Origin of the sequence: Paenibacillus illinoisensis NBRC 15959 (assembly GCF_004000925.1) — a bacterium.
Classification (GTDB): domain Bacteria; phylum Bacillota; class Bacilli; order Paenibacillales; family Paenibacillaceae; genus Paenibacillus; species Paenibacillus illinoisensis.
In genome coordinates, this window is the sequence record NZ_BIME01000007.1 from 1 (window position 1) to 57671 (window position 57671).

General features: G+C 47.7%; 52 protein-coding genes (1 of these 52 running past the window's edge). 45 read left to right on the forward strand and 7 right to left on the reverse strand.

Annotated features, from left to right (window positions below):
- Positions 1–157 precede the first annotated feature (157 nt).
- From PIL01S_RS17375 to yajC, 8 genes are all read left to right on the forward strand, one after another.
- On the forward strand, positions 158–850 hold the full coding sequence (locus PIL01S_RS17375; RefSeq protein ID WP_127538611.1) for a BofC C-terminal domain-containing protein: 693 nt from the start codon (positions 158–160) through the stop codon (positions 848–850).
- A gap of 240 nt (positions 851–1090) precedes the next feature.
- Positions 1091–1594: a crossover junction endodeoxyribonuclease RuvC gene (ruvC, locus tag PIL01S_RS17380; protein WP_127538612.1), complete on the forward strand. Its 504-nt coding sequence runs from the start codon at positions 1091–1093 to the stop codon at positions 1592–1594.
- On the forward strand, positions 1591–2205 hold the full coding sequence (ruvA, locus tag PIL01S_RS17385) for a Holliday junction branch migration protein RuvA (RefSeq protein WP_127538613.1): 615 nt from the start codon (positions 1591–1593) through the stop codon (positions 2203–2205). Before ruvC ends, ruvA begins: the two co-directional genes overlap by 4 nt.
- Positions 2206–2259: 54 nt before the next feature.
- Complete coding sequence (ruvB, locus tag PIL01S_RS17390) at positions 2260–3270, forward strand: Holliday junction branch migration DNA helicase RuvB (protein WP_095289471.1); 1011 nt, start codon at positions 2260–2262, stop codon at positions 3268–3270.
- A gap of 75 nt (positions 3271–3345) precedes the next feature.
- Positions 3346–5448, forward strand: coding sequence for a SpoIID/LytB domain-containing protein (locus PIL01S_RS17395; protein WP_127538614.1), 2103 nt, complete (start codon positions 3346–3348; stop codon positions 5446–5448).
- A gap of 7 nt (positions 5449–5455) precedes the next feature.
- Positions 5456–6484 carry a tRNA preQ1(34) S-adenosylmethionine ribosyltransferase-isomerase QueA gene (gene queA, locus PIL01S_RS17400; RefSeq protein ID WP_127538615.1) on the forward strand — a complete coding sequence of 343 codons (1029 nt, stop codon included), beginning with the start codon at positions 5456–5458 and terminating at the stop codon, positions 6482–6484.
- Between the two features lie 53 nt (positions 6485–6537).
- Complete coding sequence (tgt, locus tag PIL01S_RS17405; RefSeq protein WP_095289474.1) at positions 6538–7674, forward strand: tRNA guanosine(34) transglycosylase Tgt; 1137 nt, start codon at positions 6538–6540, stop codon at positions 7672–7674.
- A 65-nt stretch (positions 7675–7739) separates the two neighbouring features.
- Positions 7740–8054 (forward strand): preprotein translocase subunit YajC, encoded by a 315-nt coding sequence (gene yajC, locus PIL01S_RS17410; protein ID WP_127538616.1) that lies wholly within the window; start codon positions 7740–7742, stop codon positions 8052–8054.
- Positions 8055–8144: 90 nt separating this feature from the next.
- Here the strand turns inward: yajC and PIL01S_RS17415 are convergent, their stop codons facing one another.
- A complete protein-coding gene (locus PIL01S_RS17415; protein WP_095359806.1) occupies positions 8145–8537 on the reverse strand; it encodes a TIGR04086 family membrane protein in 393 nt (130 codons plus the stop codon).
- Positions 8538–8720: 183 nt separating this feature from the next.
- On the opposite strand from PIL01S_RS17415, the gene PIL01S_RS17420 reads away from it, so the two are divergent.
- A complete protein-coding gene (locus PIL01S_RS17420) occupies positions 8721–9461 on the forward strand; it encodes a YetF domain-containing protein (RefSeq protein WP_127538617.1) in 741 nt (246 codons plus the stop codon).
- Between the two features lie 11 nt (positions 9462–9472).
- Here the strand turns inward: PIL01S_RS17420 and spoVB are convergent, their stop codons facing one another.
- Positions 9473–11083 carry a stage V sporulation protein B gene (gene spoVB / locus PIL01S_RS17425; RefSeq protein ID WP_127538618.1) on the reverse strand — a complete coding sequence of 537 codons (1611 nt, stop codon included), beginning with the start codon at positions 11081–11083 and terminating at the stop codon, positions 9473–9475.
- A 227-nt stretch (positions 11084–11310) separates the two neighbouring features.
- On the opposite strand from spoVB, the gene PIL01S_RS17430 reads away from it, so the two are divergent.
- The 6 genes from PIL01S_RS17430 to PIL01S_RS17455 all read left to right on the forward strand — a co-directional run bounded on the left by PIL01S_RS17430 (position 11311) and on the right by PIL01S_RS17455 (position 17827).
- The gene (locus PIL01S_RS17430) at positions 11311–11550 is read left to right on the forward strand and encodes a post-transcriptional regulator (RefSeq protein ID WP_095289489.1); all 240 of its coding nucleotides are present in this window, start codon (positions 11311–11313) and stop codon (positions 11548–11550) included.
- Between the two features lie 91 nt (positions 11551–11641).
- Positions 11642–12892: a protein translocase subunit SecD gene (gene secD, locus PIL01S_RS17435; protein ID WP_095359803.1), complete on the forward strand. Its 1251-nt coding sequence runs from the start codon at positions 11642–11644 to the stop codon at positions 12890–12892.
- The gene (secF, locus tag PIL01S_RS17440; protein ID WP_127538619.1) at positions 12882–13790 is read left to right on the forward strand and encodes a protein translocase subunit SecF; all 909 of its coding nucleotides are present in this window, start codon (positions 12882–12884) and stop codon (positions 13788–13790) included. The genes secD and secF overlap by 11 nt, the downstream gene beginning before the upstream one ends.
- 73 nt (positions 13791–13863) lie before the next feature.
- On the forward strand, positions 13864–14829 hold the full coding sequence (locus PIL01S_RS17445; RefSeq protein WP_127538620.1) for a cation diffusion facilitator family transporter: 966 nt from the start codon (positions 13864–13866) through the stop codon (positions 14827–14829).
- A 40-nt stretch (positions 14830–14869) separates the two neighbouring features.
- Positions 14870–17278 carry a single-stranded-DNA-specific exonuclease RecJ gene (gene recJ, locus PIL01S_RS17450; protein WP_127538621.1) on the forward strand — a complete coding sequence of 803 codons (2409 nt, stop codon included), beginning with the start codon at positions 14870–14872 and terminating at the stop codon, positions 17276–17278.
- A 36-nt stretch (positions 17279–17314) separates the two neighbouring features.
- A complete protein-coding gene (locus PIL01S_RS17455) occupies positions 17315–17827 on the forward strand; it encodes an adenine phosphoribosyltransferase (RefSeq protein ID WP_095289483.1) in 513 nt (170 codons plus the stop codon).
- A gap of 186 nt (positions 17828–18013) precedes the next feature.
- On the opposite strand, the gene uraA is transcribed toward PIL01S_RS17455, so the two are convergent.
- Positions 18014–19330 (reverse strand): uracil permease, encoded by a 1317-nt coding sequence (uraA, locus tag PIL01S_RS17460; protein ID WP_127538622.1) that lies wholly within the window; start codon positions 19328–19330, stop codon positions 18014–18016.
- A gap of 373 nt (positions 19331–19703) precedes the next feature.
- Here uraA and PIL01S_RS17465 point away from each other — a divergent pair, with 373 nt between their 5' ends.
- From PIL01S_RS17465 to PIL01S_RS17510, 11 genes are all read left to right on the forward strand, one after another.
- The gene (locus PIL01S_RS17465) at positions 19704–21881 is read left to right on the forward strand and encodes a RelA/SpoT family protein (RefSeq protein ID WP_127538623.1); all 2178 of its coding nucleotides are present in this window, start codon (positions 19704–19706) and stop codon (positions 21879–21881) included.
- Between the two features lie 12 nt (positions 21882–21893).
- Positions 21894–22355 carry a D-aminoacyl-tRNA deacylase gene (dtd, locus tag PIL01S_RS17470; protein ID WP_095289486.1) on the forward strand — a complete coding sequence of 154 codons (462 nt, stop codon included), beginning with the start codon at positions 21894–21896 and terminating at the stop codon, positions 22353–22355.
- A gap of 74 nt (positions 22356–22429) precedes the next feature.
- Entirely contained in the window at positions 22430–22597 is a 168-nt protein-coding gene (locus PIL01S_RS29540; protein WP_153979744.1) for a hypothetical protein, read from the forward strand.
- Positions 22598–22909: 312 nt separating this feature from the next.
- Positions 22910–23416, forward strand: coding sequence for a type 1 glutamine amidotransferase domain-containing protein (locus PIL01S_RS17475; RefSeq protein WP_127538624.1), 507 nt, complete (start codon positions 22910–22912; stop codon positions 23414–23416).
- Positions 23417–23504: 88 nt separating this feature from the next.
- Entirely contained in the window at positions 23505–23951 is a 447-nt protein-coding gene (locus tag PIL01S_RS17480) for a hypothetical protein (protein ID WP_127538625.1), read from the forward strand.
- Between the two features lie 725 nt (positions 23952–24676).
- Positions 24677–25930 carry a histidine--tRNA ligase gene (gene hisS, locus PIL01S_RS17485; protein WP_127538626.1) on the forward strand — a complete coding sequence of 418 codons (1254 nt, stop codon included), beginning with the start codon at positions 24677–24679 and terminating at the stop codon, positions 25928–25930.
- A 216-nt stretch (positions 25931–26146) separates the two neighbouring features.
- On the forward strand, positions 26147–27925 hold the full coding sequence (aspS, locus tag PIL01S_RS17490) for an aspartate--tRNA ligase (protein WP_095289507.1): 1779 nt from the start codon (positions 26147–26149) through the stop codon (positions 27923–27925).
- Positions 27926–27943: 18 nt separating this feature from the next.
- Positions 27944–28702: a tRNA threonylcarbamoyladenosine dehydratase gene (locus tag PIL01S_RS17495; protein WP_127538627.1), complete on the forward strand. Its 759-nt coding sequence runs from the start codon at positions 27944–27946 to the stop codon at positions 28700–28702.
- A 167-nt stretch (positions 28703–28869) separates the two neighbouring features.
- Positions 28870–30168: an NCS2 family permease gene (locus PIL01S_RS17500; RefSeq protein ID WP_127538628.1), complete on the forward strand. Its 1299-nt coding sequence runs from the start codon at positions 28870–28872 to the stop codon at positions 30166–30168.
- 135 nt (positions 30169–30303) lie between these two features.
- The gene (locus tag PIL01S_RS17505; RefSeq protein WP_127538629.1) at positions 30304–32031 is read left to right on the forward strand and encodes an ABC transporter ATP-binding protein; all 1728 of its coding nucleotides are present in this window, start codon (positions 30304–30306) and stop codon (positions 32029–32031) included.
- Positions 32032–32205: 174 nt separating this feature from the next.
- Positions 32206–34392 carry a HelD family protein gene (locus tag PIL01S_RS17510; RefSeq protein WP_127538630.1) on the forward strand — a complete coding sequence of 729 codons (2187 nt, stop codon included), beginning with the start codon at positions 32206–32208 and terminating at the stop codon, positions 34390–34392.
- A 129-nt stretch (positions 34393–34521) separates the two neighbouring features.
- On the opposite strand, the gene PIL01S_RS17515 is transcribed toward PIL01S_RS17510, so the two are convergent.
- Together PIL01S_RS17515 and PIL01S_RS17520 are read right to left on the reverse strand one after the other, a co-directional pair.
- Positions 34522–35430 (reverse strand): DMT family transporter, encoded by a 909-nt coding sequence (locus tag PIL01S_RS17515; RefSeq protein WP_246058404.1) that lies wholly within the window; start codon positions 35428–35430, stop codon positions 34522–34524.
- Positions 35427–36170 carry an SDR family NAD(P)-dependent oxidoreductase gene (locus PIL01S_RS17520; RefSeq protein WP_127538631.1) on the reverse strand — a complete coding sequence of 248 codons (744 nt, stop codon included), beginning with the start codon at positions 36168–36170 and terminating at the stop codon, positions 35427–35429. Before PIL01S_RS17520 ends, PIL01S_RS17515 begins: the two co-directional genes overlap by 4 nt.
- A 138-nt stretch (positions 36171–36308) precedes the next feature.
- Here PIL01S_RS17520 and PIL01S_RS17525 point away from each other — a divergent pair, with 138 nt between their 5' ends.
- Genes PIL01S_RS17525 through crcB (PIL01S_RS17540) form a run of 4 tightly spaced genes read left to right on the forward strand, consistent with a single transcriptional unit; the run spans position 36309 to position 39329 of the window.
- The gene (locus tag PIL01S_RS17525) at positions 36309–37187 is read left to right on the forward strand and encodes a LysR family transcriptional regulator (RefSeq protein ID WP_127538632.1); all 879 of its coding nucleotides are present in this window, start codon (positions 36309–36311) and stop codon (positions 37185–37187) included.
- A 51-nt stretch (positions 37188–37238) separates the two neighbouring features.
- The gene (locus tag PIL01S_RS17530) at positions 37239–38546 is read left to right on the forward strand and encodes a replication-associated recombination protein A (protein WP_127538633.1); all 1308 of its coding nucleotides are present in this window, start codon (positions 37239–37241) and stop codon (positions 38544–38546) included.
- Positions 38547–38574: 28 nt separating this feature from the next.
- Entirely contained in the window at positions 38575–38973 is a 399-nt protein-coding gene (gene crcB, locus PIL01S_RS17535) for a fluoride efflux transporter CrcB (RefSeq protein WP_127538634.1), read from the forward strand.
- A complete protein-coding gene (gene crcB / locus PIL01S_RS17540) occupies positions 38970–39329 on the forward strand; it encodes a fluoride efflux transporter CrcB (protein WP_127538635.1) in 360 nt (119 codons plus the stop codon). The genes crcB (PIL01S_RS17535) and crcB (PIL01S_RS17540) overlap by 4 nt, the downstream gene beginning before the upstream one ends.
- Before the next feature lie 133 nt (positions 39330–39462).
- On the opposite strand, the gene mnmA is transcribed toward crcB (PIL01S_RS17540), so the two are convergent.
- Positions 39463–40587, reverse strand: coding sequence for a tRNA 2-thiouridine(34) synthase MnmA (gene mnmA / locus PIL01S_RS17545; RefSeq protein ID WP_127538636.1), 1125 nt, complete (start codon positions 40585–40587; stop codon positions 39463–39465).
- Positions 40588–40903: 316 nt separating this feature from the next.
- Here mnmA and cymR point away from each other — a divergent pair, with 316 nt between their 5' ends.
- From cymR to PIL01S_RS17620, 15 genes are all read left to right on the forward strand, one after another.
- Positions 40904–41323, forward strand: coding sequence for a cysteine metabolism transcriptional regulator CymR (cymR, locus tag PIL01S_RS17550; RefSeq protein WP_127538637.1), 420 nt, complete (start codon positions 40904–40906; stop codon positions 41321–41323).
- 125 nt (positions 41324–41448) lie between these two features.
- On the forward strand, positions 41449–42600 hold the full coding sequence (locus tag PIL01S_RS17555) for a cysteine desulfurase family protein (protein WP_127538638.1): 1152 nt from the start codon (positions 41449–41451) through the stop codon (positions 42598–42600).
- A 165-nt stretch (positions 42601–42765) separates the two neighbouring features.
- The gene (locus tag PIL01S_RS17560) at positions 42766–43287 is read left to right on the forward strand and encodes a PRC-barrel domain-containing protein (RefSeq protein ID WP_095289518.1); all 522 of its coding nucleotides are present in this window, start codon (positions 42766–42768) and stop codon (positions 43285–43287) included.
- 10 nt (positions 43288–43297) lie between these two features.
- Positions 43298–43507: a hypothetical protein gene (locus PIL01S_RS17565; protein WP_095289519.1), complete on the forward strand. Its 210-nt coding sequence runs from the start codon at positions 43298–43300 to the stop codon at positions 43505–43507.
- Positions 43508–43782: 275 nt separating this feature from the next.
- Positions 43783–44850, forward strand: a complete 1068-nt coding sequence (locus tag PIL01S_RS17570; protein ID WP_127538639.1) for an AI-2E family transporter — start codon at positions 43783–43785, stop codon at positions 44848–44850.
- A 430-nt stretch (positions 44851–45280) separates the two neighbouring features.
- The gene (gene alaS / locus PIL01S_RS17575; protein ID WP_127538640.1) at positions 45281–47902 is read left to right on the forward strand and encodes an alanine--tRNA ligase; all 2622 of its coding nucleotides are present in this window, start codon (positions 45281–45283) and stop codon (positions 47900–47902) included.
- A gap of 129 nt (positions 47903–48031) precedes the next feature.
- Positions 48032–48292 (forward strand): IreB family regulatory phosphoprotein, encoded by a 261-nt coding sequence (locus PIL01S_RS17580; protein ID WP_024633073.1) that lies wholly within the window; start codon positions 48032–48034, stop codon positions 48290–48292.
- 125 nt (positions 48293–48417) lie between these two features.
- Positions 48418–48834, forward strand: a complete 417-nt coding sequence (gene ruvX / locus PIL01S_RS17585) for a Holliday junction resolvase RuvX (protein WP_095289522.1) — start codon at positions 48418–48420, stop codon at positions 48832–48834.
- 12 nt (positions 48835–48846) lie between these two features.
- Positions 48847–49146: a DUF1292 domain-containing protein gene (locus PIL01S_RS17590; protein WP_127538641.1), complete on the forward strand. Its 300-nt coding sequence runs from the start codon at positions 48847–48849 to the stop codon at positions 49144–49146.
- Positions 49147–49461: a DUF1292 domain-containing protein gene (locus PIL01S_RS17595; RefSeq protein ID WP_127538642.1), complete on the forward strand. Its 315-nt coding sequence runs from the start codon at positions 49147–49149 to the stop codon at positions 49459–49461. It begins immediately after the preceding gene.
- Between the two features lie 75 nt (positions 49462–49536).
- Positions 49537–50577, forward strand: a complete 1041-nt coding sequence (gene mltG, locus PIL01S_RS17600; RefSeq protein WP_246058407.1) for an endolytic transglycosylase MltG — start codon at positions 49537–49539, stop codon at positions 50575–50577.
- Between the two features lie 15 nt (positions 50578–50592).
- Entirely contained in the window at positions 50593–51522 is a 930-nt protein-coding gene (locus PIL01S_RS17605) for a peptidase U32 family protein (protein ID WP_127538643.1), read from the forward strand.
- 17 nt (positions 51523–51539) lie between these two features.
- Positions 51540–52868, forward strand: a complete 1329-nt coding sequence (locus tag PIL01S_RS17610; protein ID WP_127538644.1) for a peptidase U32 family protein — start codon at positions 51540–51542, stop codon at positions 52866–52868.
- 229 nt (positions 52869–53097) lie between these two features.
- Positions 53098–55338 carry a methyl-accepting chemotaxis protein gene (locus PIL01S_RS17615; RefSeq protein ID WP_246058409.1) on the forward strand — a complete coding sequence of 747 codons (2241 nt, stop codon included), beginning with the start codon at positions 53098–53100 and terminating at the stop codon, positions 55336–55338.
- Between the two features lie 131 nt (positions 55339–55469).
- A complete protein-coding gene (locus tag PIL01S_RS17620) occupies positions 55470–57278 on the forward strand; it encodes a peptidoglycan D,D-transpeptidase FtsI family protein (RefSeq protein ID WP_246058416.1) in 1809 nt (602 codons plus the stop codon).
- Here PIL01S_RS17620 and PIL01S_RS17625 read toward each other — a convergent pair.
- Positions 57257–57671, reverse strand: the final stretch of a protein-coding gene (locus PIL01S_RS17625) for an AI-2E family transporter (protein WP_127538646.1). Its footprint extends 782 nt past the window's final position; 415 of the gene's 1197 nt are visible here — the last part of the coding sequence; its start codon lies off the right edge, out of view — the gene reads right to left on this strand; its stop codon occupies positions 57257–57259. The two genes, PIL01S_RS17620 and PIL01S_RS17625, sit on opposite strands and share 22 nt — an antisense overlap.

Below are 57671 nucleotides of genomic sequence, written 5' to 3' on the forward strand. Positions count from 1 at the left end.
GATCTTAAGAAGTGGACTATCTTACTATAGATAGTCCACTTTTATGTTTTCTAAAATAATGAGGAAAGTACTTTGGCTTTTCATATTGGGTTAATTTTGCATAAAGCATAATCCTTTCGGTCACACTAGGTTTAAAAAAGTGATAGAAGGGGTTCATGTGAACACGTTTAAATTCAGAAAACAGTTTAAAAGACGATGGCGGCGTTGGAAACGAACGGCATGGATGGCTGCCTCATTGGTGGCTATTACTATCCTGGCATACAGCGGGTTGTCGATTTCATCTCACATTGAGCGGTTGTTAACCACTAACTTCAGTGAGGCCACTACGGCTATGGCTCCAGTCACGGAAGAACGTTCCGAAGAAGAGGTACAAAGTATATTGGGACGGCTTGGGTCAGAGACGGATCGTTTAACTTCTGTGGTTATGGAGACGCATTATATTTGCGGAATTGAAACGGAACAATTGGGGAAAATGGCCCTACCTCAATTAAAAGTGTTACTTCAACAGCATCCGGAGTGGGAGGCTGAGGTAGTGACTACTGATACATTGCAAATTAAGAAACAAGTAGATGATCTTTCACCGCTATGCAAGGAACAGGCATATATCAGTGTGGATGCGGTTGGTAATCTTAATCTTTACGAAGGTCGACCTGCAGAAGAAAAAGTAATTCGCACTTTTTTTCAAATGGACGTCGGATCGCTGGAGAGTTCTTTGCCTGAAGGGGTACTTGAGCAGCTACAGCAAGGTATCCGTGTACAAGACAAGGATGAATATAACAGCGTGATTTCGACTTTTAGTGATTATGCCATTGATGGACCACATAAAGAAGAGCTTCGAAATGGCGGATAAATGGATAACATCCAAAGTGGTCATACTGAGAGATCAATCATGGGACATCGAGAGATGTCCTTTTTGTCGTAGTAAAAATAACGAGTCGACAAGGACAAGCATATCGTGCAGGAAAGCCAGTATGATGCCGAACCATGCACTCCTGAGAATAGACAAAGTTTTTCCTGTCGCAGGGTCTATCTTTTGTTATAATGAAATGAACGATACATATGTTCGCTTTATTGTAAGGGAGAGATGGTTTTGCGTTTTTTGGGAATAGACCCGGGGATTGCGATTGTCGGTTTTGGATTTGTGGATAAGATCGGTAGTAAAGTGGTACCCGTACAATATGGCTGCATTCAGACTGAAGCCCATACACCTGAAGAAGAACGGCTGCTTCACGTGTATGAAGGCATGGTGCAGTTGATCGATAAATATAAACCGGATGCAGTAGCATTGGAGAAACTTTTCTTTAACCGGAATGTAACTACAGCGATGTCTGTCAGTCAGGCAAGAGGCGTCATGGTGCTTGCTGCTGCTCAGAAGGGATTGCCTATAGCGGAGTATACTCCAATGCAGATTAAACAGGCTATTGTAGGATACGGTAAGGCAGAAAAGCGGCAGGTTCAGGAAATGGTCAAAATGTTTTTGCGTTTGCAGGTTATACCGAAGCCTGATGACGTAGCGGATGCTCTGGCTGTGGCTGTATGTCACGCGCACTCATATACATTAAATTCCAAGTTGAATGAGGTATTGCGAAAATGATTGATTTTCTAAGAGGACAGTTCGTACATGTAGAGAATGACTATATTGTGCTGGATGTTCATGGCGTGGGATACCGCGTATTCTGTCCCAATCCGTTTGCGTTTGCGAAGCAGGAAGGCGAGATCATAGTGTATACTCACCATCATGTGCGTGAAGACGCGATGCTGCTGTTTGGGTTTGTTACACGGGAAGAACAGCGTTTGTTCCGCAAACTAATTGAAGTATCTGGTATCGGACCAAAGGTGGCACTGGGTATATTGGCCGGTGGTACGCCAGACCATGTCGTTACAGCGATCTACCAGGAGAACCTGACGTTCCTGACGAAGCTGCCGGGTATCGGCAAAAAGACAGCACAACGCATGATTTTGGATTTGAAAGACAAGCTGGACGGGTTTGGAGCAGCGGCTTATGCTACAGGCTTGTTTGCCCCACCTTCTGAAGAAGCGGGAAGCGGTTCGGCCTGGGATGAGGCTCGGGACGGTTTGAAGGCTCTCGGTTATACAGACAGTGAGCTAGATAAAGTGTGGCTGAAATTGAAAAAGGATGTAACATCGGCTGATTCTGTTGATGTGTTGATGAAACGTGCGCTGCAAATGCTGTTTACCGGATAGTTGAATTTGCATATATAATGGCAGTAGCCCGCACAAAAAAAGGTAGGGATGAACATGGATGACCGGATTATTTCCGCTAACCTGATGATGGAGGATCAGAATGTTGAACTGAGTCTCCGTCCCCGGTATCTGAATGAATATATCGGGCAAAACAAGGTTAAGGAAAATTTGAAAATATATATTGAAGCTGCCAAATTACGCAATGAAGCATTGGATCATGTGCTGCTTTACGGTCCGCCAGGACTTGGTAAAACGACACTTGCCAATATCGTTGCCAACGAATTGGGCGTAAACTTGCGTACCACATCGGGACCGGCGATTGAACGACCGGGTGATCTCGCTGCACTGCTGACGAATCTGCAGGAAGGCGATGTTCTGTTTATTGACGAGATCCATCGTCTGCATCGTACCGTTGAAGAAGTAATGTACCCAGCCATGGAGGACTCTGCCCTTGATATTATGATCGGAAAAGGTCCAAGTGCGCGTTCCGTGCGATTGGACCTTCCACCATTCACCTTGATTGGGGCTACAACACGCGCTGGATTGCTGTCTGCACCACTTCGAGACCGGTTTGGTGTAATCAGTCGGTTGGAGTTTTATACCGTGGATGAGCTCGCTTATATCGTCTCACGATCTACGGAAATTTTGGGCGTCGAAATTGTTGGCGATGCTGCAGAAGAGATTGCTCTCCGATCACGCGGGACACCGCGAATTGCCAATCGTTTGCTAAAACGGGTACGTGACTTTGCCCAGGTAAGGGGCGATGGAATCATTACCCAGGCACTGGCTGAAGAAGCGTTGAAACGACTTCAGATTGACCCGCGCGGCTTGGACGAGATTGATCACAAGATGCTTACATCTATGATTAACAGTTTCCGCGGAGGACCCGTTGGACTGGATACGATAGCAGCTACGATTGGTGAAGAAAGTCAGACGATTGAGGATGTCTATGAGCCTTATCTTCTGCAAATCGGTATGATTCAACGTACACCAAGAGGCAGGGTTGTTACGGATCTGGCTTATCATCATCTTGGTTTGCCTATACCACCGAGGGACGGAAAGTAAACCAGGTTCTGTAGTTCTTAAAAAACCAAATTGAAGTTTTTATGAAAACTTCCCGATATAACGTGTAGAAACAGCATGGAGAGGAGTTTGAACGTGGGAAAAGCATTACAAAAGAAGAAGTGGAGTCGGCGGTTAAAGGTATTGGCTGCTGCACTTTTAACAGTGGGATGTCTGCAAGTGCCCGCTTTTGCTGCAGAGAGTAACGGGCAGATGATTCGGGTAGCCATGTTTGCGAATCTGGGGAGCACATATAAGTCAACAACCCCTCTCATTACACTTGAATCAACCGGTAATTGGAGCATTGGATCAGAGAGTGGGGCGGGAGTCACACTTCCTGCTGGTCAAATTCGCTTCAGTGCAGATGGCTTTCGTGTGAAAGTGCTGGAAACCGGGGACTTCAAGACTGCTGCAGCAGCAGCAAAATTGTTGCAGGCGACTAGTGATAAACCATTGCTGTTCACAACGACGCTGAGCGGTAAGGCCACGTATCAACTTTACACAGGAAATTATGCGACAGAAGCTTTGGCTACACAAGCCGTTGCACGAGTGCAAAAGGTGGCAGCAGCCGGGCTCGGCGGTCAAAAACCGGTGGTAACTGGAAACAAACATTTGTCAGCAGGAAGCTACAGTTCGCTTCAGGAAGCTGAGGCTGCACAGGAATCGCTCTTAGCCGCTGGAATCAATGCCATTACCGTATTGCAGTTAAGTGGTGGGGCTCAAGGATATTCAGTGTGGGTTGGGGAAGCGGTAACGGACGCCGAACTAGCAGCATTGAAAAAAACGGTGGAAGTCAAGGCACCGGGCGTGAGCTTGTCGTCAGTATCTGACAGCAATGTGCTCATGATCCGACAGGATGCGGGACTCAGCACAGATACGCTGAAAACTGCTCCACATTACACAATTGCAGGTAGTGAAGCAAAAGCTTATGTGCAGGGTGATGGAAGTGGGATTAAAGTGTTGGAGCGTTCAGCGCGGACATACCGGGGGGACATGGAAGTTAGTATCGTAGGCGGAGATTTGGCTTTGGTCAACGTTGTCCCGCTTGAGCAGTATCTATACTCGGTTGTAGGAGCTGAAGTATATTCATCCTGGCCGGCAGAGGCTCTGAAAGTTCAGGCCGTCGCAGCTCGCTCTTATGCACTTCAACAGGGAGAGCGATTCAAAATCGCCAATGTTGTGGATACGACACTCAGCCAAGCGTATAACGGAATAGGCTCGGAGAACGATAAAGTAACAAGTGCAGTAGATGCAACAGCAGGTGAAGTCATCAAAAGCGGCGGTAAAATCGTTGAAGCTGTGTTCTCTTCCAATGCTGGGGGCCAAACGGCTCACCCATCCGAAGTATGGAACGGGGGAGCAGGCGTATTCAGTAATGTGGACAGCCCTGGAGATGCGTCAGCTCAGGCAGGTTTACACACATGGTACCATGTACTGCTAAGCTCAGGGGTTAGTGGATATATCCGTGAGGATAATGTAAAAGAATTGACGACTAAAACAGAAGCAGGATTGTCCAAAGTCACAGTCACTGCCCAAAACACCAACGTACGTCCCATTCCACTGATTCAATCCACGGTTGAACCTGTGGCCAAAATGAACCCGGGCACGGAGGCTGTTGTTTTGGCGAAAGTGGCTCAGTCCAATGATTACGCGTGGGTAAGAGGACCATTTACTTCCGCAGCGTTGGTTAAAGCGTTACAAGGAAAAACAACGACCACCGTTCCGGCATCCATCTCTACCTTAGAAGTCACCAAGCGTGGACCTTCAGGAAGAGCTCTTGAAGTGAGTGCGAATGGACAGCCTTTGACAGTCAAATATGCAGATACATATCGTTCTGCACTTGGAGGGTTGCCGAGTACTTTATTTGATATTGCAGGGACCGGAAGTTATACTGTATTAGGCGCTGACGGGCAAACCTCAAGCAAAACCGGATCAAAAGGTGCTGCTGTGTTGTCCGCTTCCGGAACGGGAACATCATCCGGCAATGCTCTTGTCGTTATGAGCGGTGATGGTCAAGCCAGAGCAGTAACTCAGGGTCAAACCTTCATGTTTATCGGCCAAGGTAATGGTCACGGATTGGGCTTGTCTCAATGGGGTGCCAAAGGTATGGCAGATGAAGGGTATGATTACCAGACAATATTGAAACACTATTATCAAAATGCGACTATTGTTAAGGAATGAATTGAAAATGAATGTGAACTTATATGATTTTGAATTACCAGAGCAGTTGATTGCACAGACGCCTTTGCTTGATCGTACGGCATCGCGACTGCTGACATTGAACAAGGAGAACGGTGAGGTTAACCATCGCTCGTTCCCGGATATCATCAATTTTCTAGAGCCTGGCGACACTTTGGTATTGAATGACACGCGGGTATTGCCAGCGAGACTGTTCGGTACAAAAGAAGATACCGGAGCCAAAGCTGAGGTACTCCTGCTGAAAAATGTGGAAGGTGACCGCTGGGAAGCTCTTGTCAAACCAGGGAAGAGGCTGAAAGCCGGTTCAGTTATTGTATTCGGTGATGAGCTTAAGGCTGTTATTGATGAAGAAGGCGAAATGGGTGCACGTACCCTCACATTCTCCTATAACGGAATCTTCCAGGAGATCCTGGATCGTTTGGGCGAGATGCCACTGCCTCCTTATATTAAAGAGACTCTGGATGATCGTGAAAGATACCAGACGGTGTATGCAAAGCACGAAGGATCAGCAGCGGCTCCAACAGCTGGGCTGCATTTTACGGATGAGCTGCTGGATCAGATCCGTGCCAAAGGCGTCAATGTTACTTTCATTACGCTTCATGTTGGTCTCGGAACATTCCGCCCAATGTCTGTTGATGTTGTGGAAGAGCATGAGATGCACGAAGAGTATTACTCCATGTCTCAGGAAACGGCGAACCTGATTAACGAAACGAAGAAACGTGGTAACCGTGTATTTGCAGTAGGAACGACGAGCTGTCGAACGCTTGAAACGGTAGGCAGCAAGTTTGAAGATGGAGTGCTTCAGGAGAGCAGCGGCTGGACCAAAATCTTTATCTACCCAGGTTACAATTTCAAAGTTATAGATGGCATGCTTACAAACTTTCATTTGCCGAAATCGACACTTGTTATGTTAGTTAGTGCACTAGCAGGCAGAGAACATATCATGAATGCATATGAGCAGGCGATTCAAGAGAAATACCGCTTTTTCAGTTTTGGCGATGCCATGTTAATCTATTGATTCACAAAGGCATACTGAAGCTAACGATTAATTTTAGAGGATGATTAAAACCAATGGCAGCAATTACGTATGAACATATCAAAACATGTAAACAATCCGGTGCGCGTCTGGGACGTGTACATACACCGCATGGTATTATCGAGACACCAACCTTTATGCCTGTTGGTACTCAGGCGACTGTAAAAACAATGAGTCCTGAAGAGTTGAAGGAGATGGATGCACAGATTATTCTGAGCAATACCTATCACCTGTTCCTCAGACCAGGACATGAGATTGTTCGCCAAGCCGGCGGTCTGCACAAGTTCATGAACTGGGATCGGCCGATTCTGACGGACAGCGGCGGGTTTCAGGTGTTTTCCCTCAGCGAGATGCGCAAAATTACAGAAGAAGGTGTTCACTTCCGTTCCCACCTGAATGGAGACAAGAAGTTCCTTTCTCCTGAGGTGGCCATGGAAGTACAGAACGCGCTCGGTTCCGATATTATGATGGCATTCGATGAATGTCCTCCGTATCCGGCTGAATATGAATATGTAAAAAAATCACTCGAAAGAACGAGCCGCTGGGCGGAACGCTGCCTCGAAAGTCATGCTCGTCCGCATGATCAAGGCCTGTTTGCCATCGTACAGGGAGGCATGCACGAGGATTTGCGTCGTCAGAGCGCCGCAGATTTGACTTCCATGGATTTCCCGGGGTATGCTATTGGTGGACTGAGTGTTGGAGAGCCGAAACATTTGATGTATGGCGTATTGGATTACACAGTACCGCTGTTACCTTCCAATAAACCACGTTACTTGATGGGAGTAGGTTCGCCCGATGCATTGATTGAGGGATCGATTCGTGGAGTGGACATGTTCGACTGTGTCCTGCCTACCCGGATTGCCCGTAACGGAACAACAATGACAAGTCAGGGACGACTCGTTGTTCGTAACGCCAAGTTTGCAACCGATTTTGGTCCACTGGATCCTGAATGCGATTGCTACACTTGTCGTAACTACTCCAGAGCTTACCTGCGTCATTTGATCAAAGCGGATGAAACATTTGGCTTGCGTTTGACGACCATTCATAATCTTCATTTCTTGCAGAATTTGATGCGCAATGTGCGCAAAGCCATAATGGAAGATCGTTTGCTTGATTTCCGTGATGAATTTTTCGATCAATATGGTCTTCATGACAATGACAAAGGTTTCTGATCAGGTTTTGCAGAACCGGAGAAACGCGTAGTATTTGTAAGTATAGTCGATAAGGGGGAGTTTAAATGTTTCAGGGAATGCCTTTGACAGCGGCCAATCCAGGCGGTGGAATTGTATCTTTGATCGTACCTTTGGTACTCATGGTTGCGATTTTCTACTTCTTGATGATTCGTCCACAGAACAAAAAGCAAAAGCAGCGCAATGCGATGCTGAACCAGTTGAAAAAGGGCGATAAAATTGTAACGATCGGTGGCCTTCACGGTACAATCGCTGAAATTACGGACGATGTTGTTGTACTTCGTGTAAACGATGTAACTAAGCTTACATTTGACCGTAATGCGATCAGCAGTGCAGTGAGTCGCGAAACCGCTGTTGAATAGATTATTCTAGTTTGTTGCAGAGAACCGGATCTCTTAGGAGGCCCGGTTCTCTTTTTCTTTTTCTCTGTAAGGTCATAAGATTCAAACTTTCTACGATCTGTGTGTATTCACCCCGAAAATTCCTCCGAGTGCCGAAATCAGAAATGCGCTTGCAAGCTGCAGACTGTCTTTCCAATTGAATGAAGCATCCAAAGCGAGGAAACCAATAAGCAATACGATCAATCCATAAATGATACCGGTTAGCCCTCCATGGTACCAGCCTTTTTCGCCAGACCGTTTTCCCGCTACAAATCCTCCAACCAGCAAAGACAAGCCATGAACGACATACGTGTAAAGCGAAAGTTCTTGCTCCCGCATGCTGCTCATCCAGAGAAAGAGGGAGAGGATTAACGCTCCCAGTAACATCCATACAAAAGCATGGCAGAGGCCCGACAAAATCGGGTTGGACATTCGAAACGAAATCACTCGGCGAATCAGCTGCATGAAGCAACCCCCTTGTACAAGTTTGAAATTATTACATTGTATGGTCAAGCCTCTGTAGTTATGAACTGAATTTTCCATTAAATGAACAATCAAGACTCGCATGAGCATATCTGGTTCCGGTCAAAATAGGGATTACGCTTCAGGTATCTGTTTGTAAACCAGATGTGAAGGAGGGAGCATGTTATGAGTTTTTCGGATATAGGAGCACATATTTTTCGAACGATTCTCATGTATTTTATCGTCTATGGAGCTATTCGGGTTATGGGTAAAAGGGAAATAGGCAAGCTGTCCATGTTTGATCTGGTTGTGTCCATTATGCTTGCCGAGATAGCAGCATTTGTCATTGAGGATACGGATAAGCCGTTGTCTCACGGCATTGTGCCCATGGTGACCGTACTTGTTGTTCAGATTGGCATGGCTTTTCTAAGTCTCAAGAGCCGTCGTTTACGACTCATGATTGATGGCAAACCGACGGTACTCATCTCCAAAGGTACACTGCATCGCGATGAAATGCGCAAACAGCGGTATAATTTGGATGACCTGCTGCTGCAGTTGCGTGAACAGAATATCGATAGTATTGGTGAAGTCGAATTTGCCATTTTGGAAACGACCGGGAAATTAACCGTTATCCCCATGAATAACTCTTCTTCGGGCCAAGGATACAGTTCATCGCAAAATAATATGAAAAAGCCTAGGCAGGACAAGATTGATGGCTTTCAAAATATTAAATATGAGGGTCTCCCCCTGCCGTTAATTATGGATGGTAAAGTCCAAGACCAAAATTTGGAGCTGATCCAGAAAACACGTTTTTGGCTGAAGAATCAGATACAACAGAAGGGTGTGCTCGATTTTAAGGATGTGTTTATATGCTCCATCGACCATAATGGCAAAGTATTCGTAAGCCTGAAGGATGATAAAAAATAGCGATAGTCTTCTTATTTCCGAGAACGTCTTTGGAACCAGGAACCAATGATCGGCATCCGGGAGAGATCGTGAAAGTCTATCATGCGGGTCATGCCCATCACAATAAAATAAACAATGAGACCAGCAAGAGGGGCAAGGATCATTCTCAGCCAGAAGGGCAGCAAAATGGCCGTATGTTCATAAACCAAAAGGGTTGCTGCTCCCATAATAACCATACCGGTTGCTGTTTTGACCCAATCCATCCATTTGAACCGGAACTGAAGCAAATTGCGCACACTTCTGGCATGTAAAAGAGTAACCACAGTTGAGTTCACACAGATCGCAATCACTGCACCAAAAATGCCGTATTCAGGTTTGGATGCTAGCAGCAAAATCAAAGTGATTTTAATGGCCGCACCGATAAATGTATTGAGAAGAGCTTTTCCTGGACGATCCAGTGCCTGCAGAGCAGCTTGAAGAGGTGCCTGGATGTAGATAAACAGAGCAAAAGGAGCCATAAGTTTAAGCATGCTTCCAATCGATGCATCATTATACAGTACTAAGCACATCGGTTCGGCAAGCACATACATAAAAACAGAAAAAGGGGCACCTGTGACGAGGGCAAGCCGCAGTGCCTGGTGCATCCGTTTATGGATGAGCGCCCGATCCCCCTGTGCGGATGCTTCAGACAGGGAGGGAACAAGTGATGTGGCAAGTGATGAAGTGAGTGCACCCGGCAGAAGCAGCAGCGGAATGATCATGCCTTGTAACGCACCATATTGAGCGGTCGCCAGTCCACGGGATATGCCTGCAAGAGCCAGACTCTGAGCGGTGACAATGGTTTCAGCAAGGTAGGAAAGTGAGCCTACAAGTCTGCCTGCTGTTACGGGTACAGAGATGGCCAGGAGGCGTCTGATCAATCCTGTTTGTGATGCATTTGAATCAACGGGTAGTGCGGGTGAAGGCACATTTGCATTTGGTGGGATCAGATGATTGGAGCGTGCAGGATCCTTTTTATGTCTGTTATAATTCCATAGCAGTACAAGCATGCCTACAAATTCACCGACGAGTGCTCCGAGCATGGCCCCTGCTGCTGCCTGGGCAATACCTTGTGGGAGAAGCAGCCAGGAGAACCAGATCACGCAAATAATGCGTACAATGGTTTCCGTAATGGAGGAAGCGGCAGTAGGAATCATATTCTGCTTACCCTGAAAATACCCGCGATACACCGCGGATACGGCTATGATCGCAATCATCGGACTCATGCTTACAAACGTATGATACACCCTCTCATCCGTTAGAACATAACGTGTAACCCACGGGGCAAAGACAATGCACAGAAACATGAAAACAACGCCCAAGGTCAAGGTGAAGCTTAGACTAATCTGTAATATGCGCTGGGGAGAATAGCGGTTGGCCCCTGTATCTGCTTCGGCAACGAGTTTGGCTACGGCGAGCGGTATGCCTCCGGTAATCAATGTCACAAGTACGATGAAGAAAGGATAGCTCAGCTGATACAAACCAACCCCTTCTGCTCCGATTACGCGAGGCAGCGCAATACGGGGGATAAAACCGAGAATACGATTAATAATGCCTGCAGCAAGCAGGATCATGGCTCCCTGGATAAATGTCTGTTTCTTCAAAACTACCCCTCTTTCCCGGTTGAAAGTAACAGGTCTCGTAAACGGGACAAAGCCGTTGTTCTTCATCCTATGCCAGTCCACTGTCTTCTCATGACAACTTGGACTCCATTAACAAAAAGATCCAGATCGGGCAAGCAGGAATCTGAATGTATGAAGTCGAATTATGTAATATTGATGCCGCATAAAGGCTTGTGCGTAAGAAGGGAGGCGCTCCCCGCTTGGAAGAAATGAACGATATGGAGCTGGAAGAATCCATTGAGATGTTATGTCGCAGCAAGGCGGAGGAATTAAGGCTCGTCGGGTACGAATATGTGACCAGCAAAGATGTCTGGAATTGCGTTAGTCATAAATATGAAAAACAGGGCATTCCACCGCTTCACCAATTGGTGAACGACATTTTGTCACTGAAAGCAACAAGCTTTATGAACTTTATGACCGTTTCTGCATACCGGGGGTCCTCTTTCTAACGAAAGGGATCTTTTTGTGTTGGAAATTGACTGCTTTTTACGGCATCGCTATAATAGGAATATTGAGAATGAAGGGGGATCTAGGAACGGCATGAAGAGAATTGTCAGTTTCATTCTGGTCGTGCTTGTGACCACAGGAGTCATGTTGGGCACAAGTCCGGGCCTGCTCAAAAATATTCGCTTGGGCCTCGATTTAAAGGGAGGCTACGAGATCTTATATGAAGCAGAGCCGCTGGAACAAGGGCAGCAAGTTACCAAAGCCTCTTTGGTACAAACTGCAAGAAGTCTGGAGAGCCGTGCCAATGCGCTCGGAACAAGCGAGCCGGAAGTAACCACAGAAGGAACCAACCGGATTCGTTTGAAATTGGCTGGTGTTACAGACGAGGAAGAAGTTAGAGCCAAAATGAAAGAACCTGCCGTCCTGACTTTCCGTAGTAAAGGAGAGAATGACAAGGAAGGCGAGTATACGAAGATTGAGCTTCGAGGAAACGAATTTGTTGAGAACGGTGCAAAGGTGACTTTCAATCAGCTGAATGAACCAATGATCGATATCCAGGTCAAAGATAAAGCGAAGTTCTCGGAAGTTACCAAACGTCTCATCGGACAACCTCTTGCCATCTATCTGGATGATCAGCTGCTCTCTGCCCCAACCGTACAACAGCAATTGACTGATGGTTCGGCACAGATTACTGGTAATTACACACGTGAGGAAGCGAATCAGCTGCGTGACACCATTAACCTGGGTGCACTTCCTCTGAAACTTACAGAGAAATACTCGCAAAGCGTTGGAGCAACGCTGGGTAAATTGTCTCTCGACCAAACGATTAAAGCGGGCTTGATCGGTTCCGTTATTATTTTAGTGTTCATGATTGGTCTGTACCGCATACCGGGGATCATTGCAAGCTTTGCCTTGATTACACATACGTGGCTGGTACTTGCGATCTTCTATATGGGAGAATTTGTGCTTACCCTTCCGGGTATTGCAGCATTTATCCTGGGTATAGGGATGGCGGTTGACGCCAACATCATTACGTACGAGCGGATTAAGGAAGAAATGCGGAGTGGTAAATCGATTCTGTCGTCAGTTAAGGCAGGAAGCAAGCATTCCTTCCGTACCATTATCGACTCCAATATCACAACCATCATTGCTGCGGCCGTTATGTTTTTCCTGGGTACAGGCGCAGTCAAAGGTTTCGCGCTCGTGCTGATTTTTGACATCGTCACCAGCATTATCACGAATATTTTCTTCTCCCGCTTCCTGTTGACCCTGCTTGTGCGGGCTAACGTGTTGAAGAAGCCTAAGTACTTCGGAGTGAAGGAGAGTGAAATTCGTGCGCTTTAATTGGAACTATGATTATATTAAAGGCAGTAAAATTGCCTATACGTTCTCCATTATTTTGACTTTGGCAGGAATTATCAGTTTGTTCTCCCTTGGATTAAATTATGCGGTTGATTTCCGCTCAGGTTCGAATGTGGACATTACCGTTTCCAAGGCAATTACTTCAGAACAAATTACTCCGATTATCGAAGACATTGGTGTCAATGAAGGCGATGTAAATATTACGCCAGGTGCCGACCGAGTTAACGTTCGTTTCTCCAACGTATTGGATGAGACACAAGAGAGCAAGTTCAAAGAGGAGTTCACCAAGCTGGACCCGGAAGCTTCTTATGAAGTCAATACCGTAGACCCGGAAATGGCCAAAGAACTCGAACGTAACGCTATCTATGCGGTCCTTATCGCAAGTATCGGGATCATGATCTATGTTGCAATCCGTTTCGAGTGGCGTTTTGGACTGGCAGCCGTTATTGCGCTCTTCCATGATGCATTTGTCGTCATTAGTGTGTTCTCCATCTTCCGTTTGGAAGTGGATCTGACCTTTATTACCGCTGTATTGACGATTGTCGGTTTCTCCATTAACGATACCATTGTTATTTTTGACCGTATTCGGGAGAACCTGCGTTTCGCCAAGAAAACAACAAAAGCCGACTTGCGTGAAGTGGTAAACCGCAGTTTGGCTCAAACGATGACACGCTCATTGAACACGACATTTACAGTGTTTGCGGCATCCATCTGTTTGTTTATCTTCGGTGGAGAGTCCATTCGCATGTTCTCGCTTGCGATGGTAATCGGGACACTGTTCGGTGCATATTCATCCATCTTCATCGCAGCACCACTATGGCTGGCTCTCAAAGGAAAACAAGTGGACAAGCCGAAAACGGCAGCCAAAGCATCCAACTAAACATCTTATTTGCAAGCCGCGTCTGTCAGGCGCGGTTTTGCAACTTTACGTACAGGATTAAGGGGGAATTTTCATGACCAGAGAACGTATTCCAGCTGCTCAATCGGCAACGTGGAGTGGTATTGCCGGGAATATGGCACTTGCAGTGATTAAGGCTGGCGTCGGTTATATGGCGAACAGCAAATCGCTGCTTGCCGATGGTCTGTATTCTGCCTCGGAAGCTGCTTCCTCACTGGCAGGTCTCTTCCCCTCGAAGTCTGTACAGGATAGGAATAAAGCTCGCAGGGAGAAGGCCAGAGAGCATTCGCGCATGGCGAGGCCCGGGATTACGGTGCTGCTGTCCGTCCTGATCCTTATGGGAGGGCTTCAGATTGCAATCTCTGCTCTGACCGGATTGACCGGGGATGAGCCTGGCGAATCGGCAAAATACGATCATGCACTTATCGCAGCTTTTGCTGCACTTGCTGTGAAAGAAGCTATTTTCCAATTTCAATATCGATATTACCGCAGGCGCAATCAGTCGCAGGCACTGTCCTATGCTCAGGAACATCGCCGTGCGCTCTATTGTTCTCTCACCGTACTCGTAGGCATTGCAGGTTCAATGGCTGGTGAAACGATGGGGATTCATGTTCTGTTGTATATGGACTCAGCCGCTGCACTTATTGCTTCCTGCTTCGTCCTTCATAAGGGTTACCGTATGATTGTAGATACCGTCTATGGCTCGCTCGTTCAGGAACTGGAACAGGAAGAGGCCATGGATTTCAAGGAAACGGTACAACGGGTTTATGGTGTTATTACGATTGAACATCTGACTGCCCGGGAACAGGAACATGCTGTAACCGTTGAATTGGTCATTAGTGTGAATCCGAGAATTTCGGTGCTGGAAGCACAGGAAATTGCCAATCGGGCCAAGACCTTGCTATTAACCCGGTTTAGTCATGTAAAAGAAGTACAAATCCAGGCTATCCCTTATGATCCGGGATATCCTTACAAATCCAATCATGAACTCCCCGATCATGAAGCGACATTAATTCAGTAATGAAGCGCGGGTCCCGTAGATCAGGAAAGGAGCGTTATCATTGCTTTATTCGCAATACCGGTGGAACACACCGAATATCGATTTGGAGGCGGCTGCGGGACTCTCGCAGGCGCTTTCCGTTTCAGCACTTGTTGGACGTTTGCTGGTTAGCCGGGGAGTCCATAATGAAACTGAGGCAGAGCGGTTTCTTCATCCCGATCTGGGGCAGATGCATGATCCTTATCTGCTTCGGGGCATGAAGGAAGCTGTACCCCGTATCCGGCTTGCGCTCGAGCGTGGTGAACATATTTTAATTTATGGAGATTACGATGCAGATGGTGTGTCCAGTACTTCGCTGATGATCCATTTAATGCGGCATCTTGGGGCATCCTATGATATCTACATCCCTCATCGGTCCAATGAAGGTTATGGATTGCACAATCATGCGCTGGACTGGGCTCATCAGCAAGGGGTTACTCTAATTATTACGGTTGATACAGGAATCAGTGCGGTAGATCAAATTGCATATGCGGCAACACTTGGAATGGAAGTCATCGTAACAGACCATCATGAACCGCCTGAGACTCTTCCAGAAGCGTTTGCTTTGATTAATCCCAAACTTCCCGATTGTCCCTATCCTTTCAAAGGCTTGGCCGGTGCGGGAGTAGCCTTGAAACTGGCCCAAGCCCTGATCGGTGAGGTGCCCGGCGAATGGATGGAGATTGCTGCCATTGGCACCGTCGCCGATCTCATGCCGCTTGAAGGAGAGAATCGGGTTATTGTCAGTTATGGCGTTGAGTCCATGCGGGGATCACGTCTGCCAGGCATAAGTGCGCTACTTGAGATTAGCGGCGTGGATCAAAGCCAGGTTACATCGGTGAACATTGCCTTTGCGATGGCTCCCCGTATTAATGCCAGTGGTCGTTTAGATCATGCAGGCAGAGCTGTTTCGCTTCTTACAACCGAGAATCTGGATGAGGCTCATATGCTTGCAGGCCAACTCGATCTGTTGAATCGGGAACGGCAGCAGGTCGTCGAGGGCATTGTCCAGGAAGCCAGCGCGCAGTTGGAACAAAAAATTCAGCTGCGTTCCGGCAAAGTTCCCGATGTGATCGTTCTTGCGGGAGAAGGCTGGAATGTGGGGGTTGTGGGCATCGTGGCTTCCAAAATACTGGAACGCTATTATCGTCCGACACTCATCTTGGGAATAGACCCTCAGACGGGTGTATGCAAAGGCTCTGCCCGCTCCATTGATGGCCTGGATATCTATGAGGCACTTACCGCTTGTAAACATACAATGGACCACTACGGTGGACATCCGGCAGCAGCAGGCATGACTCTTCATCGGGATCAGCTGGAAGAACTGGAATCGGGGTTGAATGAGTTTGCAGCCGCCGTTCTGACGGAAGCGGATTTTATGCCTGAGCGACGGGCAGATGACGAGTGTAGAATTAGTGACGTGCCGCTGAAAGTCATTCAGGAAATTGACAGACTTCAACCTTTCGGCATGAGCAATCCTTCGCCTCGTTTTGTTTTGAGGAATGTCATGGTAAAAGAAACACGAACGATGGGCCGGGAGAAACGACATCTGAAACTGGTTCTCGAACAAGACGGCCAGCAGCTCGAAACGGTTGCCTTTGGCAAGGGAGCTTTAGCCGAATTTTTACCTGTGGGTACTCTTATTGATGTAATGGGCGAATTGTCCATCAATGAATGGAACGGGATGCGCAAACCGCAATTGATGCTTCAGGACATTCATGTTCCACATGCTCAAGTCTTCGATTTGCGTGGGAACGCCGATCCACTTAACACGATGAAACAGTTCCTTGATTCACTTGAAGTACATCTAAGGTATACATCTGGCTCAATAGGTGCGATTGTCCGGAAGGATATCCATGTTTCTGAGGGAAATTCATTGTATGAACCGTGCCTTTGGGTATATGATAGAAAGGTCGGGTTGTTTCCGTATAATGCTGCTGCGCAGCATTATGGACAGGAACAGGTCCGGACGTTATTTGTGTTTGATACGCCGGAAACCCCGGAACAACTTGATGCCATGCTGGCCATGTTCAGCGGAGCCGAGAATATCATCCTTCTGCACGGATCAGGCAACCGCCGAGATCGCCTTCAGATGCCCTCCAGAGACCTCTTCAAGCGTATTTATATGCTGGTGTCGAAATGGAGAGCTGAACCGGTAGAGGAACAAGAGATTACTCCTGTGCTCAGTCGTCAGTGTGGATGTTCGCCGCGTATGATTACCATGATGCTGGATGTGTTTGAAGAGTTATCGTTCATCACCCGCAAGGATGGCAAAATATCGTTTGTGGATAACCCGCCCAAACGCGATCTGGCCTCGTCCCGTCATTATCAGGCATTGGAAAATATGGCCGAGACAGAACAGGTACTGCTGGATGCATCTACACCGCAGCTGACACAATGGATGATATCCCGGATGAAGGGCGTATCTTAGATGGAAGTTGTGTATTTATTTTAGGAGGAGATTATTTTGGATTTTAAAGAGTATATTCGTGTCATTCCTGACTTTCCACAACCGGGAATCAGCTTCAAGGACATTACGACATTGCTGAAGGATGGAGAAATGTACCGCAAGGCAATCAATGAGCTGAAAGTAATGGTTTCTGATCTCAAAATTGATGTCATTGCTGGACCTGAAGCACGTGGTTTCGTTGTGGGCGCCCCTCTGGCATACGCTCTTGGTGTCGGCTTTGCTCCGATTCGCAAAAGTGGAAAACTGCCTGGAGAGACGATTGAAGTAGGTTATGATCTCGAATATGGCAAGGATACACTTGCGATGCATACCGATGCAATTGAAAAAGGACAAAACGTCCTGATTGCTGACGATTTGCTGGCAACGGGTGGAACGATTGCAACTTCCGTTAACCTGATTGAACAATTGGGAGGCAAAGTTGTAGGTGCGGCATTCCTGATTGAACTGTCTGACCTGAATGGACGTGCCAAATTGCCGGAGATCGATGTATTTACGCTGATGAATTACTAAGATCCCTGCATGCGTGCTGTCTTATCACTTTAAAGTGCATCTCCCGTTTCCCGGGAAATAATATACAGCATTAATGATTATTAAAAAGCCTGCTTTCTCATTTCCTAAGAATTGAGAGAGCAGGCTTTTTGGTATCTATGTTTGTTGGTAACCCGAATGCGGATGATTATGATCCGACCAAGGACATTAGTCCGGGGTTTTCTCTGTCAGTGGCTGTTTTTCCGACTGGTCATTAGACCATCCGAGTACTTCGAACAATTTGAATAACAGGCTCAGCAGGATTCCTACAATAGTAGCCAGTGCCATGCCTTTCAATTGTACTCCATAAATGGATACCTGAGTTCCGCTGAGTCCGATCACAAGTACAAGCGTTGTCAGCAAGAGGTTCGTTGGTTTGGCAAAGTCTACTTTTTGCTCGACCAGAATACGCAGACCGGATGCGGCAATGACACCGAACAGAAGCAGGGATACACCACCCATGACCGGAACCGGAATGTTGGCAACAAGCGCCGAGAATGTTCCTGAAAACGAGAGCACGATCGCTATGATGGCTGCGCCACCAATAACGTAAGTGGAATAAACTCTTGTAAGTGCCATAACACCGATATTTTCACCATAGGTCGTATTCGGCGTGGATCCAACAAAACCGGACAGGATAGTGGAAACTCCATTTCCGAGCAGGGAACGATGGAGACCAGGGTCTTTGGAGAGATCCTTGCCCACAATGCTGCTCGTTACGAGCAAATGTCCGATGTGCTCTACAATAACTACGAGAGCTACGGGCAAAATAGTGAAGATAACGGACCAGTCAAACGTTGGTGTGGTGACCGTTGGCATGGAAATCAAATCAGCACTTGCAATCTTTTCCGTTTCAATTGCATCCATAAAGTACCCAAGTACATATCCGGATACAATTCCGATCAGAATGTGAATGATTTTGGGGAATCCGCGGAAGGTTACGGCTCCGATTACAGTGATACCGAGAGTTACCATGGATAAAATAATGGGCTTGGCCTGAGGAACCCAGTTGGGGTTGTTCACAGGGTCAGAGTTGATCAGCCCAGCCATGCCTGCTGCAACAGGCACGAGTTCCAAACCGATCAGGGCTACGATGGCTCCCATGACTGCCGGAGGGAACACAACATTAATCCAGCCTGTCCCGGCATATTTGATAATAAGAGCGACAAGACAGAATACAATGCCTGTTATAATAAATGCTCCGAGGGCCATGGAGTAGCCGTTACCCGGATGCGATTCTATAACAACTGTAACGGGCGCGATAAAAGCAAAGCTGGAACCCAGGTATGCTGGTATTTTTCCTTTGCACATTAATATGTAAAGCAATGTTCCGATACCGTTCATCAACAGGATCATGCTTGGATCAACCCCGAACAGGTTGGGTACAAGCACCGTGCTGCCAAACATGGCAAACAAATGCTGCAGACTGAGCAGGGACCCAGATCCTAGTGGCATCTTCTGATTAACCTGAATTTCGCGTTGCAATGAACATTCATCTCCTTTTCCGAAACACAAATCTTCAATAGATTACAGAGTTTCTCTTAATTAAGCAATAACATTTTTTGCGATTCGGCTTCGAATGTACGTTTTTTAGCAAATATTGATTCTATTTCGTATATAAATGGCCATAATATTTAAGATAATGGCACGGTTCAATCCGGTTAAGCGGATTATGGAGACATGGATGGGCCAGTCATAAATTCTTTTAAAAAAATTGGATATATGCTCTTATTCGTCAGCAGTTGACGGGAAACGGGCGAAGCGTCATAATTATAGGAAATTACTTTTACGGGGAACCTGTGTTGATGCATTTGTCACGGGTTCCATTTTGTATAGAAAGGACACGGAACAGATCAGAATGGGCATAGAGCAATTACTCGAGAAGGCCGGAGCTTATATCAAAGAACCCGATCTGGTGCGCATACGTGAAGCCTACGAATTTGCTGATCAGGCCCACCATGGACAGACGCGAAAATCGGGAGAACCGTATATTCTGCATCCGCTTGCGGTTGCCGACATTGTTGTGAACATGCAGATGGACACCATCTCCATAATAGCAGCGCTTCTTCATGATGTTGTAGAAGACACTACGGTATCGCTTGAGGAAATCCGCACTCATTTCGGCAATACGTGTGCCATGCTTGTTGACGGCTTGACGAAGCTGGAACGTATTCAGTTCCGCTCCAAGGAAGAGCAGCAGAACGAAAACTATCGTAAAATGTTCATCGCCATGGCGCAGGACATCCGTGTCATCGTTATCAAATTGGCTGACCGCCTGCACAATATGCGGACACTCAAATTTCAATCGGAAGAAAGCCAGCGCAGGATTTCTTATGAGACGCTGGAGATTTTCTGTCCCATTGCCAACCGTTTGGGTATATCTGCGATCAAATGGGAAATGGAGGACATTGCTCTCCGTTATTTGAATCCGCAGCAATACTACCGTATTGCAAATCTGATGCACAAGAAGCGTGCAGAACGTGAGCAGTACATCGATACGGTGATGGATGGAATCACGACCAAGCTTGATGAGATGGGAATTCAGGCAGATCTGTCTGGTCGTCCGAAACATATTTACAGTGTGTTCAAAAAAATGACAACGAAGAACAAGCAGTTTAACGAAATCTACGATCTGCTTGCGATTCGTATTATTGTGGATAATATCAAAGATTGTTATGCTACCCTCGGCATTATACACACATTATGGAAACCGATGCCTGGGCGTTTCAAGGATTATATTGCAATGCCTAAGGCTAACATGTACCAATCGCTCCATACAACGGTGGTTGGCCCGAATGGGGAGCCGACTGAAGTTCAGATTCGGACATGGGATATGCACCGTACTGCCGAATTCGGGATTGCGGCCCACTGGGCCTATAAGGAAGGTGCAGCAACCGGAAATAATTTTGAAGATAAAATTACGTTCTTCCGGGAAATTCTTGAGCTTCAAAATGAAGCGCAGGATGCATCTGAATTTGTCGAATCCCTTAAGATGGATTTCTTCTCTGATTTGGTATTTGTATTTACGCCAAAAGGTGAAGTCATTGAGCTGCCTACAGGTTCCGTGCCGCTGGATTTTGCGTACAGAATTCATACCGAAGTGGGTAACCGTACAATTGGAGCCAAAGTCAACGGTCGTATCGTTCCACTTGATTACCATCTGAAGACTGGAGATATCATTGAGATTTTGACGTCCAAACATTCATATGGTCCAAGTCAGGATTGGCTCAAAATTGCGAAATCATCTCATGCGAGAGCCAAGATCAAGCAGTGGTTCAAGAAGGAACGCCGCGAAGAAAACGTTGAAAAAGGCCGCGAAAGCTGTGAGCGCGAGCTGAAACGTATGGGGCTTGATCCTTCTGCGTGGATGACGGATGACAAATTGATGGAAGCATGCAAAAAATATGCATTTAACGATATTGATGACATGCTTGCAGCGGTTGGATTCGGTGGTATTACTGCTGCGCAGATCGTAACCAAAGCGACCGAGAAATTGCGCAAGGAACAGGAAGAGTCGAGCTTGCTCGAATTGAATTCCGAAATGCGGGAGCTGAAGCCTGCACCTGAGCGCAAGAATCGTCCTACCAACGGCATACGTGTCAAAGGCATCGATAACTTGCTCGTTCGCTTTGCACGCTGTTGTAATCCTGTCCCGGGTGATGACATTATCGGTTACGTTACGCGCGGACGTGGGGTATCCGTGCACCGCAGCGACTGTCCGAACATTCCTTCAAGCGGGGATGGAGAGGAAGCAGCACGCGTCATTGAGGTGGAATGGGAAGAAAATATCGAGGCCAACTACAGTGTCGATATTGAGATTACCGGACATGATCGCAATGGACTGCTCAATGAAGTGCTTCAGGCCGTTTCCGAAAGTAAAACCAATATATCTGCCGTCACCGGACGGACAGACAAAAATAAATTAGCATTGGTGCACGTTACAATCCTGATCCGCAATACAGAGCATCTGCATTCTGTCGTCGAACGGATCAAACGGGTAAAAGATGTCTATTCCGTGCATCGGATTATGCAGTAAGGAGCCTGTCAGATGAGAGTGCTTGTACAACGTTGCAAAGAGGCTCAGGTTACAGTTGGTGACGAAATAACGGGACGGATTGAATCCGGGGTCATGCTGCTCGTAGGTATTACTCATGAAGACACGGAGAAAGATGCGGTGTATCTTGCAGACAAGGTGGCAGGACTTCGCATTTTCGAGGATGATCAGGAAAAGATGAATCTTAGCCTGATGGATGTGGGTGGCGCAGTCCTTTCGGTCTCGCAATTTACTCTATATGGCGACTGTCGCAAAGGGAAACGCCCGAGTTTTGCGGCTGCAGCCCGGCCAGAAGCGGCTGAGGTGTTATATGAGACCTTTAATCAACTATTGAGGGATAAAGGCATTCAGGTGGAAACAGGGAGATTCGGAGCCATGATGGATGTGTCCTTCACCAACTGGGGGCCCGTGACTTTAATGCTGGAGAGCCCTCTCCGTCAGGAAGCACGTGCATAATTCACCCGGGATCAGGCCATAATGAGGGATAGTTCTAGTACTAGCATAAGCTGATTAAAGGAGTATCTCTCACTATGCGTCAATCTGCCAAGATAACACGTTCCCGTATGGAACCACTGCTTATTCCCGGGAATCTGTATGAGTCGCTAAAGTTGGCTCGCGCAGCTTCTGAATGCGTGGCTACGATCTGGTCTACCCAGGATTCGGACAAGGGAGAACAGAGTCACCTGCCGCGTGCCTAGTTAAGATGAAAGCAAGCAGTCATTTTATATGTTGAAAGCTTACTCGTATAGCAGCAGAGCCGAAAGCCTTGATTCGATACTTGAATCAGGGCTTTTTTATGTGATGTTTTTGTTTCCGTGTTGGGAAGAAACTCAATTATCGATTACTTAAGCTGTTATAAACAGCTGCAGTTAGGGTAATAACAACACGAGGCACAGGATCGTGCCGAGGTTCAGGGTTTGTACATGGATTTACTGAATTTGTAGATTACTAAATTCTGCAAAACCCGAATATGAAAAGATTTTTCGAACACGGAAAGGAGAACGTACGTTATGAGTAAAGTTGCTTTTTTATTGGCGAATGATTTTGAAGATTCGGAAATGCAGGTTCCATATGATGAGGTGAAAAAAGCCGGACACGAAGTGGAAATCATCGGTTTGAAGGCAGGAGAAACGCTCAAAGGTAAAGGTGGCAAGGCTTCCTATACTTCAGACAAGGCGATTGCAGAAGTGTCGGCTTCAGATTATGACGCTGTGGTCATTCCAGGGGGATCTTCTCCTGAAAATCTGCGCACGGATGCAAACATCCTGAAGTTTGTAACGGAGATTAACAGTGCGAAGAAGCCAATCGCAGCAATCTGCCATGGCCCGCAAATTCTGGCCAGCGCTGACCTGCTCAAAGGGCGAACCATTACGTCCTATCCTCCACTTAAGGATGATATGGTCAATGCAGGTGCTGAATTTAAAGATCATGAGGCTGTAGTGGACGGCAATTACATTACATCGAGAACACCAGCCGATGAGCCTGCATTTGTTCGTGAACTGTTGAAAGTCATATAATCGGTCACAGGTAAACGATTTAACTTGTTTATCAAGTTAATCTGCACAAATACATGATGTAATTTATTCCGACAAAGGAGGGTTTGACATGGCAAAGCATATTCAGGCATATTTTCGAACCGAAGATGAGGCGGAGGGTGCTAGAACTTCACTTCAGACGTTTCGTACCGAGCATTTGGAGGTAGGACAGCTGGACAGTGCGATTGGCAGAGACAAACGCATCTTGCTACCGCTGGTGCCTTATAATACGGCGGGTGGCGCAGGTACAAATGGAGCCATGGGTGTGGGTACAGCGCCTGGAGTTCCGGCAAGTGAGAATGTTGTTCCAGTGGTTAGTAATGTGGATCGTAATGCTGACCGGGATGTGCGCGACAATGTGAATGCGGACGGTGACCTGCTCAGAGCGGCAGACGTCTCCTCGGACGATTATGATGATCTGCATTATGTTTTGTCTGCCAAAGTCCAGGATGAGGATTATGATGAAATTGTTCATAAGCTTCGCTCCAACAATGCCTATGTGGAAGAATTGAATTAACGTGTAGATCATGGAAGAGCCCCTGCGACGCCTGACTTCATTTGATGTCAGCGCGATCACAAGGGCTCTTCTGTATAAGTTTACTTTTATAATTATAAAGCGCTATCATTTTTGTAATATTACTGTAATATTAGTTACATAAGGCTTTAACATAGGGCGTTTATAATAACAAGCATGACCCCCTTTTTTTATATATCCTTTGAGCCTGCACACCGTGTGCAGGCTTTTTTTTGCTGTCTTTTGATGTTAGCCCTTGACTTTAGTACTGCGGTTCATTACAATCAGAAAATAATATGTTGACTATAGTCAATATCAGTCGTTTTCTTGAATTATATTACTGATTTGATGACGGGACCAAGTACTCCGTGCCCACATGAACAGAGAGGAATCCCTTGGCTGTAAGGATTCTCTTGATGAGCGGACGAATGACTTCCCCGAGAACAGACGGCGAACACATCAGAGCTGATTCTGATAGCCATTAGCCGGCCTGCGCAGGACGTGCGTTACACGTAGAGCGGAACGATGGTTTGATCGGATTGCGATAATGCAGTCTTTCATGATCAGATGATCACCTGAACGGCGAAAGTGTCAGGAGTTCCGGAATGTGGGTGGTACCACGGGTGAATGTATATACACAATCTCTCGTCCCTTTGTTTGCTGTATGCAGCGACAGGGCGAGGGATTTTTTTGTTATATAGAGAAAATAGAGGCTGGAGGGATGCAAGATGGCTTTTCAGAAACCAACGGGAACACAGGATTTACTGCCGGGCGTAGTGGAGAAGTGGCAGTTTGTCGAAGAGAAAATTAAGGATCTGTGTCGCCGTTTTAATTACCGGGAGATCCGTACACCCATTTTTGAACAGACTTCACTGTTTGAGCGAGGGGTAGGCGAAACAACTGACATCGTTGAAAAAGAAATGTACACGTTCAAGGATAAGGGCGATCGCAGCATGACACTTCGTCCGGAAGGAACTGCTGGTGTTGTACGTGCTTTTGTAGAGAATAAGCTCTATGGGGAGCCAGACGTAACGAAACTTTATTATGTAGGTCCCATGTTCCGCTATGAGCGTCCGCAAGCAGGACGCCAGCGTCAGTTCCACCAGTTCGGGGTAGAGGCATTCGGAGCAGTAGATCCGGCAATTGATGCAGAGGTTATCGCACTTGGTTATCAGTTCTGTGTTGAGCTGGGGTTGAAGGATGTCAAAGTTGAAGTGAACTCGGTGGGTAATGCGGCAAGCCGTGCTGCCTATCGTGAAGAGCTGCTGGGCTTCCTGAGACCGATGAAGGACACCTTGTGCAAGGATTGCCAAAATCGCATGGAACGCAATCCGCTTCGCGTCCTCGATTGTAAGGTAGATCAGGACAAATTTGTCGGTGCGCCTTCCATTCTGGATAGCCTGGACGAGGAAGCAACAAACCACTTTGCCAAAGTTCAAGGTTTCCTGGATGATTTCGGCGTAGACTATGCAGTGAATACGCGTCTTGTGCGCGGACTGGATTATTACACCATGACAGCATTTGAATTGAAGGCCCAGGGGATTGGTGCCATTGATACCGTAGGTGGCGGCGGCAGATATAACGGCCTCGTTGGAGATATCGGCGGACCGGATCAACCGGGCATCGGTTTTGGTATCGGTCTGGAACGCATTCAACTGATTCTGGAACACCAAAACATTAATGTAAGTGCCCTCACTCCACTTGATGTGTACTTTGTTGCTCTTGGAGAAGCAGCAGATCGGGAAGTAAACCGTCTGTTGTTCAAACTTCGTCAGTCCGGTCTTTCGGGTGAACGTGATTATCTGGGGCGCAAGATGAAGGCTCAAATGAAATCAGCAGATCGTTACAAAGCCCGTTATACGGCGATTCTTGGTGATGATGAGCTGGAACGTGGAGAGATTGCACTCAAAGCGATGGATACAGGTGAACAGCAAACCGTGAAACTGGAAGAGCTGATCACAACGATTCAGGGAGCCAGATAAGCTCGTACAAGCCAGAGTAAGTTAAATATAATATCAATATGATTCGGCAGCCTTACAGGGCCTGGAAGCCATTCAATGTGGATTTTGTCCAAGAATGTTACAGCTCCCGTAAGTACAACGCCTTTCAATACATCGTCTTCACGCAACCGCGCTGTTAAAGTAATGGTCTTGACCTACTTGCACAGAACGGAAATTCACATAATGAGGAGTTTGGTTATGAAAAGAAGTCATCATTGCGGCGCATTAACGACCGCACACATCGGCGAAACCGTAACATTGAACGGCTGGGTACAGACCCGCCGTGACCTGGGGGGCGTACTGTTTATCGATCTGCGTGACCGCAGCGGTATTGTACAAGTGGTATTTAACCCGGCCTACTCCGGCGAAGCTCTGCAAATTGCTGACCGGGTACGTAGTGAGTATGTTATCGCCGTATCGGGTAAAGTGGTTAAACGTGATGAAGAGACCGTGAACAAAAACCTGCCTACAGGTGAAATTGAAGTTCAGATTACGGAAATCGAAGTGCTGAACGCGGCAAAAACGCCGCCATTCTTCATTGAGGATGGTGTGGAAGTCGATGAGTCCCTTCGCTTGAAATATCGTTATCTGGATCTGCGTCGTCCGGAAATGTACGAAACATTGAAATTGCGTTCCAAAGCGTCCAAAGTATTCCGTGACTACCTGGATGGAGAAGAGTTCGTTGAAGTGGAAACACCGATTCTTACGAAGAGCTCCCCGGAAGGTGCGCGTGACTATCTCGTACCAAGCCGTGTGCATGAAGGTGAATTCTTCGCTCTGCCGCAGTCTCCGCAAATCTACAAACAATTGCTGATGGTCGGCGGACTTGAGCGTTATTATCAAATCGCCCGCTGCTTCCGGGATGAGGATCTGCGTGCAGACCGTCAACCTGAGTTCACACAAGTCGACATCGAGACTTCCTTCCTGGAACAGGATGACCTGCTGCCGATGATGGAAGAGCTGATGGCCAAATTGCTGCGTGAAACGAAAGGCATTGAGTTAGAGCTGCCATTCCAACGGATTACGTATGCAGATGCGATGGGTAAATACGGTTCAGACAAACCGGATCTGCGCTTTGGCATGGAGCTGGTGGAAATGAACGATATCGTAGCGAACAGTGGTGTAAAAGTATTTGCTTCTGTCATCGAAAAAGGTGGAGAAGTGAAAGTACTGAATGCCAAAGGCTGTGGCACGTGGAGCCGCAAAGAGATCGACGATCTCGGACCATTCGCAGCACGTTATGGTGCCAAAGGTCTGGCGTGGATTCAAGTGAAAGACGGCGAATTCAAAGGCCCAATCGTGAAATTCTTTACACCGGAAGAGATTGAAGCGGTAAAAGAACGCACTGGCGCTGAAGAAGGCGACTTGCTGCTCTTCTCTGCGGACAACAAAAAAGTGGTTGCAGACGTTCTGGGTGCACTGCGTCTGAAAATCGGTCGTCAACTTGGTCTGATTGATGACAGCAAATTCAAATTTGCCTGGGTTGTGGACTTCCCACTACTTGGATATGATGAAGATGCGAAACGTTACGTGGCAGAACATCATCCGTTCACTCGTCCAAAAGACGAAGATGTGGCTCTGTTCGATACAGACCCGGGTGCGATTCGTGCTCAAGCTTATGACCTTGTTCTGAATGGTTATGAAGTAGGTGGCGGTTCAATGCGTATCTACAAACGTGACGTGCAAGAGAAAATGTTCGCTGCCCTTGGCCTTTCTCCAGAAGTATCCAATGAGAAATTCGGTTATCTGCTTGAAGCATTCGAATACGGAACTCCACCACATGGCGGTATCGCCTTTGGTCTTGACCGTCTCGTTATGCTGTTGGCAGGCCGTACAAACCTGCGTGAAACCATTGCCTTCCCGAAAACGGCAAGTGCAACCGATCTGCTCATGAACGCACCTTCTGAAGTGGACGGAGCCCAGTTGGAACAACTTCATATCCGTGTAGCCCGTAAACCGGTGGCGGAAAAGAAATAAAGGAGGCATCGATTCTCAATGCTCCATCAATTTTCAAGAACAGAGCTGGCAATCGGACCTGAAGGTCTGGATGCTTTGAAAAATAGTACAGTTGCCGTGCTTGGTATTGGCGGCGTGGGCGGTATAGCCGTTGAAGCCCTTGCTCGCAGCGGGGTTGGACGCATCATCTTGATCGACAAGGATGTGGTGGACATCACCAACGTTAACCGCCAGATTCACGCGTTGACCACGACCGTTGGTCAGAAAAAAGCCGATCTGATGGTGGACCGGGTCAAGCTCATTAACCCTGAGATTGATGCCATCGCCTTGAACATGTTTTACACGGAAGAAACGTATGAGGAACTGTTTAAATATGAACTGGATTATGTCTTGGATGCATCCGACACGATCATCTACAAAATCCATCTCATTAAGGAATGCCTCAAACGTAAGATTCCCGTGATTTCCAGCATGGGTGCGGCGAACAAAATGGACCCTACGAAATTCCAAGTCGCGGATATTTCCAAAACGTCCATGGACCCGATTGCCCGTGTAGTTCGTACAAAACTGCGCAAAGAAGGCATCAAAAAAGGGGTCAAAGTGGTCTTCTCTACGGAGGAGCCATTAAAGCCGCGTGAAGATGTTACTCAAAAGATCGTTCCTGAGAACGCACCGGAAATTCGCAAGGCAAAACAGCCACCAGCGAGTAACGCGTTTGTTCCTCCGGTAGCCGGACTGATCATGGTCAGTGTGGCAGTCAAGGAATTGATTGAAAATGCAGTGAAAAAACAACAGTAACCTGTTGAGCGAAAAGCGTAGGTGCCTACATGGCGCCTGCGCTTTTTTTATAGTCGTCGCGTGATGTACTTCAATCCCAAAACCGTGTATGATATGTGGTGCTGCGCGAAATGATGATAAATATATAGAGAAATGGCAGTGTACATAGAGAGAGGGGAACAGAACGGATGAAACAAGGTTGGATGACCAGACGTCTTGGTGTGGAGCCGGGGGACCAGTGGAAAAAAGAGATTGTGGCTGGAGCCATCTCTTATTTTGCTGTCGTTTATATCGTGATGGTCAATGCTACAATTCTGGCAGATGCTGGCATGCCTTTACAGGCAGCGATGGTAGGCACACTGCTGACGTCTATTGCGGGTTGCTTGCTGATGGCATTCGGCGGTAAATCACCTATTGTGGTTGTACCCGGAATGGGGATTAATGCATTTTTTACGTACACACTCGTACATTCCATGAAGCTGAGCTGGCAGGAAGCACTGGCCGTGGTGGCCGTTACAGGTATACTTTTTGCAATCGTTGCATTTACATCCCTATATAAATTGATCAGCGAAGCCATACCGAAAAACCTGCAGCATGGGATTACGGTGGGAATTGGCCTATTTTTGACCTTTATTGGTTTGCAGAAAAGCGGAATAGTTATTGCTCACCAGACCACGTTCGTAGCAATTGGGCATTTCAATGATCCTAATGTCATTACGGCCTGCGTAACACTGGTGCTTGCTGTGATTCTATTCATACGTAATATTCAGGGCGGACTTCTCATCAGTATTCTGATCGGGACTGGACTTGCCTATGTGCTAGGTGCAGTGAATCCGGGTGAACCAGTGTCCGCGATGGAGGCGCTGCGTCAATACGGCGGGTTATTTGGCGAATTGTCCCTGATGAAGCTGGCTGATGTTGCGTTCTGGATTGCTGTCTTTTTGCTGCTGCTGATTGTTGTATTCGAAAATATCGGATTGATTACGGCTCAGACGCAAATGATTGATCGCCCGCAGCGTTTCAAAGGCAGCCTGCGCGCTCTGTCGATCAGTACGGTATTGGCAGGTATATTCGGGAGCAGCCCTCCTGTAGCTGCGGCAGAGACTACGGCCGGGATTGCAGCAGGCGGACGCACGGGCTTGACACCGCTCGTTACAGCCGTGCTGTTCGGGGCGACTTTTTTCTTCATTCCGCTGCTCGGGTATATTCCGGACAGTGCAATAGCCCCCATTTTGATCATCATTGGCGGTTTGATGGTGCAAGGTGTGAAGGATATGGATTTTGGTGACTTTACAGAGGCATTCCCGGCATTTCTGATTATGGTCATGATTCCCTTTACGTATAGCATTGTGGACGGCATGGCGTTTGGCTTCATTGCCTATCCACTAGCGAAGCTAGCCGCAGGTCAGGGGAAACAGGTGCCTGTGGTCATGTATGGCATTGCCATTCTGTTTCTGGCCAACTTTGTTCTGCATGGCGTATTGTAATAAGTTGAGACATACGGACAAATCATTCGTGTAATGTCTAGTGAACAGGTGGAGAATGGAGGAACGGGGAATGGAAGAGAAGGAAGAGACGGACTGGGTTGAACCGAAGCTGGGAAAAAGGGATTCAAAGATTTCGTGAAGCTGATTGCTTCCACAGAACCTCCCAAACTCATTTTAATCGTCGCATTGATTCTGACCCTCATTCAGACTACGGCTGGGTTAATTGTTCCACTGATGACCAAGGGCCTCATTGATGGACTAACGATGTCTACACTCAATAAATCCGTCATTTTTCTCCTGCTTGGCGCTTTTGTCATTCAGGCGATTGCTTCGGGCATCAGCATCTATATGTTGAATTATGCAGGACAACGCGTGGTTGCAACACTGCGAACGAAGCTGTGGAACAAAGTGTTATCCCTGCCAATGCCCTATTTTGATCGTAATCGTACAGGGGATACAATGAGCCGCATCACCAATGATACAAGCCAGATCATGACGCTGATTGCCGATTATCTGGTCTCCTTTGTATCCAATATCGTTGCGGTGGTGGGCGGGGTAGCTCTGCTATTTTATCTGGATTGGGTCATGTCGCTCATTATCTTGAGCTTGGTACCGTTAACGCTGCTGATTCTGCTGCCGGTTGGACGTAAAATGTACAAAATCTCCAAAAAGCAGCAGGATGAGATGGCTGGCCTCACTTCCGTGCTGAGCCAGGTCATTAGTGAGATCCGATTGGTAAAAGCGTATGGCACCGAAAAACAGGAGGCGGAAGCGGGACATTCCCGCATTGGCAAAATGTTTGCTTTTGGTTTGCAGGAGGCAAGAATCCTGGCGCTGATCGGACCGCTCTTTACCTTTGTCATGACCGCTGTTTTAGTTGTTATTCTGGGGGTTGGTGGTATGCGGGTAGCATCTGGAATGTTATCACCCGGGGAACTGGTGGCCTTTATCCTGCTGCTGTTCCAGGTTATTATGCCGATGGGGCAGTTCACGACACTGTATTCGCGTTTGCAAAAAGTGGTCGGTGCAACTGAACGCATTCAGGCTATTCTTGCACATGAAGAAGAACCAAAACACAGTGTGAAATTAGCTCCAAAAGGCAACGAGACCATTGCATTCAACAACCTGCATTTCGCCTATGTCACAGGAGAAGAAGTCCTGCACGGTATCCATTTAACCGTTCCAGCGCGTAAAGTGACGGCGATCGTCGGTCCCAGCGGCAGCGGCAAATCAACCTTATTCTCACTGCTTGAGCAGTTTTACCTTCCCAGTTCGGGTAACATAACTTACGGAGGACAAGACATAAGGGATTATTCGCTCGCCTCCTGGCGCAGCAAGATCGGATATGTTTCACAGGAGAGTCCGCTAATGGCAGGTACCATCAAGGACAACATTACCTATGGGCTTGGACGAGAAGCAAGTATGGACGAGATTCGGCACGCTGCAGACATGGCATACTCGTCCGCATTTATTGATAACTTGCCCCAGGGTTACGAGACCGAGGTGGGGGAACGCGGAATCAAGCTTTCGGGCGGTCAGCGTCAGCGCATTGCCATAGCCAGGGCACTGCTGCGCAGTCCGGATATCCTCATGCTTGATGAGGCAACGTCCAGTCTGGACAGTACTTCGGAACATGAGGTGCAGCAAGCCCTTTCGAATTTAATGGAGGGACGGACAACCGTTGTAATTGCACATCGTTTGTCTACAGTTGTGGATTCGGATCAGATTGTTGTACTGGAGCAGGGCCATGTCAACGGGACGGGTACACATGCAGAGCTAATCAGCACGCATCCAGTATATCGTGAGCTGGCTCAGAAACAATTTGTTGCACAAGATGGGAAGCCAGAGCCCGAGGAGTATTAATTGATAACGATGTGAACCGTTGTTCTATCGTCTTATAGGACGGGAACAGCGGTTCATTTGTCTTTTCGTCCTGTTAGCTGTAGCTTTTTGCCATTCAATATGATATAGTGGGTATCCTTTTGTGTCGTCAGATTGGCTATGCAAAAAAACATATTCTTAGGAGGTAACTGAAACATGTCAGACAGCTTTCAAAGTGCCTATCAAGAAGAAGAGTACAGGTTAGAGCGAACGATGGAGGAAGTGGATCGTCAGCTGGAACGGCTGAAGAATATACCGGTTTATACTGGCCACGATTTCACCGAACAAGTGCTGGAAGCCGGACGCGAAGAGCGCCGCACCGCCTTGTCCAAGAGCGCGCAGCAACCCTATTTCGGACGCTTGGATTTCGAAGAACAGGGCAGCGGTGCACGGAAGCCGCTGTATATTGGCAAAGTCGGCGTAGACCGCGAAGAGGTGGGAGAGCATCCGCTCGTCATCGACTGGCGCGCTCCTGTCGCGAGCCTGTTTTACTCATTTACCGGAGGGGAAGCCTCCGCAACCTACGAAGCACCGGAAGGCCTGATTGAAGGCCTGGTTTATCTGAAACGAAACGTTGTCATCCGGCAGCGGATATTGGAGCGTGTTGCAGACACATATAACCGGGATAGCGATCAGCCGGCCGTATCGGATGAGTTTCTCGTTTATCGGCTGGGAGAGAACAAGGATAACAAGCTTCGTGACATCGTATCTACCATTCAGGCAGAACAGGATCAGATCATTCGTGCGGCGAGAAACACCGCATTGATTATTCAGGGTGTGGCGGGTTCGGGAAAAACAACCGTTGCCCTGCACCGGCTGGCCTTTTTGCTGTATCAGTACAAAGAGCAGGTATCTGCAGAGAAGATGGTTATCTTCGCACCCAACCACATGTTCCTCGATTACATCTCGGATGTACTTCCGGAACTCGGCGTTGGAGATATTCAGCAGCGCACGTTCCCGGATTGGGCGATGAATCTGCTGGGATTGGAAATGCCTCTGGCAGATACGTCGGAGACACTGAATACCTGGTTTGAAACGCCGGATGCACGTCCCGAATTGAATGATGACGTACCTGGGCGTTATAAGGGCTCGATACGCTTCATGAAACTCATTCAGGAATGGCTGTCAGGCATGGAGGAGGAATCGGTACCCGATCTGGACTTCAGTCCCTGGGACGGTGCGGTACTTAGCAAGGCAGAGATCGAAAGCTGGTTTAGCGAAGAATATAAGCACTACCCACTGGCTAAACGTAAGGAGCGCGTAATGGCGCGGATCCACCGCTGGATCGAAATGGAACTCAAGAAGCCTTGTCCCGAGAGCGTGCGTAAAGAACGCAAAAAGAAAGCAGCGACACGTGAAAAAGCATATGCCAAAAAGTGGCCCCAATATGAACCGCTTACGCTATATAAACAGCTGTTCAAGGCTGCTAAGGGTGGCTCAGTGCCTGCTTCACTAAGCAGTCTTATTCCCAAAGGTGTGATGAAGCAGACGACAGCAGATCTGAAGCAGGATGTTATTCGTGAAGAGGATCTGCCTGCGCTCGTGTATATTCACACACTTATTCATGATATTGAAGGAGCTGAACGATTCGATCATGTCGTGATTGATGAAGCGCAGGATTTCTCGCCATTTCACGTCGCTCTGCTGGATCTGTTTGTCAAAGGACATTCCTTCACCATCCTGGGTGACTTGTCCCAAGGTATTCATGAGTATCGCGGGGTTCATGCATGGGAAGAGATGAGCACCCTGTTTCCCGACGAGCAAAATGCATATTTTGCCTTGACCCGGAGCTATCGTTCTACCATGGAAATTATTGATTATGCCAATACGATACTGGAACGTGGGGTCAAAAGCGGAATTACGGCGATTCCTGTCTTCCGGAGCGGAGATCCGGTTCGAACATTAGTCTATGAGGGTGAAGGAAGAACGAAGAGTCTTGAACGGGCTTTGAAGCTGTTAACGGTGAAAGACTACCGCACAGTATCCATTCTGACGCGTACCCTGCATGAAGCGGTTGAGCTTCATCGTGAACTTCTGGATGCGGGCTGGGACCTGAACCTGATCGATGGCGGCAAGAAACAATATACAGGCGGACATTCCGTTTTACCTGTCTATCTGTCCAAGGGACTAGAGTTTGATGCGGTTATTGTGGCAGATGCGGATGAGCAGCATTATCTGTCTAATGCGGGCGATGCCAAGCTGCTGTATGTGGGCTGTACAAGGGCATTGCACGAGTTGTGGCTGTTCCATGATGGTGACCTACCGTCTTATGCGGCGGCAACACACCATTCTGAAGGCGAATCGGTAACCATTCAGGGTTGGCCGGATAGTGACACCGAATAAACATGGGTAGAGCAATGTAATATCAAGAATATAAAAGGCATGTCGTTCATGGGAAAATCCCATAAGCGCATGCCTTTTTCTGCTGGTGTGTGACAATCTCAACTCACTGGAGGAGAATGCTTGCGGATTTCAGATGAGCGTTCTTTCCTTTTCTGTGCAGATTGAACGACGATTAACCAGAAAAATACCTACGCCTATGAGTATGCCGCCAGCACCAACGAACCACTGGACCTGTTCCTGCAGTAAAATCCAGCTCGACAACACTCCAAAGAACGGGGTCAAAAACAGATAGGAACTGGTTTGGGCGGGGTCACTATGCTTCAGCAAATAGAACCAGAGTGAGAACTGGATTATGGAGCATACAAGCGTCAACCAGAGCAGCACTGCAACCGAGGTGGGGTTCACCATAAAATAAGGCTGTTCAGTCCATGTGCTAAGCAGAAGCAGTACTGCGCCTCCAGCGAGCATCTGGTACGCGGTAAGCACAAAGGTATCGTAACGATCACCCCAGCGTTTAATAAGTAATGTGGAGACTGCGAAGGAAACCGCACCACCAATTCCAATCCAGGTTCCGGGGCTAAAACTCATATGCGAGCCAAAGGTTAATAGGACGCCGGCGAGGCCGAGGATTACACCCATCCACTGGCTGAAGCGATACGTTAACCGATACAATAAAGCACTGATGATAATGACCAGCAACGGATTGGTAAAGGTAAGAATGGCAGATTCACCGGATGTAATCCAGTTCATGCTGTAATATGCGCATCCCATCACTCCAGCAGATTGGAACAGGCCAATTAAAATGATTCTTAGCCAGGCTTGCCATCCTGCAGGTAGAGGGCGTTTCCGCAGAAACCAGGCCATCAGGCCCCCTGCCAGTACGTAACGCATGCCCATGAGCAGGAACGGTGGAGCATACAACATGCCGATTTTGCCAACTGGAAAAGAAGTGCCCATAATGAATGTCGTTAACAAGATCCATATTGTATATTTCATTGGTTTCATTGCTTGGCTGTCAGCTTTATTATCAGGGCTCATAACGTCTGACCGCCATCTACGGTAATCAGCTGTCCGGTCATGGATGGCTGTTCAAGCGCAGCACATATCATGTGCGCAATATCCTCAGGCGAGGAAATTCTCTGTAATAACAACGAGCCACCGAGACGATTCATTCGTTCCTCGTTTCCGGCCCACCAACGTGTTGCAACGGCACCAGGGACGATGGCATTCACCCGAATGAGCGGCGAGAGTGCGTGGGCAAGAGATAAGGTCAGGCCGTGAACTGCCGCTTTGGAGACCGCATAAGGGAGAGAGGAGCCCGAACCTGTGCTGCCCGCAATACTACCCAGGTTCACAATCGAGCCGCCGCCTGCCTGCTGCATTCCCTCTGTCACTGCACGAGCGCAATAAAACATCCCCTTCACGTTCACATCATACAGTTCATTCCAGACATCCTCAGTAACGGATTCCAGATCTTGCAGAGGAATGTGCCGGGTCATCCCGGCATTGTTAACAAGGGCAGTTATGGGGCCATATGTTTCGGTAACTGTAGCGACCATCTGCCGGACGTCCGTGTCACTAGCAACGTTGGCTTGAACAGCGAATGCCTGACCACCTTCATCCACGATCTGTTGAACCGTTTCTTCTGCCGCATCCCGCGAGCGGGAGTAATTGACAGCAACCAATGCTCCCTTTTGAGCCAGCAGCAGACTCACCGCACGTCCAATGCCTGTTCCGCCGCCTGTAATTAAGGCTACTCTGTTGTTCCAGTATGTCATGTTGAACACTCCTTATCATCATCCAGCTGGTGAACTGGTTTGGAATCTACATGAATTGTAGTCCTGTTTGCGCATGGAGTATAATGATTGTTAGTGAACTGGCCATCATTTTGAATGATGTCAGAAGTGGGGGATAAGATGGAGAGCGGAGATCTTCGAATATTTCAATGTGTGGCACAGGAAGGAAACTTGACGAAAGCTGCTTCGAAGCTGGGATATGTGCAATCCAACGTCACGGCCCGGATCAGACATCTGGAAGCGGAGGTGGGCACCAAGCTGTTCATTCGTCACAACCGGGGAATGACGTTATCTCCAGCGGGAGAGATGCTAATGAGTTATGCAGATAAAATCATTGGTCTGCTGAACGATGCTTCCAAAGCGCTTCAGGCGACAAGTGCGCCATCGGGTCCATTGCGAATAGGCTCTACGCAGACTGCAGCTGCGGTGCGTTTGCCCGAACTTTTTGCAGAATATTATAGGCAATATCCTGAGGTGTCCTTGTCACTGACTACTGGGAATTCGCAAGCGCTTATAGACCAAGTTATCGGGTATGAATTGGAAGGTGCATTTATTGGTTGTGCATGCGATCATCCCGAGATCGCGTCTCTGGATGTATTTGATGAAGAACTGTTTGTGGTTTCATCTGGTGTAATGCCAGAAGATGAGCTTACTCGTAAACCGATCCTTGTTTACAGCATGGGATGTTCCTACCGCCAGACGTTAGAGGAGTGGTTGCTATCCTGCGGGGTAAATCGCCCTATAATCATGGAATTTGGCACATTGGAAGCCATTATCAGTGGCGTAGCATCGGGGATGGGCATCTCATTGTTACCAGAGATTGTTATTCGTCAGCAGATGAATAGTGGCATACTTCGCAAGCATTCGCTTCCCGCGGGCATGAGCCGGATGATGACTCGTTTTATTACACGCAAGGATGCGTTTGTCAGCAGTGCGCTTGGTGCATTTATGGCTATGCTGCCGCGGGATTATGATATGATAGAGAGTAGAGAATATTGAGGTGTTTAGATCCTATCTAGGATAGGCAATCCGTTAAGGAAGTGATGAGCAGTGGATTTATTTTCGTTTCAACAGGACTCCAAGCCCCAGGCAAGACTGCTTGCTGATCGCATGCGACCAGAGCATCTTGATGAATATATTGGACAAGAACATATTATTGGACCAGGTAAGCTGCTGCGGCGCGCGATTGAAGCGGACCAGATCTCGTCCATCTTGTTATACGGCCCTCCCGGCTGCGGGAAGACGACGCTTGCCCACATCATCTCCAAGCATACACAGGGAGAGTTTGTTCGTCTGAACGCAGTAGACGCCTCGGTGAAGGACGTTCGTGAAGTTATCGAGCAGGCACAGACAAACAAGCAGCTGTACGGAACCAAAACCATATTGTTCCTGGATGAGGTACACCGCTTTAACAGTTCCCGTCAGGATGCATTGCTGCCAGCAGTGGAGAAGGGCACCATCATATTTATCGGTGCTACGACAGAGAATCCATTTCACTATGTGAATGGAGCCTTGATGAGCCGTTCAACCCTCTTTCAGCTCGAGTCGCTGAACAAGGCACATTCGCTTGTTGCAATGCGCCGTGCGCTGGCGGATTCCGATAAAGGGCTTGGATTCATGGAACTGCAGGCAGATGACGAAGCTCTGGATCATATTGCCACCATGGCCAATGGAGACATTCGGCGTGCTCTAAATGCGCTGGAACTGGCTGCGCTGACCACGCCGCCTGAGAAGGATGGGTCCATTCATATTACGCTTGCCGTGGCAGAGGAGTCGATTCGTCGTCCGATTGTGAAGGCGGATGAGTCCACCCAATATGATGTGCTGTCTGCTTTTCACAAGAGCATTCGCGGTTCAAGTGATGCTGCATTGTTCTGGTTTTTGTACGCAGTAGAGAAGCTTGGCATGGACCCGATGACATTTATCAGGCGTCTGATTGCCGCGAGCAGCGAAGATATCGGTCTGGCGAATCCACAAGCGATGACCCAAGCTATAGGTGCACTGGATGCCTACCGTAACAACGGATGGCCCGAAGCGAAGCTGAATATTGCACAGGCCATTTTATTCGCAGTGGAGAGTCCGAAGTCGAATGCGGTATACACGGCCATTTCGAAGGCGATGAGCGCCATCGATGAGGTGAAGTCGGCTGAGGTACCGCTCCATTTAAGGGATACCCATTACTCGGGAGCAGTGAAGCTGGGACATGAAGGTTATCAATACCCTCATAATTATCCGGGGCACTATGTGAAGCAGGAATATCTGCCCAAACAGCTCTCGCGAAGAGTATTCTATGAAGCAACAGAGCAAGGCAATGAGTCGAAAATCAGGCTGAACCAACAGCGGAGAAAAGAACTGTAAGATTGATGACCCGGGGGATGCATACAACATGAAAGAGCTTCTGTATATAGGCGCTGGCGGATTTTTGGGTACACTGACCCGATATGCCATTCAATTGGGGATTCCATCAGCCAATGTAGGCTTTCCTTGGGCAGTCCTGCTGATTAACGCGCTTGGCAGCCTGTTTTTGGGCTGGTTCTTTACTATCGCCATCCCAGACAAAATAACACCACAACTTCGTCTTGCGATAGGCACCGGATTTACAGGTGCATTTACTACGTTTTCTACATTTACGCTGGATATTGTCCGCCTATCCGAGAACGGCATGTGGACGAAGGCCGTAATTTATATAGTGGCGAGTTTGCTCGCGGGTTTGCTGCTCTGCGCGTTGGGAATCCAGCTTGGACAGCTCATGCGGGGTGAATCGTCACAGGATGGTGCAGCATGATGATCTGGATTGGACTGGCAGGTACTTTGGGGGCCATACTTCGTTACAGTCTGGGGCGATGGATCTCAGGAAAACTGGGCACAGCTATTCCATGGGGGACTTGGATCATTAATATCAGTGGTTCTCTGCTGCTGGGCTTGTTATATGGATGGCATCAATCAGAGATGATCTCGGATGGACTTTGGGTTGTGTGGGGCACCGGATTTTGCGGAGCCTATACAACGTTCTCGACCTTCGGGTATGAAACGATTCAATTGCTCACCATGAAACGGTATCCATCAGCTATTCTATATGTAGTAAGTTCCGTTTTACTGGGTGTAGCTGCCTCCTTTGCTGGCGTTTGGTTCACGGCATAACTAAAAATTTTAAATGTTTTTTTCAGGAAAAAGCAGGAAAAAAGCCATCCTTCATGGTATACATGAAAGATGGCTTTTATGATGGGAATACAGGGTATTCCACATAATCTATACATATTGAAGGCTTTCCTGATTATTGCATTGCTGGTACAGGTACTTTTTGAACCTGATCAATCGTGCCACCGCCGAGACAAACATCACCATCATAGAATACAACGGCTTGTCCCGGGGTAATCGCTTTTTGTTGTTGATCGAACTGTACATCCACGCTTCCGTCTTCCTGCCAAGTCAGAGTGACACCTTGATCCGGCTGACGGTAACGGAATTTGGCGGTGCAGCGGAAAGGTACGTTAGGCACATGGTCAGCACCAGCAATCCAGTTAACGCCAGTAGCCGTCAAACCTGTTGAGTACAGGCTTGCGTGCGCATCGCCTTGAACCACAAGCAGCTGATTTTTCTCCAGATCCTTATCGGCCACGAACCAAGGTTCACCATTGCCGGAACCGCCAATACCCAAACCTTGGCGCTGTCCGAGGGTGTAATACATCAGTCCGTCATGACGGCCTTTTACTTCACCCGTTACAATATCAACCATGTCTCCGCCTTTGGCAGGAAGGTAGTTGCTCAGGAATTCCTTGAAGTTGCGCTCGCCGATAAAGCATACACCTGTGCTGTCTTTTTTCTTAGCCGTATACAGGCCTGCTGCTTCAGCAATTTTCCGTACTTCCGGTTTAGGAAGATGGCCGATCGGGAACATCGCTTTGGACAGCTGGTTCTGGCTTAATGCATTAAGGAAGTAGGTCTGGTCCTTGTTGCTATCTACGCCACGCAGCAGTTTGAACGTGCCGTCTTCTTCGATAAGGCGAGCATAGTGCCCTGTGGCAACGTAGTCAGCGCCCAAATCAAGCGCCTTGTTCAGGAATTCGCCAAATTTGATCTCGCGATTGCACATGACATCTGGATTTGGCGTCCGACCTGACTTATATTCATCAAGGAAATAGGTAAATACTTTATCAAAGTACTCTTTCTCGAAGTTGACAGTGTAATAAGGAATGCCGATCTGTTCACAAACCCGGCGAACGTCCTCTGAATCTTCTTCAGCGGTACAGTGGCCGAACTCGTCCGTGTCATCCCAGTTTTTCATGAAAATGCCGATGACATCGTATCCCTGCTCCTTCAGCAGCAAGGCGGTAACGGAAGAATCGACACCTCCGGACATGCCAACGACGACCCGAGTGTTCTCAATTGTTTTGGACATCGTTATCACCATTTCTATATATAAATGTGTTTCGCTTCTATTCTAGCATAACCGGACTCAAGTTACGATACACCCGGCCAATTTTGGATAGTGTCCACTCCAGGCGCACAATTTGGAATATCGTCAATCTTTCTTTTCCATAAAGCTTGCAGATATGTTAACATTAGCTGAGGGTTATGATCGGAATACGGAGGATTACGTGCATGAGATCTGTATTATTCATATCCCCCTGTGGCGGATCATGAAAAACACGGTCTTGCATCACGCCAAGTATATATTGTAATTGTTTTTCTGAAAATTGAAAGAGGTGACTCCTTTGAAAATATCGACAAAAGGCCGTTATGGGCTAACTATCATGATGGAGCTGGCAGCCAGAACTGGCGAAGGCCCTACATCCCTTAAAAGCATTGCGGAGCGCAATCAGCTCTCGGAACATTATCTGGAGCAGCTGATCGCACCGCTGCGTAATGCCGGACTCGTCAAGAGTATCCGTGGAGCATACGGCGGATATATCTTGGCAGGAGATCCTGCGACAGTGACTGCAGGTGACGTGATTCGTGTTCTGGAGGGGCCGATCTCCCCAGTGGACTTCACCGAGGAAGATGACCCGGCCAAACGGGATCTGTGGCTGCGCATTCGTGACAGCATTGCAGAGGTGCTGGATTCTACAACGCTCAAAGACCTGATTTCATTCCAGGATCAGGAACAAAAAGACAGCTACATGTTCTACATCTAATCAAGGTTGACTATGGAACGTTCAGCCATACACTAAAGCCCCCATTATGGGGGCTTTAGCCATGCAAAGCAACATTTTATACCCATAAATCAAATGAAATTTCAACATATAACGGGGTGAATTCAATGAATAGAATTTATTTGGACCACGCTGCATCCACGCCCATGCATCCGCTGGTGGCGGAAGCGATGATGAAAGTCATGACAGGCCAATATGGTAATGCTTCGAGCATACACTCTTTTGGACGGGATGCGAAGCGAACGGTTAGCGGAGCAAGGGACAGTATTGCGGCTTCCTTGGACTGTTTCCCGGATGAACTCGTATTTACGAGTGGTGGCACGGAAAGTGATAATCTGGCAATCTTTGGCGCAGTTTCTGCACGAAAAGAGCAGGGGAAACACGTGATTACAACGGTGATCGAACATCACGCGGTTCTTCACAGCTGTCAAGAGCTTGAACGTCAAGGTTATGAAGTTACCTATCTGCCTGTCAACGAGCATGGAAGAATAAGTTTGGATGAGCTTCAGGAGGCAATTCGGCCGGATACGGTACTGATTACGATGATGTTTGCCAATAACGAGGTAGGAACGATTCAGCCAATCCGCGAAATAGGGGAGCTGGCACGGAAGCATCAGATTTTATTTCATACCGATGCAGTACAGGCTCTGGGCACCCAAAACATCTCTTGTAAAGATCTACCGGTTGACTTGATCAGTTTCTCTGCGCATAAAATTAATGGGCCCCAAGGTGTAGGGGCACTTTATGTGCGTCGTGGCATTTTACTGGAAGCCAAATCCCATGGAGGACTGCAAGAGCGTCAGCGCCGAGCAGGTACGGAGAATATAGCAGGAATTGCCGGATTTGCAGAGGCACTCAACATTGCGACAGCGCAAGCAGAGACGCATCGTCAGCATGATCTGGAATTACGGAAGCTTTTGTTAAAACAGCTGGAAATCCATGTGGGCAAAGCCCATTTTCACGTGAACGGTCATCCCGAATATACGCTGCCCAACATTCTGAATATTAGTTTCCCTGAGGTATCCACAGAAACCATGTTAATGAACCTGGACATGGAAGGCATCGCGGTTGCGAGCGGTTCTGCATGTACATCAGGCTCTCTCGAAGTATCTCATGTACTCAAAGCAATGATGCTGCCGGAGGCATTTTTGCATTCAGCGATTCGTTTTAGCTGGGGATTGGGTAATACTACGGAAGAAATCATGAAAACCGCCGAAAAAATTGGAACCATTCTTGAACGATTGCGTAATAGACCCTAAGGGGCTCTTTTGCACATGGAACAAAAGGAGGGAAGAAGTTCCATTTCATCGGTTAGATAGAAGCGGTTTTGATGATCGGCGTCTGATTGCCACTCATCAACTTTGGGCATACCTAGCAATAGCGCCGCGCCTATTTAATGATAAGAAGATGAGGAGGACCCTGCGATGAAGCTTCAGGAAATGATCGGACTAGCCGTTTTTGATGTCGAGGACGGGAAACAGGTCGGTAAGATCCAGGATTTCATTGTTAGTGACGATTGGAAAATTGAAGGCATTGAACTTGAGAACAAAGGCCTGTTTACCAATCATGTCAAAATCGTGCAGTGGCAAGACATTGTTGCCTACGGCGAAGATGCCGTCATGATCCGTAATCAACAGGCTGTCCGCAAGACGGGAGCCGACGACATAAAACACACGTATCTTCTTGGCCAATCTAAATTGAAAGAGATGTCCGTGCTGACCGAGGAAGGTTTGCTGCTTGGACGAGTCTCCGATGTTTATTTTGACCAAGAGTTGGGAAATACAATAATAGGGATTGAAATTACGGACGGTTTTGTGTCCGATCTGATCGAGGGCCGTAAATGGCTGCCATGTACAAGCGATATGTCTATCGGTGAAAGTGCCATTATGGTGCCTCCACTGAGTGAACAGCGCTTGGAAAATGCCATTCATTCTGTTAATGGATAGGTGAATGTATATGAAATGTCCAAATTGTAGTTCCAAAGATATTGGGAAAATTGGTTCCCACCAGTTCTATTGCTGGGGTTGCTTTATTGAACTGAACGTAAACGGTGAGAAAATGTCTGTATATCAAGTTGAAGAAGATGGAACGCTCAGCTCGCTTGACGATCTATTCTTCGGGGAAGAGCTGCCACAGGACTTCCCGCATCTGCACGCATCTTCTTAAAATGCGAGTGAAACTTCCTCTATATGCGGTTTTGTGACAACGAACGTCACGGACCATGTCGCAAAGCGACGACAGATGTGTATAGATGACAGTTACATAGCAGTCTGTCCAGCCTGCATTAATGTATGCTGGGGCAGGCCTCAACATGCGTCTCCTTCCTTAGTGAAGGGGGCGCTTTTTTGTTTTCTTCTTTTCCACATCTGTACGGGGTTAATAAATATTCCCTTTCCTACATATACTGACTCTCAGAGCCAGTCCAAAGGGGAGAGATGCAAGTGGAGCAATTAACCAAAAACAAGCTGTTCCGTTATGCCATCTGGCTGCTGCTCGGCTTGATCATTCTGTATTTTATATGGCTGTTAAGGCCCTTGCTGCTTCATATATACGGATTCCTGAAAACCGTTCTTGCACCGTTTATCGTGGCCCTTATTATTTCCTATGTGCTCAATCCCATTGTAAGTATGTTGGGCGGACGGAAGGTGCCACGCTCCATCGCTGTTTTGCTGATCTATGCTTTTTTTCTCACCTGTATCGGCGTTATACTCATGAATGTCATCCCGGTGCTGATTGAACAGCTTGAAGAACTGAACGAGCATATGCCTGAATTGTCGATGCGCGCGCAGAGCTTAATGAACAGCATGGATCATAAATTGATGCCACCAAGTGTACGCACAGGCATGAACAGCTGGTTCTTCCAGATGGAAGACCGTCTCACCCAAGGCATAACGATGTTGATGGACAACATCGGAGCCACGATCAATGTGCTGTTTAACGTATTTATTGTGCCGTTTCTCATTTTCTATATGTTAAAAGACTTTGAGGTGTTCGAACGTACGGTCGTTGCATATTTGCCGCGTTCTCGCCGCAAAGCCATCGTTTCGGTCATGAAGGAGATTGATACGGCACTCGGCAATTATATTCGGGGACAGTTCATCGTCTGTGTCATTGTTGGCATCTTCGCCTATATCGGTTACGTGATTATTGATATGCCTTACGCGCTGCTGCTGGCCAGCATTGTAGCCGTATTTAATATTGTGCCATACCTGGGGCCTTTCCTGGGTGCGGCGCCAGCTGTAATTATGGCTTCAACCGTATCTGTTAAAATGGTCCTGCTGGTGGTCATCGTAAACACGCTATGTCAGGTGCTGGAGAGCAACGTCATCTCCCCGCAGGTTGTAGGGCGGACGCTGCATCTGCATCCATTGTCGATTATTTTTGCGCTGCTTGTAGGTGGAGAGCTGGCAGGGATTGTAGGTCTTATTCTGGCGGTGCCTGTTTTTGCCGTTTTGAAAGTCATCGTGCAGCACTTTTTTGCCTATTACATCAAGCGAAGAACGGATTGACAGCCCGGGGGTGAAGCATCTTGGGGTACATTGACACTCGCATGGCGTACCGATATAATGAAGTCACATGTTTCAAAAATGAAATCGATGATGAAATGAAGTACGCCGGGGGTTCCTTTCCTCAGAGAATAGACTTCTTCGGATCAGATTCAGATCTGACCGATGGCTGGAAGAGTCTTGAAAGTTGAAGCGGCGGAAAGCTGATTTCGGAGTGCAGGACAACCCTGCCGGGCGCGACCGTTATTCGCATCAACGAGGAGATTGCTGATTGGTCCGAAATGAGGGACAGGCAGCAATAACCAGGGTGGTACCGCGATAACATCGTCCCTGATATTTCAGGGGCGTTTTTTGTGTTTGTTTTTACAAAAGCAATGTTTACCAACCGGGGCAAATAGCACCGGACCATTATAATTAATTGGGGGCAGTCCGTATGAAAGCCAGTGAAATCCGTTCCAAATGGATAGAGTTTTTTGCAAGTAAAGGTCACAAAATTGAGCCAAGCGCATCGCTTGTACCTCACAACGATCCTTCCCTTTTGTGGATCAATGCGGGAATGGCGCCGCTTAAGCCGTATTTTGACGGACGTGAGAAACCGGAGAATCCGCGTCTCGCGAACTCCCAGAAATGTATTCGTACCAACGATATCGAGAATGTCGGCAAAACACGCCGTCACCATACGTTCTTCGAAATGCTGGGTAACTTCTCCATCGGAGATTATTTCAAAGAAGAAACCATTACTTGGGCATGGGAATTCCTGACGAGCAAGGAATGGATCGGATTCGATCCAGAGCGTCTGTCGGTAACGGTTTATCCAGAAGACGAAGAAGCTTTCAAACTGTGGAACGAAAAAGTGGGATTGCCGGCAGAACGTATCATCAAACTGGATGAGAACTTCTGGGATATCGGTGAAGGCCCATGCGGTCCATGTACCGAAATATTCTATGACCGCGGTGAAGCCTACGGCAATGACATGAACGATCCGGAAATGTACCCGGGCGGGGAAAACGAGCGTTACCTTGAAGTATGGAACCTGGTATTCTCCCAGTTTAATCACAACAAGGATGGCAGCTATACGCCGCTTCCTAACAAAAACATTGATACAGGTGCAGGTTTGGAGCGTTTTGCTTCCATTCTGCAGAACGTGGATTCCAACTTTGACACAGACCTGTTCCAACCGATGATTCAAAGAACAGCGGCACTTGCCGGTGTGAAATACAACGACAGTGTTGAGATTGATGTAGCGCTGAAAGTTATTGCTGACCATATCCGTACCGTTGCTTTTGCAGTAGGCGATGGCGTTCTGCCAAGTAATGAAGGACGTGGATACGTTATCCGCCGCCTGCTGCGCCGTGCTGTACGCTACGGAAAGGTTCTCGGATTGGACCGTCCATTCCTCTATGAACTGACAACAACAGTCGGTGAAGTCATGGGCGTATACTACCCAGAGGTGGTGGACAAGCAAGAATTTATCGCGAAGGTCATCAAAACCGAAGAAGAACGGTTCCACGAAACACTTAGTGACGGATTGGCGATTCTGGCAGACATCAGTGCTGCAGCCAAATCCGAAGGTCGTACGGTAATCAGTGGTCCGGAAGCATTCAAATTGTATGACACATATGGCTTCCCGTTTGACCTTACTGAAGATTACGCGGCAGAGCATGGCTTGACTGTTGATCGTGAAGGTTTCGATGCATCCATGCAGGAACAACGTGATCGTGCACGTGCAGGCCGTCAGGAAAGCGAAAGCATGAAGGTCCAAGGCGGACCACTTGCTGATCTGGAGGTTAAAAGCGAGTTTGTTGGTTATACTGACCTGTTGACGGAAGCAAAAGTGGTTGCCATTGTTGCAGGCGATGCCCTTGTCGATTCAGTAAGCGAGGGACAAACCTGTCAGGTGATCCTCGATAAAACTCCGTTCTATGCAGAGAGCGGCGGACAAGTCAGCGATCAGGGCTTGCTGCGCGGAGCAGGCGTTACTGCCAAAGTACAAGGGTTGTTCAAAGCTCCGCAAGGACAGCACGTACACATGGTAAGCGTAGAGTCGGGTGAATTGCGTGTAGGTGATGTGATTCAAGCGGAAGTGGATGCGTCCAAGCGCGGAGATATTATCAAAAACCACACAGCTACCCATTTGCTGCACAAAGCACTTAAGGATGTGCTGGGTACGCATGTCAATCAGGCAGGTTCCCTTGTGGAGCCGCAGCGCCTGCGGTTTGACTTCTCTCACTTCGGTAGCATTACACCGGAAGAATTGACAGAGATTGAACGTCAGGTGAATGAGCAGATCTGGAATCGCCTGAATGTGAACATTGAATTGAAGGCCATTGATGAAGCCAAAGAAATGGGCGCTATGGCATTGTTCGGTGAAAAATATGGAGATATTGTACGTGTCGTACAAATCGGTGACTACAGTTTGGAACTTTGTGGCGGCTGTCACGTAAACAATACATCGGAGATTGGCATGTTCAAGCTTGTCAGCGAGAGCGGCATTGGTTCCGGTGTACGCCGGATTGAGGCTGTAACCGGTCGTGGTGCGTACCTCTTCGTTGAAAGTCAGCTGGAGCTGCTCAAGCAATCGGCAGCCCTGCTCAAAGCCAATGTTGCAGATGTGCCTAAACGGATCGAAGGTCTCAACCAACAGCTGAAAGAAGCTGCGAGAGAAACGGAATCGCTGCAAAGCAAGCTGAGTGCCATGGAAGCAGGCTCGTTGACGGATCAAGTGGTACAGGCAGGAGATACACAAGTGCTCGCAGCCCGCGTGGACGCACCGAACATGGATGCGCTGCGTACCGTTGCCGACGAATTGAAAGTGAAGCTGCCTGATGCTGTGCTCGTTCTGGGTGCTCCTGCAGATGGCAAAGTAAACTTCGTGGTTGCTGTTCCTGCTGAGAAAGTGAAGCAAGGTCTTCATGCCGGTAAAATCGTCAAGGAAGTTGCAGCAGTATGCGGCGGTGGCGGCGGTGGACGTCCAGACATGGCACAAGCCGGAGGCAAGGATGCGTCCAAGCTGGATGAAGCTCTGAAACTGGCCGTTTCACTCATCGCACAATAACGGACAAGCAAAAAACACAATTGCATTCTCCTTTGTTTACTCGTGGCAGTCAGAATATGTTATTATATAAGCAGAAATCAATTCGGCAGGACATGGTCCCCATGTTCATGCAGGAGCGAGGTGTCATCAATGGACTCCATGGATAAGACGGTTAAATTTAATGTGAAAGCTGACGAGCAGGAAGCATCCTCCAAAGAGATTCTTCTCACGGTGTATGATGCACTGGTGGATAAGGAGTATAATCCAATCAACCAGATTGTCGGGTATCTGATTTCGGGAGACCCTGCATACATTCCTCGTCATAACAACGCACGCAGTCTGGTCCGGAAGAAGGAGCGCGACGAGCTGATTGAAGAGCTTGTACGTTCTTATCTGGCCAATCACCGGTAATGTATACCGCTTCCGCTGTGAGCAGCCATGCATGCAGCGGGAAATGAACCGACAGAAGACAGCCTGAAGCTTGAGAAGGGAAGAATCTTATCTTCCCGCACGGGCTTGAGGATGGGAGAGCATGGATGAAAATATTAGGTTTGGACTATGGGGACCGAAGAATCGGAGTTGCCGTTAGTGACGCCTTCGGTTGGACTGCCCAGGGATTAGAAGTGCTTGAACGCCGCCGGGATGAAGGTGAGTTCGGTCGCATTGCTGAACTAGTGCGTGAGCACGAAATCAGCGAGATCGTTGTAGGGCTCCCCAAAAACATGAACGGCACCGTAGGGCCGCGTGGTGAAATTTGCATTGCTTTTGCCGAACGCCTGCGGGGCGAACTGAATTTACCTGTTCACCTTTGGGATGAACGGCTGACAACCATGGCAGCAGAACGAACGCTGATTGAAGCGGATGTCAGTCGAAAAAAACGCAAGCAGGTTGTGGACAAAATGGCCGCAAGCTTGATTTTGCAAAATTATTTGGATGCGAACAGTAAAAGGTGAGGGGGATCAACAATGGCTGAAGATCAACTGGGTATGGAAGAAGAATCGGAGATTATTTACATCGCGGATGACGAGGGCAATGAAGAAGAATTCGAAGTCATCATGAAGTTTGAAGTAGATGGGTCGGAGGCCAAGTATATGATGGTTGCTCCGGTTGAACCTGAAGATGGCGAAACGGATGTATATGCATTCCGTTACGAAGAAGATGGCGACGATATTAAACTTTTCGTCATCCAAGATGATGCCGAATGGGATATTGTCGAGGAGACGTTTAATACATTTTTAGCTGAAGATGAAGAGGAAGCGAACTAAATGACGGAATATAGCCGCAAAGACCTGAAATGGACAGATTCACTGCGTCTGGCATTCGGTGCTCATGTTGAGCTCGAGGAAGAGAACGGTAAATCGCAACCGTATGACTTGTTGGCTGAGTTTGAAGTCCATGGTCAACAGTACGCGGTACTCCGCAGTTCATTGCGTCCTTATGACGAGGTTGAACTTCTGCGGGTATTGCCGGGAAGCGAAGACCAGATCATGCCTGAGTTAGTTACGATTGATGATGACGAAGAATGGGAGAACATCTCGGAACTGTACGATGAATGTACCCTCCCGATTGACGAAGATTAACCAGCTTCAAATTGAAGAAACCGGAAGGGCGGAGAAGTCCGCTCTTTTTGGTTGTGTAAAGGAGTTGTGTCTTTTTTGAAAGGGAAAGTCATATTAGTCATTCTGCTTATCCTTGTAATTGTGGCCGGAGGGGCAGGTGCTGCAGTCTGGAACATGATGCGACCTGTTTCGGATTCGGCAGAACCGGTTGTATTCGAGATCAAAAGCGGATCTGGAACATCGCAAATTGCGGATCAGCTTGAGCAAGAGGGACTGATTCGAAGTGGTCTAGCTTTTAAAGGGTATTTGAAGTGGAAGAACCAAGGATCGAGTTTTATGGCAGGTACATATTCCATGAAGCCTGGCGTGTCATACGATGAGATTATTACCAAGCTGAACAGCGGTGAAGTTGTACCGGAAGAAATGGTGAAGTTTACGATTCCTGAAGGATATACTGTACTGCAAATGGCAGATAAATTGTCTGCAGAAGGTGTCGTAGAGCGTGAAGAATTCATCAAGCTGGCGAATGATCCGTCTTCCTTCGATGTCGATATCATTAAGGATATTCCTGTGGATGAAGAACTTCGTTACGCTTTGGAGGGATACTTGTTCCCTGAAACCTATGAGCTCAAAAAGGGCAGCTCCACCCATGACGTCATGCAGCGAATGCTTGAAGAATTTCAGACCAAAATCAATACCATACCGGATCTGGATTCCAAACTGAAAGCCCGTAATCTCTCTTTGCATGAGCTGCTTACGATCGCTTCCCTTGTGGAGCGAGAAGTTGTGGTGGATGAGGAACGTGCTCTGGTTGCAGGCGTTATTGATAACCGGATCAAGCAGGACATGAAGCTGGAGATTGATGCAACCGTTCAATATTTACTGGACAAGCCGAAGGCACGATTATTGTTCAAAGACTTGAAGGTGCAGAGTCCATATAATTCGTATCTCAACAAGGGACTGCCGCCAGGGCCAATTGCAAGCCCGAGTTTGGAGTCTATTGAGGCTGCTCTGGCACCGGAAGCTTCAGACTACCTGTTCTATGTTACGAAGAAGGATGGTTCATCCGGGCACCTGTTTGCCAAAACGTATAAGGAACATCAGCAAAATATAGCCAAAAGTAAGGCTGCGCAATAAGCGGAGGGGATGTATATGAGTAAGAAACATGAACTGCTGGTTACGGCAGCAAATGTAAACGAAGCAGAAGTACTGCTCCAGGCCGGAGCAGATGCCTTGTTAATTGGGGATGATCGCTTCGGCATGCGTTTACCCGGCAGTTTCACTGTGGAAGAGACAGCCGAAGTGGTTGCCCTTGCTGCCAAACATCAGGCTCGTGTCTATGTATCCATGAATAACTTGATGTCCAACGAGCTGTTGAAGGAGCTCCCTGAGTATGTTCAGGCTCTGGGCAGCATTGGGGTTCATGCCGTGGAATTTAACGATCCATCCGTGCTGGCTGCGATTAGGGAGTATGCTCCCCATATTCAGCTGCACTGGAATGCGGAGATGACTTCAACGAACTACGCAACGGCCAACTATTGGGGCAACAAAGGTGCCAGTCGTGTTGTACTCGCCAGAGAGCTGAACATGGATGAGCTGACAGAGATGGTTCCTTTTCTAAAAGTTGAAGCTCAGGTCCAGGTGCATGGCATGACGAATATTTATCATTCCAAACGCAGTCTGGTCCAAAGTTATATGGCTCATCAGGGGCGCCCGGTAGAGGGGCACCTTGGTAAAGAGCGCGGGCTATTTCTGATTGAGGCAGAACGCCGGGATGAGAAATTCCCGATTTATGAAGATGTCAACGGTACGCACATTATGAGCTCTGAAGATATTTGCATTTTGGAGGATCTACATCTGTTGATGGAGGCAGGTGTTCATAGCTTCAAGATTGAAGGTATTCTCAAACCGCTGGTTTATAATGAGGCTGTTGTCCGGGCTTACCGGAGGGCTATTGATTGTTATGCAGCAGATGCGGATGCATATGCTTTTTCGGATGAGTGGCTGGATGAGGTCCGCCAATTGCAGGATCCTGAACGGGAGCTGTCATTTGGCTTTTTCTACAAAGAACAGGTGTATTAATAGACGAGGTGAACGAAATGGAAACAATGGCGGTACAGCGGAAGTTCTCGGGTAAACGTAACCGTCTGGACAAACCGGAGCTTCTTGCTCCGGCGGGCAATCTGGAAAAACTCAAATTTGCGATTCATTATGGCGCAGACGCTGTGTATATTGGCGGACAGGCCTATGGACTTCGTTCCAATGCAGACAACTTCAGCTTTGAGGAAATGCGTGAAGGTGTGGAATTTGCGAGTAAATACGGCGCCAAGGTATTTGTGGCTACCAATATCTATGCACACAATGAAGACATTGAAGGCATTGAGGCATATTTGCAAAACCTGTACAATGCGGGTATCGCAGCCGTGATCGTGGCGGACCCGGCGATTATTGAAGTCGCTCAGCGTGCTGTACCCGGCCTTGAGGTGCACCTAAGTACGCAGCAATCTACACTGAACTGGCAAGCCGTGAAGTTCTGGAAAGACGAGGGGCTCCCGCGAGTGGTTCTGGGGCGTGAAACCAGCTTCGAGGAGATCGAAGAGATCAAGGCGAATGTCGATATCGAGATTGAAGCGTTCATTCATGGGGCAATGTGTTCCTCCTATTCGGGACGCTGTGTACTCTCCAATCACTTTACAGATCGGGATTCCAACCGGGGGGGCTGCTGCCAATCCTGCCGCTGGAAGTATGATTTGTTTGAGGATGCCAGAGAAGACGCGGTGTGGGTAAGCGAGGAAGAAATGCAGATGCAGGCCCCGGCACCTTTCAAACTGGGTGAGAACCAGCTGCCCCTGTTCCAGGAACAGGATAATTCGTTCTCCATGGGATCGAAAGATCTGTGCATGATCGGTCATATCCCCGAGTTGATTGATGTGGGTGTGGACAGCTTTAAAATTGAGGGCCGTATGAAGTCCATTCACTATGTGGCTACTGTTGTGAACGTATATCGTCAAGCGATCGATGCTTACATGGCTGATCCGGAAAACTATGTGTTGAAGCCGGAATGGGTCGAAGAGATGAATAAGGCTGCCAACCGTCCGTTAAACACCGGATTTTTCTACGATACACCGGACCATGAGGATCACATCTATGAGCCGGAAGAAAAAGCAGTTCCTTATGACTTCGCCGGATTGGTTATGGACTATGATGCAGCTACAGGAATGGCCACCATTCAGCAGCGGAATCATTTCAAGCCTGGACAAGAGATCGAATTTTTCGGTCCAAACGGCACCTTTTTCAAACAGGTTGTAGGTGAAATTCAGGATGAAGAAGGCAATGTACTGGACGCAGCAAGACACCCATTGCAGTTGATCAAAATGAAAGTAGACCAGCCTGTATCTTATTTTGATATGATGAGAAAAAAGAAATAGGTTAAATGGCCTATCAACAACAAAATTGTGTTATGAATTAACAATATGTTGTTATGAATCTAATGATTTAGCCCTCCGTATATCGGTATATGGGGGGCTTTTTTTTATAGAAAAATAGGAAAAAAGTTGCAAAATATTTTTTAAAAACAAAAGGGGAAAGGGGAAAACTGTCGAATATTACATATTTATAGGGGAGAGAAAGAAAAACAACTAGCAAAATGGCAGGTGAATGGGATTGGTTCAAAAGAAGCAGAAGGACAGTGGGGAAAAGGTGAAGAAACCAGTGAAGGAAAAAAAACCGAGAGAGCAAAAGTTTAAGAAATTGAGCTTCTTCAAAAGCAAGACGGAAAAACCATCGAACAAGAAGCCATTTAAGCTGGATTGGAGAAAGATCCAGTGGAATAAGATGGGAGGGACAACGTTAACTCAGATCAGGAAGGCAAATCCGGTTAAATCGGTAGGAGTCAAACTATTCTTAATCTTTTTTGCGGGGATTATGATTTTTGTTATTAGTTTGGGTCTATTGTCCTACTCGAAAGCCAAAAACACCATTGAGGAAAATGCCTCCCGGGCAAACCAGGAAACGATTGATCAAACCAAAGAAAAAATGGATATCATTCTGGAGCGTTTTGTGGATACGTCAACCCAGATCTTCTTTGATCCGGAAATGCAATCCTTGTTGCAAAACATGTCTAATAAGGATCTTACAGCGTATGATATGTTTATCAATTCAAGCTCCATCAATAAACAGCTATCAAACGTTGCTTTTACAAATAAATCTATGGAAGCGATTTATTTGGTGCCGACAGATGATTCCAAGTCTACTATGGGAACGGGGAGCAGCAGTGCTTCCATGGGTGATATTCGCAGCGAAGCTTGGTATAACGAGATAGTGCAGTCCGGTGGATATCGCTGGCTCCCAACAGAAATTAAAGAAGACGGAAGTGCGCCAACGTTCCGAATTGCCCGTTCCATGAAAAACCTGCAGGGGACAAACCAATCATATGTCTTGGTGATTGAGTTGAAACTGGAAGTTTTGGAGGAACAGTTGAAATCGCTTAATCTGGGAGAGGGAGCTGTAATTCAGCTCATTGCTCCGGATAAAAAAGTTGTTGCCTCAACGATTGCTGACGGCACAGGTAAGGAAACGGAACTCGCTTTTTATGGTGAATTGACTGAACAGACAGGCAGTACCAATGCAGCGTATGCAGTTGATGGAAAATCTACCGATATGCTTGTAGTTTACAGTACGATGGAAACATCGGATTGGAAGTTGATTGGAATGGTACCTACTTCGATGCTGGTTAAGGATGCCAAAGGCATTTTGACACTGACATTGTGGATGGCATTGGTTGACGCAGCAATTGCAGTATTGATTGGGGTATGGATGGTACGCATGATTGCCCGTCCGCTTGGAAGATTGAAAGACCTCATGCAGGAAGGGGCCAAAGGAAATCTAAAGGTACGTACACCATTTACTTCCAAAGATGAAATTGGTCAATTGTCAGCCGCCTTCAATCTGATGATGGAACAGATCACGAAGCTGGTTGAGCAAACAAATCGTTCCGCACAGGAAGTGCTGGATACCGCTTCCGAGCTAAGCAATGCATCCAAGAAGACGGCCATTTCTGCATCGGAGATTGCAGTAGCAACGGAAGAGATTGCTGGTGGTGCAAGCAGCCTGGCTACGGAAGCCGAGCGTGGTAATGAGTTGACTGATAATATCTCACGTCAGATGCAGAGCGTTGTAGCCGCGAACGAGGAGATGGGCCAATCCGCCCGTCATGTCGAGCAGTCCAGTGAGACAGGCACACAGCACTTGAATCAGTTAATGACGAAGACGCAGAAGACCGAAGAGATGATCGGTGCTCTGGTGAACAAGGTGGACTCCCTGAAAGAGAGTACATCGTCCGTTCTGAAGGTTCTGGATGTGCTCCAGAATATTACGAAGCAGACGAATATTCTGTCACTGAATGCCACCATTGAAGCAGCACGTGCCGGTGCAGCCGGACGCGGATTCATGGTTGTTGCTGGTGAGGTTCGTCAACTCGCCGAGCAATCCAGACAGTCCATTGACATGGTGGGCGAGATTACCGATAAAATCATGCATGAGATGAACGAAACGGTGGCCGCATTGTCCAATGTCAATCCTTTATTCCGGGAGCAAATGGATGCCGTTAAAGATACCAATGTGATCTTTGCTTCGGTTCAAGAGCAGATGGGGGCATTTGTAGAGAAGCTGGGCATGGTAACGGACTCCATTGGGGATCTGAGCAAGTCTCAAGGTACATTGTCTGAGGCGATGAGTAATGTAAGCGCAGTCGCCGAGGAATCCTCTGCAACCTCTGAAGAAGTGGCTTCCTTGAGCAGCGAGCAGCAGAATATCAGCAACCAGTTGGTGAACTTGTCCGATAAGCTGGAGAATGTATCCACTGAACTGAAAAATACACTGTCACGCTTTACGGTATAATCAAATACAAAAATCGTGAAATCTTCAACAAACCTGTTCCTTTTCTGGAGCAGGTTTGTTGCTGTTTTCCGGATAATTCCAGCTAGGAAGAAGCATACTATGCAGAAAAATGAAGAAGGGGATAAGGAAGCATGCGTGTACAACTAAAAAGAAGAATATATATTGGTTGTGTCTTCCTGACCGTCATTTTTGCAATCCTTATCCTTCGTCTCGGGTGGATTCAGATGGTTCAGGTGAATCGAGTCATGCCGGGATTCCAGCGAACGGTTCGTGAGATGTCTGTTTTGCAGCGTGAACGGGGCGTTATGCTTGATTCAGGTCGAGGACAAATCACAGATCGTAAGGGAAAATCACTGACAGGAAGCCTGCAGTGGGGAGTTGTGCTTTTTCCGCACTCTGGACATAGGCATGTCCAATCCCTGATGAATACAACAAACGTCAGATTGAAGCGGCTGGCAGCCATACTACATACGGATACAACACACCTAATTAAAGAGTGGGAGCAGGGAGACGCCCCTCATTTCTGGACAGCAGGCACGCATCAACCCATGGTATTGGACAAGGCCCAACTAGCAAAACTTCAGGAATTCGAAGGAGATGGAGCCAGCGTATACCCCGTGATGTCACGTTATGACGAGAGCCGTACAGGAAGGCAATGGTTAGGTTACCTGGCTGAACAACCTGAAGTTCTGAGCATGAGAGATCAACATACAGTTGAAGTGAAACAACCTTTTGCGCTGAAGTCGGGTGCAGCTGGACTGGAAAGGACGCTGGATCCCCTATTGATGGGCATGGGGCCAACCCTGCTGACTCGAATGGTTACTGGCACAGGAGAGGTTATTCCCGAATATGAACCAAGGGTAATTGCCCCGAGAAATAGTCACTATCCTTTAAAGGTAGAGACCACAGTCGATACAGAAATACAGCAAAGAGTAGAACGGATTGCTGAGGACGCGGGTATGGAAGAGGGGGCGATTGTTGTACTGGATACGGCAAATGCAGATGTACGCGCAATGGTCTCAGTTCCATTTTACGATCCGCTGCATGTGGATCCATCCAACTCCTCCTGGGCGAATCGGGCTGTGCAGAGTGCTGTACCTGGATCGATATTCAAAATGGTTACGGCGGCAGCAGCTCTGGAATCACAAGCTGTTTCAACCAAAGAAACCTTTCATTGTGGCGGAGAATGGGGAAAGTATGGGTTATCCTGCTGGAAAGAACAAGGACATGGTGATCTGAAGCTGGAACAGGGCTTCGCTGAGTCCTGTAATATTGTTTTTGCCGAAACAGCCCGCCGCCTCAGTATGGAGCAATTGGAGCGAACTGCCGATGCTTTGGGCTTGGCACGGACCATCGGCTGGGAGAAGAAGGATGTGGCCGGAATGCCGGTGCTGCGTCATTTTGATCACGAAGATGCAGGGCGTGTACGTACAACAACAGTTTCCTCAGAGGATGAAGGAGCCCGGGTACAGACAGCCATTGGTCAGCGAGATACCCGCGTATCCCCGTTACAGGCAGCGAATCTGATTGTGACCCTGCTTCATGATGGCCGAGTTCACGCGCCTCGGCTTGTGCAGCGTATCCGATATGCGGATGGTGATGTGATGCTTGAAATGCCTCCGCATGATTCGCCTTCACAAGCCGGTCAGATCTCTTCCGCAACTTCTCACCAACTTCTGAGATGGATGCGTAAGGTGGTAACGGATGGAACCGGAAAAACCCTGCAGCATGCGCGGTGGCACGTTGCAGGGAAGTCAGGTACCGCCCAGGTGGAGCAGAAAGGACGGAAACGCAATCATCAATGGTTTATCGGGTATGGCCCGGTAGAGCAGCCTCGATATGCAGTTGCTGTTTTGGTCCAGAATGTAGCACCAGGCGGACACCACCAGGCTACAGATATCTTTCGCCGTGTGATGGATTACTTGGCCGAATCTTCCTGATCTGCAGTCCGTGTTGAAGCTTCGGCAGATGCTTCCGTGTTCACGCCCGTGGCTTCACCCACAGGCGTATCCATGACTAATGGAGAAGAATCGAATTCATCCTTGGGCAGATGAATCCACCGCTGTAAATAGCCCTGCTGCAGCAGTTCCTTTAGCAAAATCAGCAGTACTGGAGATAGTACAACTCCGGCAAGGCCGAATATGGAGAGTGAGATCAGCATAAATGAAAGCATCAGGTATGCAGAAGACACTCCGATCGAGTTGCCGGATATTTTCGGTTCAAGCAGCTGGCGTGTCAGCATTGTAATCACGAGAACGACAACTAGACCAATGGCCAAGCTGCTGTTCCCTATGATAAACAGATAGACAATCCATGGAATAAATATAACCGGA

Excerpts from the sequence above, each read along its gene's own strand:
- ruvA (WP_127538613.1), top strand. The coding sequence starts at position 1,591 with ATGATTGATTTTCTAAGAGGACAGTTCGTACATGTAGAGAATGACTAT.
- ruvB (WP_095289471.1), top strand. The coding sequence starts at position 2,260 with ATGGATGACCGGATTATTTCCGCTAACCTGATGATGGAGGATCAGAAT.
- PIL01S_RS17395 (WP_127538614.1), top strand. The coding sequence starts at position 3,346 with ATGGAGAGGAGTTTGAACGTGGGAAAAGCATTACAAAAGAAGAAGTGG.
- queA (WP_127538615.1), top strand. The coding sequence starts at position 5,456 with ATGAATGTGAACTTATATGATTTTGAATTACCAGAGCAGTTGATTGCA.
- tgt (WP_095289474.1), top strand. The coding sequence starts at position 6,538 with ATGGCAGCAATTACGTATGAACATATCAAAACATGTAAACAATCCGGT.
- yajC (WP_127538616.1), top strand. The coding sequence starts at position 7,740 with ATGTTTCAGGGAATGCCTTTGACAGCGGCCAATCCAGGCGGTGGAATT.
- PIL01S_RS17415 (WP_095359806.1), bottom strand. The coding sequence starts at position 8,537 with ATGCAGCTGATTCGCCGAGTGATTTCGTTTCGAATGTCCAACCCGATT.
- PIL01S_RS17420 (WP_127538617.1), top strand. The coding sequence starts at position 8,721 with ATGAGTTTTTCGGATATAGGAGCACATATTTTTCGAACGATTCTCATG.
- PIL01S_RS17430 (WP_095289489.1), top strand. The coding sequence starts at position 11,311 with ATGAACGATATGGAGCTGGAAGAATCCATTGAGATGTTATGTCGCAGC.
- secD (WP_095359803.1), top strand. The coding sequence starts at position 11,642 with ATGAAGAGAATTGTCAGTTTCATTCTGGTCGTGCTTGTGACCACAGGA.
- PIL01S_RS17445 (WP_127538620.1), top strand. The coding sequence starts at position 13,864 with ATGACCAGAGAACGTATTCCAGCTGCTCAATCGGCAACGTGGAGTGGT.
- PIL01S_RS17465 (WP_127538623.1), top strand. The coding sequence starts at position 19,704 with ATGGGCATAGAGCAATTACTCGAGAAGGCCGGAGCTTATATCAAAGAA.
- dtd (WP_095289486.1), top strand. The coding sequence starts at position 21,894 with ATGAGAGTGCTTGTACAACGTTGCAAAGAGGCTCAGGTTACAGTTGGT.
- PIL01S_RS29540 (WP_153979744.1), top strand. The coding sequence starts at position 22,430 with ATGCGTCAATCTGCCAAGATAACACGTTCCCGTATGGAACCACTGCTT.
- PIL01S_RS17475 (WP_127538624.1), top strand. The coding sequence starts at position 22,910 with ATGAGTAAAGTTGCTTTTTTATTGGCGAATGATTTTGAAGATTCGGAA.
- PIL01S_RS17480 (WP_127538625.1), top strand. The coding sequence starts at position 23,505 with ATGGCAAAGCATATTCAGGCATATTTTCGAACCGAAGATGAGGCGGAG.
- hisS (WP_127538626.1), top strand. The coding sequence starts at position 24,677 with ATGGCTTTTCAGAAACCAACGGGAACACAGGATTTACTGCCGGGCGTA.
- aspS (WP_095289507.1), top strand. The coding sequence starts at position 26,147 with ATGAAAAGAAGTCATCATTGCGGCGCATTAACGACCGCACACATCGGC.
- PIL01S_RS17495 (WP_127538627.1), top strand. The coding sequence starts at position 27,944 with ATGCTCCATCAATTTTCAAGAACAGAGCTGGCAATCGGACCTGAAGGT.
- PIL01S_RS17500 (WP_127538628.1), top strand. The coding sequence starts at position 28,870 with ATGAAACAAGGTTGGATGACCAGACGTCTTGGTGTGGAGCCGGGGGAC.
- PIL01S_RS17510 (WP_127538630.1), top strand. The coding sequence starts at position 32,206 with ATGTCAGACAGCTTTCAAAGTGCCTATCAAGAAGAAGAGTACAGGTTA.
- PIL01S_RS17515 (WP_246058404.1), bottom strand. The coding sequence starts at position 35,430 with ATGAGCCCTGATAATAAAGCTGACAGCCAAGCAATGAAACCAATGAAA.
- PIL01S_RS17520 (WP_127538631.1), bottom strand. The coding sequence starts at position 36,170 with ATGACATACTGGAACAACAGAGTAGCCTTAATTACAGGCGGCGGAACA.
- PIL01S_RS17525 (WP_127538632.1), top strand. The coding sequence starts at position 36,309 with ATGGAGAGCGGAGATCTTCGAATATTTCAATGTGTGGCACAGGAAGGA.
- crcB (WP_127538634.1), top strand. The coding sequence starts at position 38,575 with ATGAAAGAGCTTCTGTATATAGGCGCTGGCGGATTTTTGGGTACACTG.
- crcB (WP_127538635.1), top strand. The coding sequence starts at position 38,970 with ATGATGATCTGGATTGGACTGGCAGGTACTTTGGGGGCCATACTTCGT.
- mnmA (WP_127538636.1), bottom strand. The coding sequence starts at position 40,587 with ATGTCCAAAACAATTGAGAACACTCGGGTCGTCGTTGGCATGTCCGGA.
- PIL01S_RS17555 (WP_127538638.1), top strand. The coding sequence starts at position 41,449 with ATGAATAGAATTTATTTGGACCACGCTGCATCCACGCCCATGCATCCG.
- PIL01S_RS17560 (WP_095289518.1), top strand. The coding sequence starts at position 42,766 with ATGAAGCTTCAGGAAATGATCGGACTAGCCGTTTTTGATGTCGAGGAC.
- PIL01S_RS17565 (WP_095289519.1), top strand. The coding sequence starts at position 43,298 with ATGAAATGTCCAAATTGTAGTTCCAAAGATATTGGGAAAATTGGTTCC.
- alaS (WP_127538640.1), top strand. The coding sequence starts at position 45,281 with ATGAAAGCCAGTGAAATCCGTTCCAAATGGATAGAGTTTTTTGCAAGT.
- PIL01S_RS17580 (WP_024633073.1), top strand. The coding sequence starts at position 48,032 with ATGGACTCCATGGATAAGACGGTTAAATTTAATGTGAAAGCTGACGAG.
- ruvX (WP_095289522.1), top strand. The coding sequence starts at position 48,418 with ATGAAAATATTAGGTTTGGACTATGGGGACCGAAGAATCGGAGTTGCC.
- PIL01S_RS17590 (WP_127538641.1), top strand. The coding sequence starts at position 48,847 with ATGGCTGAAGATCAACTGGGTATGGAAGAAGAATCGGAGATTATTTAC.
- PIL01S_RS17595 (WP_127538642.1), top strand. The coding sequence starts at position 49,147 with ATGACGGAATATAGCCGCAAAGACCTGAAATGGACAGATTCACTGCGT.
- PIL01S_RS17605 (WP_127538643.1), top strand. The coding sequence starts at position 50,593 with ATGAGTAAGAAACATGAACTGCTGGTTACGGCAGCAAATGTAAACGAA.
- PIL01S_RS17610 (WP_127538644.1), top strand. The coding sequence starts at position 51,540 with ATGGAAACAATGGCGGTACAGCGGAAGTTCTCGGGTAAACGTAACCGT.
- PIL01S_RS17615 (WP_246058409.1), top strand. The coding sequence starts at position 53,098 with ATGGGATTGGTTCAAAAGAAGCAGAAGGACAGTGGGGAAAAGGTGAAG.
- PIL01S_RS17620 (WP_246058416.1), top strand. The coding sequence starts at position 55,470 with ATGCGTGTACAACTAAAAAGAAGAATATATATTGGTTGTGTCTTCCTG.